This window comes from Deltaproteobacteria bacterium, assembly GCA_019309545.1.
GTDB lineage: Bacteria > Desulfobacterota > Desulfobaccia > Desulfobaccales > Desulfobaccaceae > Desulfobacca_B.
The window spans coordinates 1-45,329 of sequence record JAFDGA010000019.1 but is presented as its reverse complement, the minus strand read 5'-3'; the positions used below and the strand labels follow the sequence as shown (position 1 = coordinate 45,329).

Below are 45,329 nucleotides of genomic sequence, written 5' to 3'. Positions count from 1 at the left end.
AGTTGCGGGAGCAGATTCACTATCACAATTACCGCTATTATGTGCTGGATGCGCCGGAGATTGCTGACGCCGAATTTGATCGGTTAATGCAGGAACTCCAGCGCCTGGAAGAGCAGTACCCGGAACTGGTGACCCCGGATTCCCCCACTCAGCGGGTGGGGGCACCGCCGTTGGATAAGTTTGAGACCGTTGAGCATCGCATTCCCATGCTCTCCCTGGAGAATGCCTTTACCGAGGCCGAAGCCCGGGAGTTTGAGCAGCGTTTGAAGCGGTTTTTGCGGACCGACGAGGAATTCGAATATGTGGTGGAGCCCAAACTGGACGGCTGTGCGGTAGAGTTGGTCTATGAAAATGGACAACTGGCGGTAGGCTCCACCCGCGGCGACGGTTGGCGGGGGGAAAATGTCACCCAGAACTTGAAAACCATTCACACCATTCCCTTGGTATTGCTCAAAACTGAGGAGCCTGTTCCGACGCGGCTGGAGGTGCGGGGCGAAGTTTATATTGAAACCGCGGACTTTAAAAAGCTTAATGAGCAGCGGCTACTCCAAGGGGAGCCGGCCTTTGCCAATCCCCGCAATGCCGCAGCCGGGTCCCTGCGCCAGCTTGATTCTGCCATTACCGCCCAACGGCCGTTGAATATCTATTGTTATGGAGTGGGTGAGGTAATCGGCCGGGAGTTTGCCTCCCACTGGGAAGTGTTACAGTCGTTGGCAGCCTGGGGGCTGCGGATCAACCCGAAGATCGAGCGATGCCTGGGAATCGAAGCGGCCATCGATTATCACCGCCGCTTAGAGCAGCTTCGCCATGGGCTTCCCTATGAGATCGATGGCGTGGTGATCAAAGTCAACTCACTGGCTCTTCAGGCCCGCCTAGGCACCAAGGCCCGCAGCCCGCGCTGGGCCCTGGCCTTTAAATTTGCCGCCACCCAGGCCACTACCCGGGTCCTCGATATCCGGGTCAGGGTGGGCCGCACCGGCGCGGTGACTCCCACCGCGATCATGGAACCGGTGGAAGTGGGGGGAGTGACGGTAAGCCGGGCAACCCTGCATAACGAAGACGAAGTCAGGCGCAAGGATGTTCGGGTCGGAGATTGGGTCCTGATTCAACGGGCCGGTGATGTGATTCCGGAAGTGGTCAAAGTGATAAAAGACCGTCGTCCGGAGCACACCGTCCCGTTTGAGATGCCGACTCATTGTCCGGTATGCGGCACTAAACTGGTGCGACCCCCGGGGGAGGCGGTCACCCGTTGTCCCAACCGCAACTGCGTGGCCGTGCTCAAAAGGTCCATTCTGCACTTTACCAGCAAAGGGGCAATGGACATCGACGGCCTGGGAGAAAAGATCGTCGATCAACTGGTGGATAATGGGTTAGTTCAAAAGCTCAGTGATCTGTATAAATTGACCGAAGCCGAGCTGATTCCCCTGGAGCGCTTCGCGGAGAAATCAGCTAAGAACATCATTACTGCCATCCAGGCCAGCAAGCGGCCGGAACTGGGTCGATTCATCTATGCCTTGGGAATTCGCTATGTCGGCGAGGCTACGGCTAATCTGTTGGCCCAGCATTTCCAATCTCTGGATGCCTTAAGGGCCGCCAGCCTGGAGGAGTTGTTGCAGGTGGAAGGGGTGGGGCCCCAGGTAGCTAAGAGTATCCGTGATTATTTTCAAAATCCTCATCAGCAGCGGTTGCTGGACGAACTTCTGGCCGCGGGACTGGAGATCCAGCCCCCGGAGAGTCCCCCCGAGACGCCTTTGGCCGGCAAGACCTTTGTTTTTACCGGAGGCCTGGAACATTATTCGCGGGAGGAAGCCAAGGCCCTGGTGGTGGCCCGGGGCGGCAAGGTCAGTTCTTCGGTTTCCGCAAAAACTGATTATGTTGTGGTCGGGGCCGAACCGGGCAGTAAATATGCCAAGGCCCAGGCCCTGGGGGTGACGATCTTGGACGAAGCGGCCTTTGAAGCCTTATTACGGAGGAGGGCATGAGCAAAGAGGAGATGGTGCGGGCTCGAGTGCTAATTGACGGAATGGTCCAGGGGGTCTTTTTCCGGGCCCATACCCGGGACCAAGCCCGGAGGTATGGAGTTAACGGTTGGGTCCGCAACCTGCCCAGTGGCGAAGTGGAGGCCCTTTTCGAAGGTGACAAGCGAGCGGTAGAGCAGGTCATTGCCTGGTGTCATCAGGGGCCGCCCTCCGCCTGGGTCAAAGAGGTAAAAATCCAGTGGGAACCTTATTTAGGTGACCAGTCGGGATTTCAGATAGTTTATCGTTAACCCTTTTTTTATCCCCATGCCATAAAAATCGGATTCGACCCTAGCTTCTGGTAATTGCCAGGTTTAATCTGCCGCGGGTCTAATTTTTAAGCCTGGGGCCACAAACAAGGAGCTCTCCATATGGCCATTTCCGAAACCAGAGTCCTTTCTCCCTCCTGGCGGGCCTTTTTGGTCTATTATGTGGCCATCGGCCTTTGTGTTCTGGGGCCCCATCTTAATCCCCAGTTTAGCCTGCAACTCGGACTCACTCCCCTACGCGGACTGATTATTGGGATAATTTTGCTTCTGGGAGTGTTTTATCTGAAATGGAACCAGGAATACCAGATATCCCCTCAGGGTATTAAGAAAGTCAGACGTTTTCCTGCGCACCAGGAAAAATTGGCCTGGACTGAGGTGGATCAGATAGAGATGCGACGGGGATTGACCCAAACCTTGCTCCAGGTAGGCAATGTCATCGTTAAGCCGCGGCCTGCGGATAAATCGTTGATCATGCTCTACGGCATTGAAAACCCAAAAGAGGTAAAGGAGTTGATGGAAAGGGCACGCTCATGAATCTGCCGGGGGACTGGGTGGAGAACGAAGAACAGGGTTACAGCCCTCCTGAAGTTCAGGGGCCGATACCCTGGGAAGACCCGGAAGTGCCTGTGCTGGCGGCCTTGGTCAATACGATCAAACTGATATTGCTCCATCCCGGAGAATTTTTCCAGAACCTGACTCGTCAGGGGGGATTAAGTGCCCCCTTGGGTTTTGCCCTGATTCTGGGGACGACCGGCATGCTGGCCTCTTTCTACTGGCAGTTAATTCAACTGTTATTAATTGGCAATTTGGGTTCCTGGCTATCTTTTTTGGTCAACAAATCATTAAATTTAGAGCCAAAAACCGTGGTGGGGGTGACCCTATTGGTTCCCCTGCTGGTGTTGGTTACCCAATTTATCGGCAGCTTTTTCTTGCAGTTGGCCTTGTTGCTGGTGGGAGGGCGGCAGCCGAGCTATGAAGCGGCTTTCCGAGTCGTGGCCTATGCCAACGCCCCTTTAATAGCCACCTTTCTCCCCATGGGGGGTGGAGTGATCGCCAGCCTGTGGTGCTTGATCCTGGAATTTAAGGCCCTGGTTCGAGTCTTCGAGTTATCCAGGCTGCGGGCACTGATGGCGCTGTTACTGGCCTCATCTTTCTCTTTATTGATTTTTGGGCTCTTAACCCTAGTTTTGGGATCGGTCTTAATAAGGTGAGATAAGAGGTCATTACTGGTTCGGGCTGTTGAGCCGGGTTCTGTCTCAGCTAAAGGCGCAGCCGTTGGTTTCTCAAATCAAGCATCAGACAGCTAAAGATGACTATGGACATAAGCGGCAACTGTGGGTTCAGAGTATATAAGGGATGGCTAAAAAGGGTTCGTGCCAGGACTCATACACTGATTGGCTAGCTCCATCCAGTATCTCCAAAACGGCCAACCATTGAAATTCATACATTGCCTTCCCTTAGGCAACCGGCGCTCGCGCCCATTTAGTCTTTAAGGTGCCTTTTGACCGCGGCTTTCAGGTCCTCCAGGTCGGAAGATTTGACCAGATATTCTTCCGAGGCCCAGGTCCCGAAATCCTGTTTATATTCACTGTAGGCGGAGCTGAGCAGCACTGGCATCCGAGGATTCTTTTCCTTTATCTGGCGGAGGACTTCGATACCGCTCATCTCCGGCATTTTGATATCCAGGATTACCAGGTCCAGCGGAACTTTTTCTACAATGTCCATGGCTTCCCGGCCATCGGCCGCGGTATAGACCTCATAACCTTCGTCTTTGAGTTCCTCGCTATAGAGCAGCCGGATGCTCATCTCGTCATCCGCCACCAGAATCTTTTTCATCATTGTCCTCCTCTAAAACTGGGCAATCATCATTTGGTCTGCGGTTCCTGTGCTTCAGGGGGGTTAATCAGACAATATTTAGTAATCGGCAGAGTAACAATAAAGGTAACACCCTTGCCCAATTCATTGATGATCTCGATTTCACCGTAGTGGCGGGAGACAATCCGCTGGGCGATGGAAAGACCGAGACCGGTGCCAAACTCCTTGGTGGTGAAAAAAGGATTGAAAATATTATGTACTAATTCTATGGGTATCCCCCCACCCGTATCCGAGACTGCGGCTGCGGCATACAAGCCGTCAGCCTTTTCCATCGGATAAGTCCTTATGGTGAGCGTTCCACCCTTTTCCATGGCCTGGCGGGCATTTTGGAAGAGGTTATAAAATACCTGCTTAATCTGCCGATCATCACAATGGACCGCCGGCATTAGGGCAAGGTCTTTGACTATCTTGATATTGCTGGCCGCCAGGTCGCGCTCGATCAGGGTTAGAGCATCTTCAATTATCTGGTTGAGTTGATGCTCCTCATAGTAACCCAGGTTGACCCCAGAGAAATCCAAGACCTCGCGCAGGAGTTTTTCCAAACGCCCGACTTCGTGGGTGATAACTTCCACATCGTGTCGGAGGGGGGAGTCTTTCCCCACTTTTTTACTAATCCGGCGGGCAAAGCCTCCAATCGAAGTCAGCGGATTGCGGATCTCATGGGCCATCCCCTGGGCCAGGCCACTTAAGGCCGCCAACCGGTCAGACTCCAACATCCGTTCACGAATAAGCGAGAGTTCTCGGGCATTGGCTTCAATGGTGCTGTAGAGCCGGGAGTTTTCAATGGCCAGGACCGCCTGGTTGGCAAACATGGTAAGTATCTGAACGTCCTCATCGCGGATAGAGCGTTTTGACCGCTGGTTATCTACTACAATAACCCCGGTGACCTGATCTTTGACGATAAGGGGGACGGTAACAAATTCCTGGGTGTCATACAAGCGCCGCAATTCCTGATTAACCCGAGGGTCTTGCTCAGCCTGGGTAATGTGAAAAGGCTTTTTCTGCAACACCGTCCGGGCCAGAATACTCTGATCTTCTTTTAAGGGAATCTGCAATTTGGGTAGCAGCTTCTCCAGCTCGCCTCCCGCCTGGGCCTCGACCGGCACCATCAAGGCTTCCCGTAAAGTTAAAGAGGGTGGAACAGGGCGTCGGAGCATCCCTTTAACCGCTTTCAGGGTCTGATGCGCCTCATTTACCAGCAGCACTATGGCTCGATCATATCCTAAACCGCTTTCCAGGGTCAGAGCATTAAGAATGATATCTAAGAGCTTTTCCATCCGCACGGTGGTCATCAAGGCCCAGGAAATTTCCTGCAGCACGGTGAGCACCCGCACCATCCGTTCGTTTTTCTCGGCCAGCGATTCTAATTCTTGAAAAGTCAGAGCGTTTTCTATACTGCTGGTGATCATCCCGGCCATAGTAAACAAGAGCTGGCGGTTTTCCGCATCAAATTCTTGGTATTCCTGAGTCTCCGATATTTTGTCATAGACACAGAGCACCCCTTTTAGATGTCCCTTGAAAATCAAAGGCACCCCCAGGTAGGAATGGATCTGGCCTTTACTGTTGGGGAAACTGGCGGCAACAAAAGGTAGTTCCCCGCTGACCACCGCAGCCTGGACCTCGGAGGGCACTATGACCGGACAGACCTGAGAGATATCGCCGTATTCCGAGGCAATTATAGGGATTCCGGTCTGTTCATCGATGATTCTTAAAATAGCGCCCCGGGCATTGATAATTTTTGCACAGGTACTGACAATGCGTTCCAACAGCGCATCCAGTTCCATGGTGGAACTGATGGCCTTGCCGATTTCAAAAAGGGCCGATAGCTCCGCAATCCGTTTCTTGGTCTCATCGTGGCGTAAGGCCTGACGGATAGTTCCAGCTAACAGCCGACAGGCCAGCTTGATCAACTTCAGGGCGGAGACATCTAATTTGCGGCGCTTTTTATCTATCAGAAGCAGCACTCCATACAAGAAATTGTCATCTGCCACCACAAAGCTGGCCAGAGTCTGAAAGTCAGGCTGCAGAACTTCCAGCGGGCTATTGGCTTGTAAAATCCCAGGCTCGTCCCGATAGGCGATCTGGTTTTCCCGGGTGTGGGCTGTGGTTCCCACCAAGCCTTTTCCTAGCGGAAAGTTGATCAGATTGGCCGGAGAGACCGGGCCTTTACTGCTGGTGTTGAGGAGCAGGCGTTGTTTCTCTTTTTCCAGGACAAAGAACAGGGCCAGATCAAATTTCAGATTCCGAGCCAAAAGGTGGACAAAGTTATCCAGGCGCTCGCTATAACTCACCGAGGAGGTAAAAAGTTCGATGAGTTGGGTCAAAAATGCCAACTGATTAGACATTGTCCTAGATCAAGCCCCTCTAATGATAAAGTGATCTTTTCTCCATAGCCTTCTGGTAAAGCTCCAGATATTTCTGGACCGATTTATCCCAGGAAAAATCCTGTGCCATGGCCTGCTGAATCAGTTTCTGCCAGGCGCTTTGATCCTGATAAACCGACAGGGCCCGCTGGATGGCAACCAACAGATCGGCTGCCGTATAATTTTGAAATTTGAAGCCGGTTCCCTCTCCGCTCGGAAGGTCATAATCCTGGATGGTTTCGTCCAATCCTCCCGTGGCCCGGACCACCGGGATGGTGCCGTAACGCAGGCAATAGAGTTGATCAAGGCCGCAGGGTTCATAGCGCGAAGGCATGAGAAACATATCCGAGCCGGCAATGATCTGGTGGGCGAGATCCTCCGAATAGCCGATTCTGACCCCCACCTGGTGCGGATTACGCTGCTGGAATTCAGTGAAAAAATATTGGTAGCGTTCTTCCCCGGTGGCTTGAATAACAAAGGCCACGTTTAGATTGACTAACTCTTCCATGATATCGCGGACCAACTCGATGCCTTTACGCTCCGTAAGTCTCGTAGTCATGCCGATCATGGGCTGATGCTCGGCAAGCTCGATCCCAAAATATTTGGCCAGGGCAGTCTTACAGGTCTTTTTCCCCGATAGGTTTTCCCGGCTAAAAGGCGAGGCGATAAGTTTATCCAGGGAGGGATCCCAGGTCTCATAATCGACGCCATTCAGCACTCCATAAAGATCCTGAGCCCGTTCCTGGAAAACCCCTTCCAGGCCGGCCCCGTACTCTGGGGTTAAAATCTCACGGCGGTAGGTCTCGCTCACCGTATTGATCAGATCGGCAAATACCAGCCCGGTCTTCATTAAATTTATTTTACCATAAAACTCCATGGTTTTGCTGTTAAAGAACTCCCAACCGAAACCGGTGAGAGGCAGGTCATAATGGGGGAAAATCCCTTGCCAGCCCACGTTATGAACCGTATATAAGGTAGCAATAGAGGACAGGTGAGAACGATCACGGTAAAGGTTCCGGAGATAGGCTGGAATGAGGCCCGTATGCCATTCATGGCAGTGACAAACATCAATGTCCAGCTCCAGGGCTTCAATCATTTCGGGTACCGCCCGGCTTAAGAAGATAAACCGTTCAGCATTATCCTCGTAATCTCCATAAGGGGTGCCATAAATGCCTTCCCGGTTAAACAGACAGTCCTGGCCGACGAAAAAGATTTGCAGTTTAGGATGAACCTGGATATGGTAGATCTCGGCGGTTAAGGTTTTGATCGACAGGGGGATATTTAAGGTCTTGCCGGAAAAAGCTATCGGCCAGCCGCCATCCTGAGTCTGGCGATAATAAGGGGTTACTACGGACACTTGGTGGCCCTGTCGGACCAGCGCCCAGGCAAGACCATGGATTACCTCAGCCAGACCTCCGTTTCGAGCAAAAGGTTTGGCTTCGGGAGCAACGATCATTATTTGCATAAATTTTCCTCTCCGCCAAAATTCGTTTTTTATATGAGTACAGGCCTCTGATCGCGGTCCCGGATCAAATTTCCACCTCCCGTAAATAACGGGCCGCGTCTTCGGGGGGAGTAGGATTAATATAAAAACCGGAACCCCATTCAAAACCGGCCATCAGGGTTAGTTTGGGCATAATCTCAAAATGCCAATGATAATGCTCCAGATTACGCTGCCGCAGGGGGGCGGTATGAAGAATAAAATTGTAGGGGACGCCTTTTAAAGCCGCGTCCAACCGCCTTAAAATCTGAGAAAATAACTCGCCTAGCAGCCAGAAGGAACTGTCCTCCATGTCCACATAGGAAGAATGATGGGCTTTGGGCAGGAGCCACATCTCAAAAGGGGATCGCGGCGCAAAGGGGCAGATGGCCAAGAATTGGTGATTTTCTAGGACGACCCGAACTTTCTGATTCATCTCCTGGCGGATGATATCACAATATACGCATCTTTCTTTCATCTGATAATGTCTTTTGGCGCCATCGATTTCTTCCTGGACCAATTCCGGGATAATGGGCAGGCCAATGAGTTGGCTATGACTGTGTTCCAATGACGCGCCGGCACTGCGGCCTTTATTCTTAAAGATGAGGACATAGCGGAATCGGGGGTCATTACCCAAATCCACAATCCGATCCCGATAGGCGTGCAGTACCTCGACGAATTGGTCAACCGGAATCGTCGAGAGAGTAGCGTCATGATCCGGAGTTTCAATAATCACCTCATGGGCACCGATCCCGTTCATCAGGTCATACAACCCCTCCCCGCGTTTGTCCAGTTCACCTTCAGTAACCAGCGCAGGGAATTTATTTGACACCACTCGCAATCGCCAACCCGCAGTGTTAGGAGCAGTGCCCGGGGCACGATAAGCCATGATTTCGGGTGGAGTGACATGCTCATTGCCAGGACAGAAAGGGCAGAAGCCGCCCTTGGTAACCTCAGGCTCGACGACAAAATCATGCGGACGCTTGCCCCGCTCAGTGGAAATAATAACCCAGCGATCAATGATCGGGTCTTTTCGTAACTCCGGCATTCAGACCTACCTCCTCCACAAGATGACCCATTTTCTTTAACCCCGCCGATCACCTGACTATCAGCAAATTCATTATTTAGTCCGTTACGGATATAGTTTTTATTCAATCAATATTTATTTTATTTCGGCTCTGAACTAGCCAAGAGTATATCGGGACCCCAAAATATTTCAACTGATTTCCGAGAACATCTGGTCAAATTAACGGATCCCGGCTTAGCGGCGAAAGATCGCAAACAGGATCGATAACAGCACACTAATGATCAGGCAGGTGACTAGAGGGAAATAAAGGGTAAAGCGGCCACGCTTAATCGTAATATCGCCTGGCAACCTCCCCAACCAGGGAATTTTGGGGGCCAGCATGATTACCAGGCCGATGATCAGCAGGACCAGACCCATAAAAATCAAGCCTCGGCCCAAGTCTCCCATATTACCACCTCAAGCCTTTGTTGATATTGTCATCAAATTAACGATAACAAAAATATAACCGTAATTCAAGCAAGCCAGCGGTGAACCGACTCAAGCCCTAGGCTATCATTATAAGCCCAGAAAAATTTTCAAAGTGAATTTTGGCGGTAACCCCTTTCTATGGGTCTCGATCAGGGTGAAAAGCGAAATCGTCCCTCCCTCGGCCAAGACGTTTTTTAGCTCCAGTAATACCTGTTTAATATCCACCAGCACGTGTAACAGGTTCAATGAGATAATCGTGTAGATGTGGGGCTCCGCCAGTTTGAGGGACACATTGTTGGAAATTACTTCAGATAATCTGGCTTCCGCATTCATGGCAACCTTCCCTCCTTAAGCCCCCGGCCTCCTGCTTTTTTCTACGGCCAGCATCTGTTGCACTGCCGCCCATACGGCCTCGACCCCGATCCCGGTCATGCACTCCGGATGGGGACAACGGCGCCGGAAGCAGGGGCTGCAGGGCAGGTATAAGCGGACGATCTGGTGCCCGTCGCCAAAGGGGCCGGTGCGCCAGGGGGCGGTAGGGCCGAACAGGGCCACCACGGCGGTGCCTACCGCTGCGGCCAGATGCATGGGGCCGGTGTCAGTAGTCACCGCCAACTCCGCCTGCTGAAAAAGGCGGGCCAATTCGAGCAGACTGGTGCGGCCGCTTAAGTCCAGGGCCGCGGTCTGCATCCGGGCTTTAATGCGGGCTATGAGGGGGCGATCGCCGACCCCGCCGGTAAACACCACCCGGGCCTGTTGCTCGGTGACCAAACGGTCCGCCAGCGCCGCAAAGCGCGCTGCGGGCCAACATTTGCTGGGCCAGCGAGCCCCGGGGTGAAGCACGATCAGCGGGCCGCTGCGATCCTGCCACAGCGGCGCCAGCCAGACCCCGGTATCTTCCTGCAGGGGTAAGCGAAACCGAGGTATGCCAGGAGCCGCGCCCAAATATTGGGCCAGGTTTAAATATCTCCAGACTGCATGCGCTTCCCGGTCAAAAGGGGGCAGGCGCTCATTTAAGACCAGATAGCTGCCTTCCCGGGTACGGTCATAGCCGATTTTGCGGGGGCTGCGGGCCAGCGCGACCCAGAGCGCACTTTTCAGCAGACCCTGGATATCGATCACCAGATCAAATTCGGACTTGCGAAGCCGATGGATCAGTCGGATTAGCTCTCGTGCCGCCCGCGCCCATAAAAGCCCATTTTGCCGGGGCCTTAACCACGATCGCCGTCGGGACACCCAGACATCGTCCAGGGCAGGGTGGCCGATGAGCAGCGGCGCCGCAGCCTCTTCCACCAGCCAGGTGATCCAGGCCTGGGGATAGGTGGCCCGCAAGGCCTCCAGGGTGGGCAGGGTATGGATGACATCCCCCAGGGCACTGAGTTTAATCAATAAAATACGGGGGCTTTGACCAGAATAAGTTTGCATTGCAGAAGAAATTATCTCACGAAGCACTTAAAAGGTTAATTTGAGGGGAGGACCGGGGGACCGCCGGGCCGCCGCCCTCCTCTCAAGCTCCCCTTCCAACACCCCTTTAAGGGTTTTGGGAGAGGGGCGGTTTTTCTCCGGCCCCGGTTCATTCATTTCATGCTCTGGTAAAAAATATGAGCTTTGGCTCAACTAGCGGCCAAGCCGTTGTTTTACCCGGATTTATCGATTTTATTTACTTCATTTAAGATGAAGCGGGCGGCGTCCTCTAGGTCTGAGGCGATATAGACCGGCTCGGTCCGTTTGGGTCCCTGATAATACTCCAGTTCACCCCGACCATAGCCGGTCAGCACCAGGATGCCTCTTGCCCCGGCATTGGCGGCCAGTTCAATATCAATAAACCGGTCGCCGACCACGAAGGAGCGGCTCAGATCGATCTTTAAATCCCGAACAGCCTGGTACAGCAGACCGGGCCGGGGTTTGCGACAGTCACAACCCGCATCCGGGCCATGCGGGCAGATATAGATGCCATCCAGATAGGCCCCGCCCTGATGCAGCACCTGCTGTAATTGTTGGTGAATTTGCTCCATCAGCGAGGCCGGGAAATAGCCCCGGGCCACGCCCGATTGATTGGTGACCAGCACCACTTTGATTCCGGCCCGGTTAAGCCGGGCAATGGCGGCGATAGTACCGGGCAGCAAATGAAAGCGGCTGGGATGGTTGATGTAGCCCATCTCTTCGTTGATGGTGCCGTCGCGGTCTAAAAACACGCCGATATTCATGCCGTCCTCGCCAGCCAGTCACGGGCGGCGGCCACTACTTCGGCCGCGGTGATCAGTTCCATGCAGCGGTGATCGGTAGGGCATTCTCGTTCCAGACAGGGACTGCATGGTACCGGATGCCGCAGCACCGTTGCCAGAGGCGTAAAAGGGCCGGTGCTGTCCGAATCAGTGGAGCCGAACAGGGCGACCAGCGGCACCCTCAGGGCCGCGGCGACGTGCATCAGACCGGAGTCATTGGTAATCAACAGGGCCAGATGTTTGATTACCGCCATGGCGGTGCGAAGGTCGGTCTGTCCGACCAGATTGACTGCAGGGTGGCGCATGCGTTCGACAATCCGGCCCGCGACCTCGGCATCGCCCGGCCCTCCCAAGAGCACTATCCGGGCGTCGAATTCTTTCTGTAATTGTTCCGCCACAGCAGCAAAACGCTCCGGCAACCACTGCTTGGCAGAGCCATACGCAGCGCCGGGACTGATGCCGATGATTAACTGTGCGGGCTCGAGGCATTTCTGGGCCATCAGGTCACGAGCCTGAGCCAAATCCTGGTCATCCAGATATAGCGCCGGCAAGGCGGTGGGGACCTGATTCCCAAATGCCCTAAGCAGCCCCAAATGCCGGTAAACCTGATGAAGATGGGCCAGTTTTTCCGGGGAGCGGATTATGGTGGTCAATAACGGCGTGCGGTAATCAGTATTGTAGCCCAGGCGATGGGGAATGCCGGCTGCCCAGGCGACCAGAGCCGACTCAAAGGAGTTGGGAAACAACAGGGCTAACTCAAATCGCCGGGCGCGCAATTTTTTCACCAGCGGCCATCTACCCGGATTATCAGGAGCTGGCGCTGAGGAGGGAGACAAAATAATCTCGGAAATTGCGGGATGCCCCTGAAACACTGGTGCCACCCGGGGTACCGCCAGCACCGCCAGATGCGCCTGGGGAAACAGCTCCCGTAATCGGCATATAGCCGGAAGGATGAGGACTGCATCTCCTACCCAGTTGGTGGCGCGCACCAAAAGGCGGCGCAGCGGCTGGGAGGGCAGGGGCCGTCGCTGAACCACGCTCAGGCTCTGTAGAGCATCCTGAATTCTCTCTGGCCCGGCAGGAGCTTCAGGGTCTTGGGCAATGGCTGGAACACTCACATTAATCAAGGCTAAAATTCTAGGGAGTAGTCCCCGATTCGGGTGGAATAATGATCTAGCCACTCCACCTCCAGACCTAAGACTAACAACGTTGGCTCTAACTCCCAACGTTCCCCCAACCGGGCCCAATCCTTCTCGGTGGTAACCAAGGCCTGAACCCCTAACTGGCGGCTCCGCTCCGCCAGTCGCTCAAGATCTTTTATATCATAGGGATAATGGTCAGGAAAAGGATGAAATTCGGTAATATCGACCCCCAGTTCTTGAAGGCTGGCAGCAAATACCCAGGGACGGGCCAGACCGGCAAAGGCCAACAGCCTCTGCCCCCGCAACGATTGGGCTGGCAACAGTTGACCGGCAGGGTGGCTCAGAACCCGACGGGGGCGCAGGCCGGCGCGCAGGATAGGGGTGTCTGGAAAGGCGGCCTGAAGTTTTGTATATTGTTCCCGGTGCTGTTCCTCCCGGTAGCGGGTCAGCACCAGTACTACCGATCGTTGCAGGGTGCTCAATGGCTCTCGCAGCGGTCCGCGCGGCAACAGTCGTCCATTGCCGAAAGGATGCGCCGCATCCAAAAGCACCAGGTCAAGATCGCGGTGTAATTGAAAATGCTGGAAACCGTCGTCCAGCAGCACCAGTTCGGGATGGAAGCGGTCCTCGGCGACTAGCCCGGCGGCATAACGGCTGGCCCCGGTAAGGACCGGTATGCCATGGAGTTGCCGGGCCAGGAGGTAGGATTCGTCGCCGGCCTGGGGCGGCTGACAAAAAATTTTTTCCCCATCCGAGATCACTTGCGTCCCCTGAGCTGTGCTGCCGTAACCTCGACTGAGGATCGCTACCCGTCGCCCCTGATCCTGTAAGCGCTGGGCCAGATAGATTACCAGGGGGGTTTTGCCGGTCCCGCCCACGGTCAGATTACCGATACTGATCACCCCACAGGTGAGTCGTTGGACTTTGAGCCAACCAGTGTCGTATAACCAACGTCGACCACGAGCCCCTAGTCCATACCCCCAAGCCAGCACCGTGGCCAGAACCCGCCAACCTCCCCCAGGCAATGGAGTTCCCGGTTCGTTCTGCAGCCGGGCAAAGACCTGTTGCCACCAACTGTTCATGACCTGTGGGCCAGGGTGCTGTACCTGGCTTGGGTGTCAGTCTCCACCTCGTTGTCCTTCTCTCCTGAGAATTGCAGGTTGTACAATTTGCGATAAAGACCATTGCGGTTGAGCAGTTCTTCGTGGCGCCCTACTTCGACGATTGTCCCGTCGTTGAGCACTACGATGCGGTCCGCCTGGAGGATGGTAGATAACCGGTGGGCAATCACCAAGGTGGTACGGTCCTGGATAAGATTATCCAGCGCCTTTTGCACGGCTCGTTCAGCTTCTGAGTCCAGAGCTGAGGTAGCTTCATCCAGAATCAGGATGGGCGGATCCTTCAACAGGGCCCGGGCAATCGCCAGGCGCTGGCGTTCTCCGCCCGAGAGCATTAGTCCCTGTTCGCCGATCAAGGTATCCAGCCCTTGGGGCAGAGTCTGGATGAAATCCCAAGCATAGGCGGCCTGGGCCGCCAGGATGATCTCTTCCTCAGTACAATCCAGCCGCCCGTACGCGATATTATGGCGCACGGTGTCGTTGAACAGAATGGTCTGTTGGGTAACGATACCGATCTGGCCTCTCAGAGACTCAAGGGTTACCTCTCTGATATCATGGCCATCGATGCTAATCGAGCCACCGGTAACTTCATAGAATCGGGGCAACAGATTGACCAGGGTGGTTTTACCAGCCCCGCTAGGACCCACCAGGGCGACCATCTCGCCGCGGCGCACCCGAAGACTGACGTTTCGCAGCGCCGGTCGATGGTCGTAGGCAAAATCAACCTTATCAAAGACAATTTCCCGGGATAGGGGTGGCAAGGTGATAGCATCGGGTTGGTTACGAATGGTGGGGGTGAGATCAAGGATTTCAAAGACCCGAGTGGCCGCAGCCAACCCTTCCTGGATGGAGTTGTTAATATTGCTCAGGCCTTTGATGGGGGCATAGAGCATCAACAGCGCGGTCATGAAGGAAAAGAAGGTTCCTGGAGTGGAATAACCTTTAATAACGTTGTACCCCCCATACCAGACAATGGCTGCTACGCCGATACCTCCCAAGAGCTCCATTACCGGTGACGATAAAGCCCAAGCTATGACCCCCTTCATTCGCAGTCGAAAATAGCGCTGGTTCTCTTGGCAGAAGCGTTCAATCTCATAATCCTCCCGACCGAAGGCCTTGACGATCCGGTTGCCGATCAGGGTCTCTTGTAAGATCGTATTAATTTTACTCATGGAAACCTGGCGGTAGGAGGAAATACGACGGAGTCGACGGCCAAAATTTATAATAGGAATCACCGCCAGGGGAAAAATCACCATGGCGATCAGGGCCAACCGCCATTCCCGATAAAAAATAACCCCGATCAGCCCGATGATGGTAAAAATATCTCGGACGAGATTGGTAATCACGGTAGATACTGAGGTCTGCAGGATATTGACATCATAAGTAATGCGGGACATCAACACCCCGGTGGAAATGCGGTCAAAAAAAATCAAGGGCTGGGATTGCAAATTGCGAAAGAGATCGTCACGGATGCCCGTGACGGTAATCCCGCCAACATAATTCATCAGGTAGCTATGGATGACCGAAAAGACTCCCTTCACCAAATACAGGACGATGATCAGGGGTGGCAAAATATAGAGCATGTTAAGGCGCTTATCAATAAAGATGTCATCCAGCACCGGTTTGACCAAAAAGGCCATCAGGGCGGTGATTCCGGAGACGCCCAACATGGCTCCCATGGCAATTATCATCCGCCACCAGTGGGGCCGGACGTATTTCAGTAGCCGGAAATAGAGTTCCATTATGTTCGTTCAGTCAATCGGAATTCCGTCTCTCAAAAGGGAAACCCTTTATTAAGGAGGACATAGAATATGTTTTTCCTTAGTAGGGGAGGAGGTGACCCCCCGGTCTGAAAATATAATAGTTTAAATATTAATTTATAACCCATGCAAATTGATTTTACCATTAAAATTAACCTCCCCTGAGCCTCAGCGCTGGGGTTCGACTTCCAAAAAACGGTTGGTTAATGGGATTCCTGGTAGAAGCAACCCTTTGGATTTCCCCCAGGGAGGCGACACCCTTTGGCATAAGGTGGATATAGCCAATAAAATAACCCCGGTAAAATTTGATTGACATTTCCAGCCCTTTTGGGATAAACAACAGTAATAGTAAGGGAGACGAACTTCCTGATAATTTTTCAAATTTTATTTAGCTGAAAATTTAATTAGCTTAATCCAAGCCATGAAGGCAGGTGCCCGGTCAAGGGCAAACCTCTTCATGGTTTTTTTTGGAGGCAATTCCATGGATATTACCAAGACCTTGCTGAACCTGGCTTTGGGGGGCAGTGCCTGGGTGTTGTGGCTGCTTATCATTCTCAGCATCGCTTCGGTGGCAGTGATGATTGAACGGGGGCTGGTATTTTATCGCGGCCGGTTCAACGAAGAACACTTTGTGGATGATATCGGACCGCTAATGGAGCAGGAGGCCTGGTCCCAGGCTCGGGACCGTTGTGAGGCAGAAGCGGCCCTGGAACCCCAGGTATTGTATGCCGGGCTCAGGCAGGTCGAACAGGGCAAAGAGGCCGTCTGGGAAGCCATGGAGAGCGAGCGCATCCGCATCGGCCTGCTGCTCGGCAAGCGGCTCCCTTTTTTGGGCACTTTGGGAGCCAATGCCCCCTTCATTGGCCTGTTCGGCACGGTTTTGGGTATTATTCATGCCTTCAAAGACTTGGCCCTGACGGAAAACGGGGGCGGCCCGGCGGTCATGGCGGGGATCGCCGAGGCCCTGGTGGCTACCGCGGTGGGTCTGCTGGTGGCCATACCGGCAGTAGTGATGTACAACTACTTCCATAGCCGTCTGCATGTGGTCCTGGAACGCTCCCAACGTCTGGGGCGCCTGTTGCTTACCAATCTTAATCCCCAACCACAGGCAACCAACATCAGTGCTATTCAACCGAGAAGCGAGGCACGGCGATGAAAGGTCAGATTCACGGCCCCATTACCGAGATCAATATGACTCCCTTTGTGGATATTGTCCTGGTCATCCTGATCATATTTCTGATTACTGCCACGGTGATGATGCCCCGCACCTTTTCCATTGCCTTACCCAAAGCCACCCAGGCCGACAAGATGGAAAAAGTGCCGATCATCATCAGTATTGACCGTGAGGGTGGAATTGCTATCAATGGCGTCCGGTTAGCCCAGGACGATCAGTTCGAGGCGGTCTTTTTGAGTCAGAAACCGGGAGATGGTCCCCAGGCAGTGATTGCCGCGGATAAAGAGGCCCGCCATGGCCGCTTAATTGAAGTAATTGATCGACTCAAGCGCTTACAGGTGCAGCGGATTGGCATCGAGGTGGACCAGGATTAAAGATTGGCGATGGCAAGCCTGAGATTTGGCAATTCCCGCCCGGGACTGCTGGACTGGACTATTCCGGTGCTGATGTCGTTCATTTTACACGGGATGATCCTGGGTGGGGCACTGCTTTTTTACCAGGATCGACCGCGGCCTAAGCGGGTGGTGGTCGTGGAACCCATTACCCTGACCTGCGCCCGTCCCGGCCCCGCGGCCGGGGGCGGTAGTTCGCCACCACCGCAAGTGAAACCTAAACCGCAACCTAAACCCAAGGTAGTACCAAGGCGACCTAAACCCAGAAGCACTGTCCGGCGCCGGCCCCGCCGCGAGCCGGTTCCACCCCCCCCTTCACTGGCCATGGCCCGGCCCGAAGTTCCGGCGCCGAAAAATTTGCCAACTTATGCTGCCAGATCAACCGGCCAGGGCCCCACCTCTCAGCGGGGGTATGGTCGAGGTTCTGGTGGAGGTTGCGGGCGGGGGTCAGGTTCCGGCTCCGGGGCAAGGTCAGGCTTCGGCTCCGGTTCGATCCTGAGCAACTATTTGTCCGGCGTCCGGCAATTGCTGCAGCGCCACAAGAATTATCCCTCAATGGCCCGCCGGCAGCGGCTGGAGGGAGTGGTGGTCTTGCGCTTTACCATTGCCGCCAGCGGCCAGATCAAGTCCAAGAGCATCTTGCGATCCTCGGGTCACCCGGTGCTGGATCAGGCGGCCCAGGATACGGTTAGGCGGGTGGGTCGGTTTCCGCCTCTACCGGTAGCGTTGCAGAAGTCACAGCTCACTATTGAGGTGCCGCTGGCTTTCCGCCTGGTAGGGAGTTAGCAAAGGAGGTAAGCACCCAGCATTAGCCAGTGTGCTTTGGCCGGGAAAAAGAAGGCAGCCCCTCGGCCAAGGATAGCTGCCTTCTCTGGAACCGCGCTCGGGTTAGACAACGGTCCCTGGCTCCTTTTCTAACAGAGTAGGGAGGCGTTGTCAAAACGTTTAACTGCGTACTTGGAGAGAAAGGAGAAGGAGAAAATGTTGGCTGGCAGGATGTTCAAATCGTTGACTCTGGTGATCTTAATGATTCTGGTATTGCCCCTGGCGGCTTTCGGGGAAGAGCCGTCCGGGAAGACTCCGGCCGGAGAGGAAGAAAAGGCAAAGATAGCCTCTGAGCCGGAAAAGGTGAAGAAGATAGAAGAGTTGCCGACTATTGAAGTAGTGGCAGTCCCAGAAGAAACTCCGACCAGCACTATCATTGGAAAAGAGGAAATCGATCTGGGCTATTATCAAACCATCCAAGGCGCTTTTGAAGACCAGGCCGGGGTGGACCTGAGCCGGCAATCATTGTTAGGCCGCAACAACCATCAGGTGTCGATCCGGGGTCTGGATGAATCACGTTCGCAGATCAATCTCAATGGCCGGAGTATAAAGGCCACCGGGGTGATGGGCGGGTACTATGTGGATTGGTCGATGATCCCCCTTCAGGACATTGAGCGGGTGGAGATCATCCGCGGCGCCCAATCCGCAGCCTATGGCGACACCCTGGGCGGCGTGATCAATATTGTCACCTCCAAAGGCAGCCGAGTGCCCAAGGTTGCCCTCGATGCCTCCTATGGCAGTTGGGATACCCAAACCTATCGGTTCAGCCATTCTTATGGCTTTGGGCCAGTGCTCTACGCCTTCGGCGCCGGCCACGGCAAAAGTTCCGGTTATTTGCGCAACAACTATGTTGACCGCTGGGATGTGAACGGCAGCCTGACGTTTGAGTGCCCCTGGGATCTAAGCCTGACCCTGGCGGGTCGTTACAGCGCCCTGGAAAACGGTATGATTGTGGAAAATAAGGATTACTTACCCTTCTTCCGCCCCAATGAACCGCGCGGCGACTACAATTACCTGGGCGGCCCGGGCCTGCCCTTTTTGGGCGGCGCCAAAACCTTCGGAGATAACAGTTACATCTTTAATCAGCGCACCGAACTTGACCTCAGCGCGATTAAAAAGCTCTGGGCCGGCGAGGCAGAATTTAAGCTCTATTATAACCAGGAATCCCGGCTGGACCGTTTTTATGCCCTGGACGACCGCAACAAACTCATTTGCCAGCGCGGCGCCGGCTGCGATGATACCTGGGGCTGGAACTTCAGATGTCGCCAGACCCTAAACCAGGTCCCCTGGTTGGGCAAGGTCCCGGTGGGTTTTGGCCTGGAAGGAGTTTATTATGGGTATGGCGGTTTTAGCTATGAATATATCGATCCCACCTATTTTCGGTTTGTACCGACCGATGGCTCGGGAATCAAGAACGCCCAGAAGATTCAAAGCGGCTATGTGGAGGCGACGCTGCCTCTGGCGAGTTTTATGGAGCTTTACCTGGGGCTGCGCTATGATAATTATATAGCCTCTCCAAATATCAACCCAGCTTCACGCACATTTGTATACGGGATCAGCAAGGATGGCTTGGTGCCCAAGAGTACTTTGACCTTCCGGCCCACCGACACCACCGAGGGTTATATATCGGTCAATTATGCCACCCGTTATCCCACCCAACCGGAGTTTTACTGGTTCGGCGGCGGCTACCAACCTCCCAACCGCGGCGGCAGTTTATCACCGGAGTTCGGCATGCAGTATGAAGCCGGGGTGACCCAGAAATTGCCCTGGAACTCTGTGCTCCGAGTCCGAGGTTACTACTACGATATCAACCAATATATCCGTACCGTGTTCGGCTATCGTCCTAGCCGGGTGGTTTACAACATCGATCTGGTCAAACTGCGGGGGGTGGAAGTCGAGGGCGAGGTAGGACTGCCTTACAATCTTTCCGCCTTTGCCAATTATACCTGGCAGCAGACCAGCACCAGCGCTGATCCTTTAAGTGGAGATATCCGAGAACTACCCGAGTATCCGGACCACAAATTTAATCTGGGATTGAAATATAAGGCTAACAATGGAGCCGAAGGCAAGGCTTATATCAGAATGGTTTCCCACCGCTATTACCCGGAGGCTCAAGTAATTCTCAACAAGCTTACCGGGGTGGGACTGCGACCGATGAAGGGGTTTATGACTCTTAATTTGGAAGGCCGGTATCCGGTGGTACAAAAGGGCGGGATGAGGGGCTATCTCTACGGTGGAGTTGAGAATCTCACTGGCGAATTCTACGAGGAAAGCGCCGGATTCCCGCTGCCCACGCAAACGATATATGGAGGCATTCAACTACGCTATTAGTCTTCGGGAAACCAGTGGCCCAGTACACCGGCTACCGCCGGTACTGTCCGTTAGTACCTGGTTCCCAAATTTGGCCTGGCATTCAGGATGAATGATACTTAATATAAGCAAAGGAAATCATGATGATCTTGAACCCTTTTAAAAGAGAATCAATCATGCCGCTACCGGTGGCCTTTATTTCGACCCTCAGTGCCGAGGGCGTTCGCAACATTGCTCCTTATTCCTGCGTGATGCCGGTGTTACGCCCACTGGATCTGGTCTGTGTGGCCTCGGCCCATCGGCGGGACACCCTGAACAATATCCGGACCACCCGGCAGTTTGTGTTGAACTTTCCCGGACTGGAGTTGGCCGATAAGGTAATCCCCACCGCCCGCTACAGCCCCCCAGAGGTGGATGAGTTCGAGGTGGCGGGGTTAAGTGTCAAACCCTCGGTGCAAATCAAGCCCCCGGGGATAGCGGGTTGCTATGCCTGGATGGAATGTCAATTATATAAAGCCTACGCCGAGCCCCAATACGTGCTCATTACGGGGAAGGTCGTGCATCTGGAGGTGGACGATGCGGTATATCTGCCTGATGGCTCCCTGGATGTCAGAAAGGCCCGGCCCCTGATGATGACCGGCAACGATAAGGGAATGAAATTTTGCACCGTAGTGGAAATCAATAAATTCGAACTGTATGGGTCAATGTTCCCTAATGGGAAGGATCCGTTGGCCCATAAATACGAACCTTGAACTATAATGGATCAGGATCCGCGGGGAGGGAGGAGGACTTACAATCCTGTTTCCTGCCTAATTTTTTCAGTCCAAACTAAACCAGGAGGCATTACTAAATGCACGAATTTGCTGAGGCCCGCCGGGCCATTGAAACCATGATTCGCAGCGGCGATCTGGAGGGATTGCTCCGCCATACCGAGACCATCCACGGCCATCTGTGCCCTGGGGTGGCCTGGGGGATTCAGGCCGGACAGTATGCCATGACCACCTTAAACCGGAAAAATACCGGTATGGAAGAGGTAGTGGCGATTGTAGAATGCAATAATTGTTTTACCGATGGCATCCAGACCGTAACCGGTTGCACCTTTGGCAATAACGCCCTGATTTTCAAAGACCTGGGCAAGACCGCGGTAACCGTCGCCCGCCGCGAGGATGGCGTGGCGGTCCGGTTGGCGGTCAAGCCCGGTTTCCGGCAGCGGCTATTCGAAAAATATCCGGCCGCCGGCCCCTTGTTCAAGAAAGTAATAGTTGACCGGCAAGGCAACGAGGAAGACCATCACCGGCTGCACCACCTGTGGCACGCCATGGCCCGGAAAGAACTGCAGACTCCCCTGGAGGAGCAGTTTAATATTCAACATCTGACCATCAATATGCCCGAATATGCCCGGATCTTTGCTTCGCTGCCCTGTAGTATCTGTGAGGAAGAGATCATGGAGACCCGGGTATGCCTGCGGGATGGGAAACCAACCTGTCTGGCCTGTGCTCATGAACATTATTTTATCCTCACCGGTAATGGCATAACCCTTACCCGGGATGATTAGCAGCCTGAAAGCGGACGGGGGGATTTCCCCCAGATTTAGCCCTGGCCTTCATCCTGATTAGCCAGGGTTTGGTCGCCTTTGGCCTTGAAACCTGGTTTGAACTAACTGGGCGCGAAACCAGAAATTGAGTGGATGCCGACCAAACCGGTCGAGTGGCAACTCCGGCTATTTTAATATAGGCAGTTGTTTTTACTGGAATCCGACCGTTTAAAAATGGAAACTTACAAAATCTGAGGGGCCTAAAGGGTTGCATAATTTCTCACGCTATAGTAGGAATAATCTTAGTTGATCTGTTAGCGGGAGGAACTATGAGCGCCATCCAACGGGCCTTGATGAGTGTTACCGATAAATCCGGTCTGGTCGAATTTGCCTGCGGGTTGGGCCAGTTTCAGGTGGAAATCCTCTCCACCGGCGGCACCGCCCGGATGCTGCGGGAGGCCGGAATTGCAGTTACCGAAGTGGCCGATTTCACCGGCTTTCCGGAGATGCTCGACGGTCGGGTGAAAACCCTCCACCCCAAAATTCATGGCGGCATTCTGGGACGCCGGGACCGGCCGGAACATGTGGCCCAGATGCAGACTCACCAGATACTTCCTATTGATCTCGTCGTGGTTAATTTGTATCAATTCGAAAAAACCGTGGCCCGTCCTGGCTGCACCCTGGAGGACGCCATTGAAAATATCGACATCGGCGGCCCGGCCATGCTGCGCTCGGCCGCCAAGAACTTCCGGGATGTCACTGTAGTAGTGGATCCGGCCGATTATCCTACTGTGCTGGCCGAAATGCAGGCCCACCAGGGGGCCACCACCCTGCCCACCCGCTTTACCCTGGCCAAGAAGGTTTTCTCTTTGACCCATAACTATGATGGCGCTATTTTCCGCTATCTGGAAAAAATGCAGGTGTAATTATGGGCAGAACTACTCTTCCCACCACCGTTGCCCTGAGCCGGGGGCGTAAGATTGACCTCAGTCAGCCCAATTATTACCGGGACCTGTTGACCACCATTGCCCAGGAAATACTCTATGAGCTGTCTGAAATTGAAAAGGTAGATCTGACCTTACTGGATCAAGAGGCTTATCTGGAGGTGATCGGCATCACTCAGATCCGCTTGTTAAACGAACTCTACTTCTGCCTGGGCCAACTCAAGGGCCGGGGCATGGAGCTGGACGTGAAACAAGCCATTGAAGATTTACGCGACATCTGGAACAGCTACATCGACAAAACCAACCGTCCGGCCGCCTTGAAATTTCAGGTAGAGCCGGAAGATCTGAAAAGACAATAAGTCCCCTGCTGTATTGTTACAATTTCTGCATGGCGGCCAACAGTTCGGCCTTTTGGAAATGCTGGCCGATGTCGCGGCGTAGGGCCAGACGGTTGCCCTGCTCATCTTCCCTGGGAATCACCCGGATTTTGCCACTATCGTAAGCGTTTAACATTCTCTGCCGCAGATTGTCGGCTACCTGCCCCCTTTTCTGGCCCGGCTTGATAGTGGCATTGGCGTCTAGAAAGGCTACCCGCGAGCCATCGGATTTGAAAATGCCATTCTCGCTGTAAGCCATGGCCGAGGGAATTACTGTAATCCGCTTTTTGTTAAAATAGTCGAAGTCAATCTCCACTACCTCGCCTTTGGTGAGCGACCAGGGGTAACCTTTCTGTTGCTGAGGCCCGCCGGGACCGGTTACCAGGGCTAGGCAAAGGGAAATCTGATCGGTCCTGATCTCCGGGGCGACTTCATGCAGGTTGCCCACCACCATGGCCTGGATGAGGGCACCCAGGTTGCGCAGTCGTTTGACAATGGGCTGAAATTCCGGTTCCCCCGGGCGGATATTGATTTCGCAAACCCTAAGCGCCCGGGGGGTAAAATCTGACCAAAAAGAGGCAAAGCAGCCGGGATATAACACACAGGGCCGCAGGATGCCACGCTCTTGCATCTTGGCGATCAGGGGTTGAGCAATGGTTTCCTGGGCCAGGGCCAATAAGGCCGGGGTTTCCAGGGGGTGAGGGGAAATCGAGCCCATGCCGCCGGTAATGGGATTATCAAGGCCGGGCGGTCCGTCAAATCTTTCCGGATAGTCCATGGCAGTGGGCAGAATTTGGTAATGGCCGTTTTTATCGACTAAAATGGTAAAACTGATTTCCACCCCCGACATGCGGGCTTCGATCAACAACGGCCAAGTAGATTTTTTACCGCATAATTGGCGATAGGCATCTTTATAATCGCTGATTAATACCTCATAAACCTCCCGGATTTGCCAGGTATTTAAAATTATCCGAGCCCCTTTGCCCCCAGCACTGTAAGGATATTTAAGGACCGCGCCGCCGAATTCATGGAGATAAGCCAAACAGGTGGATAGCACCGCGCCATAATCGCGGGCCTCCACTTCCTTCCAGGCCGGGGCCACCGGGATAGCCGCCTCTTGGCAGAGGCGTTTACCGGCGATCTTATCGGCTTCGATAAAGGCTCCCTGCCGATCTAAGCCAATAATGCGATCACCATAGCCGGCTGCGGCAATCTCATCCACCAGCCCCGCAAAGATTAAACCTTCCGGCATGATCATGGCGATATCCAGGGATCCTTCCTGAAAGGCCTGAATTAAGGATGCGGCATGGGCCTCGGGAGAATTATCCGTAACCGGAATAAAATCGACCGGCCAGTGCATTTGTTGGGCAAAGGCAGGCATGGCCCCCGTGCCTCTGACTACCAGGCCCCGATATTTACCGGGATAAAGTTCGCTTTTAGAGCGGCTGGTCTCCAAAGCCGCCAGAAAACTGCGGCCATCGGTCCCCACAAAGCCGATGTTAACCGGTTGCATAAGCACTCCTCTTGTCGAGCGATGTCACTGCGCCTCAGGCTGGCCAATATCATCACCTATATCAATTAGATGCTCATAAATCCACTAAATTTTCAATGATAACCTTAACCCAAAAATTTCTGCCCGGGTTGACAGGTTTTAATTCATCGCGCATTATTCCAGGTTATAATATTATTCGGAGCATGTAACCGGTAATTTGAGGGAAGGGCGGGGGGGACCGCTGGCCCCCTTTCCCAAGGTTAGTAATGGCCCTGATTCAGTTATTTTATTGGGGTCAAGGTTGATAGATCAATATTATGTCCATCGCTCTGGAATTAACGGTTTTCAACAAACTTTTTGCCGCCGTGGCGGAGGAGATGGGGATCGTTCTGCGGCGCAGCGCCTTTTCTCCCAATATCAAGGAACGTCGGGACTATTCTTGTGCAGTATTTACCGCTCAGGGCGAGCTTTTGGCCCAAGCCGCGCATATTCCGGTGCATTTAGGCGCCTTGCCCCTGACCATGTCGCTGATTTTGACCGAGTATCCCCCATTGGAACCCGGGGATGTGTTGCTGCTCAATGATCCTTATCTGGGCGGGACCCACCTGCCCGACCTCACCCTGATCACTCCACATTATCTGGAGGGCGGCCAGGGTCCGGCATTCTACCTGATTAACCGGGCCCATCATGCCGATGTCGGAGGCCTGACTCCGGGTTCCATGCCCCTGGCGGATGATATTCGTCAGGAAGGGGTTATCATCCCCCCTTCCCGGCTATACCGCCGGGGTCAACTGGAACAAGATTTTTGGGACGGTCTGCTGGCCCGGATGCGGGTGCCCGAGGAACGTCAGGGCGATCTAACCGCCCAGCTGGCGGCCTTACATCGCGGTCAACAGCGGCTCAGCGCCCTGGTGGAGCGCTATGGGTTGGCCAAGTTAAACGAGATGAGCCAGGCCCTGCTGAAGTACTCGGAGCAGGCCATGCGGGCCTTAATTCAGACCATCCCGGCAGGCTGCTATGAGTTTAGCGATTATCTGGATGACGACGGCTATGGCCACTCGGATGTGCCCCTGACAGTGAGGCTAACCGTTCAGGGGGATGCCGTGCTCCTGGATTTCCGGGAATCGGCCGACCAGGTCCGAGGCGGCCTCAATACAGTGCCGGCGGTGGTGGAAGCCGCATGTTATTATGTATTTTTATCATTGCTGCCCGAGGCCTATCCCATCAACCAGGGCTGTTTCCGACCCATCGCCATCCTGACCCGGCCGGGCAGCATTTTGGATGCCAAGTTCCCGGCGGCAGTGGCGGCGGGCAATGTTGAGACTTCGCAGCGCTTGGTGGACGTAGTGCTGGGGGCTCTGGCCCAGGCGCTGCCCCAGGTCATTCCCGCAGCCAGCCAGGGGACCATGAATAACCTGGCGTTTGGGGGCTGGTGGCCCGAGAACGGCCAGGAATTTACCTATTATGAAACGATCGGCGGTGGTATGGGGGGCAGCCCCAGCCATGCGGGATTGGATGGCGTCCATACCCACATGACCAATACCCGGAATACCCCGGTCGAGGTAATAGAGCAACATTATCCGGTTCTGGTGGAACGCTATGCCTTGCGAGAGGGCTCAGGAGGCGACGGTCAGCATCGGGGAGGCCAGGGCCTGTGTCGCGATTTCCAATTTCTCATGGAAGTTACCGTCAGCCTGCTCACCGAACGCCGGCAGAACGCTCCTTATGGCCTAAATGGCGGCCACCCCGGCCAGAAGGGGGAAAATGTGTTGCTCACCCTGGAGGGAGAGCAACGCCTGCCGGGTAAAATTAACCTGAGCCTAGCCCAGGGGACCCGCCTGTCAATCCGGACGCCCGGCGGCGGCGGTTGGGGAAACCGACGCTGAAGTCAGCCCTGGTCCTTTTAGAAATTTCAAGAGCAGCCAGACTTACAGGATCGGGCCAGCATGATGTCTAAAAGGGCGGCATCCATGGGGGATAGGCCTTCGTGGCAGAGTTTGCCCAGATGGCGCACGGTGTCTTCGGGGTGCTGGCCGATGAACCCGTCATACGGTTTGACCACCGTCCCCTGGAGAGCCAACAGCGCGTTTTTGACTGCCGCGGACCCGGCTTCTCCGACCTTGAGGGCACAACTGGTTTTGGCCCCGTCACAGATCACGGTAGCCATGGTGACGAGATGATTGGTAATGGCACCGCCGATGTTATCCACCGCGCCGCCCCGGAGATAGGCTATGCCTGCCGCGGCTCCGGCCCCACCGGCGACACTGCTGCCACACAAGGCGCTCAGGCGGCCCACCTGGGCTTTGATATAGCAGGTAACCAGATAGCTTAAAGTTACTGCCTTGAGCAACTGCTGGGGGTCGTAAGGCACAACAAACTCGGCGGCGGCCACTACCGGCAGGCAGGCGGCGAGGCCCTGATTGCCGCTGCCTGCCAGGGTCATGGCTGGCAGCATGACTCCGGCCATCCGGGAGTCGACAGCCGCGGCGGTTAAAATCCCGGCCCAAACTGCCTGATCCTGGCTAATCAGTCCTTGCTGTACCAGACGCTGCTGGGTCTGGCCGACCCCTAGGCCCGGGCCGTGAGCCAGGCCGTAGTCTGCCAGCTTCTGGTTTATCTCAATTCCCTGCTGGATATAGGATAGGTCGTCTGCATCCAGTTCATCCAGCAGGGCCAGCATCTCTCCCAAAGATAGGGAAACAAGCCAGTCTTCCAGTTCAACCAGTCTTTTATCCTGGTCTGTTGCCCGGCTCAGCAAAGGATGGCCTGCCTGGGACTGGCCGTCCAGGGAAAGCGCAGCGATATGGTCGTGTTGGCCGGTAATGACCGCTTCGGCTGTGTGCTCCCTGGCGATAAGCACGGTTTTGACAAAAAGTCCGATCTGATCCCGTCTGATAGCGGTAGAAACTTTGCCTTCATCTAAGAGACGTTGGGCCTGGGCCAGTCCGGTGGGGCCAACCCTGGCAAAAACCTGGAGCTTCAGGCCCGGGTCTCCAGCCAGGGCGCCCAGGGCTGCGGCCAGAGCTATACCACTTTGACCGCTCGTAGCCGGGATGACCACCCCGGCCGCGTTTTTGTAAAGTTTGGGGTCCAGGGTAACCTCGATGCCGTCGATTTCCTTACTGGGAAGCAGCGAAGCCGCGGCCGCAGCGCAAAGGCCAATAGCCGCTGGATCGGTACAGCCCAATCCTGGCTCGGTTTCCAGACGCAGCAAAGCGCGGGCCCGATCATGCAATAGATTTTTGATGGCGAGAGTCACCCTATCCTCCCCATTATTAATTCAGGAGTTGGCCAACGATAATCCGGGCCGCCTCGGAGGCAGCGGCCTGCCCCATTCCCAATGGGTAGTTCTTATAGTATATTTCATATTTCACTATTTAAATAATTTTTTAAAAGGATTTTTAGAATTAATATTTGGGGTGGATTTATTATTTCGAGCATTTGAAAGGTTAATCTGAAGGGAGGGCCGCGGGACCGCCGGACCCCCTTCTCCCCCCCAGGGCGGTTTATTCTGACCCCAATTCACTTATTCTATGACCTTAGTAATAGCCACTAACCCCTCCCCTTAAATTTATGAACATTGCCCTTGAAGGCAGTCAATCCGTCTGCTAACTTGGTAAGCTAAAGTTAATCTGCAAATAGTTTTGGCGGTTACTAATCTTTGACTATTTAATGTTGATCGGAGGGCTGAGAATGTCCACTGCCTTGCCTGGTTGCGCTACCTGTCCCTTTCCCTGGACCGAGCGCGCTTGTCATCATGACGGCGGCCGGGGACCGGAAAACTGTCCCATAATCACCTGTGCTGAGCTGGGGACCGATGCCCAGAATGAGTTACAAAATGCAGCAATATTACAGCTGGCGCAGCAATCCTCCATTCAAGAGGCCAGTGGCTATGCTGATCGGGATCTGGGTTATGCCCGGGTGCGGCCCTTAAAGCCGCGCCTTTGGGAGACCCTGGAATTTGCCCGGCGTCTGGATTATCAGAGATTGGGCCTGGTGTTTTGTGTGGGTCTGCGTCGGGAGGCGCGGCTGGTGGCCCAATTTTTGGAGAACCACGGTCTTTCGGTGGTATCAGTGGTCTGCAAAGTGGGACGGGTCCCCAAAACCACCCTGGGATTGCAGGATGCTGATCATATCATCCCGGGAACGGTGGAGACCATGTGCAACCCTATTTTGCAAGCCAAAATCGTAAATGCCTATGAGACCCAATTTAATATTGCACTGGGACTTTGCGTCGGGCATGACTCGCTGTTTTTCAAGTTTGCGCAAGCACCTACCACCGTCTTGGCGGTTAAGGATCGGGTACTAGGACATAATCCCCTGGCGGCGCTCTATAACCTGGATAGCTATTACCGTTATCTCAAAGGCCCTTTGCTTTAAGGGCTTAACCCAATAACTGCACGGTTCTCCAGACCCAGCCGGTCATGGGCGGGCTAGCGGAAAAGCTTCTGAAAAATGCTATAAGCCGCCTGGAGAGCAATGGAATCATTGGGTAGCTCCAAAGTAGGCTTGCCCTGGGAGTCGAATTCGGCAATCAAGGGATCCTCAGGAATAATCCCGGCCAGAGCCAATCCCTGTTTGTCAATTTCTTCTTTGGTCCGAGGGGGCAGGCCATCTCTTACCCGATTTGCTATTACATATGCTTGGCCCACCACGATTTTCAATTGCCTGGTCAGATCATGGAGCCGTTTAGCGGCCTGGATGCTCCGCCAGGAGGGATCAGCAACGATTAGCAGCACATCGACATTGTTGGTGGTCAATCGGCTCAAATGCTCCATCCCGGCCTCGTTGTCCATCACGATATAGGGATAGTTCTTGGCCAGCGCCGCCATATAATGGGCCACCAAGTTATTGGCGGCGCAATAACAGCCCGCTCCTTCGGGTTGCCCCATAGCAATCAGATCAAATCCTTCCGCTTCCTCCAGACATTGGTTGATGCGCATCTCAATCAATTGATCCTTGGTCATACCCACCATATCGGCGCCGCCTTTCATTTCCTCGCGGGCCTCGCCAACGGTATGGCTTACCGTCAGCCCCAGAACCTCATTGAGATTGGAGTTGGCGTCCGCATCTACCGCCAGGATGGGCTGTTTGCCGTGTTCCAGCAGATACCGCAGCACCATTCCGGCTATGGTGGTTTTCCCTGTACCGCCTTTACCAGCCATGGCGATTAGAAAAGACAAGGTTTATCCCTCCTGTAAGCTTTTTCTTCAAATTGCTCCATTATTATAATCATTTTTTTATAAATTGCTTGCCCGGTCTCAAAATTTCTCGGCAGTAGGGTGATTGTTCTTGGCTTGGCCAAAATTTATGTCACAGCCTGATTTTTCAGGCCCGGATCGGACCGCCGACCACCCCCCCATTATCACCGAAAATGGCAGGCCACCCAGTGCCCCGGGGTGGTCTCCCGAAAATCCGGGACGATTTCTCGGCAGCAGGCCTCAGCATAAGGGCAGCGGGGATGAAAAGGACACCCCGAGGGCAGGTGAATGGGACTGGGGGGATCGCCTTGGAGTCGAGGCGGTGGCAGTCGCCGATTTGGATCGGGCACCGGGATGGCGTCCAACAATGCCTCAGTGTAGGGGTGAAGAGGACGGCGGTCAAAGACCTCCCGGGCGGCCAATTCCACCAGCCGGCCCAGATACATCACGGCAATCCGGCTGCTGATATGGCTGATGACACTCAAGTCATGGGAAATAAAAAGGAAAGTCAGGTCAAAGCGGGCCTGCAGTTGGCAGAGCAGGTTTAAGATCTGGGCCTGAATGGAGACATCGAGGGCCGAAACCGGTTCATCGGCAACGATCAGTTGCGGTTTCAGTGCCAAGGCCCGGGCAATGCCGATGCGTTGTCGCTGCCCGCCGCTGAATTCGTGAGGATAGCGTTCCAGTTGCTCCACACTTAGACCGACTTCCCCGATCAACGCTTCCACCCACTCCCGGCGCTGACGCCGGTTGCCTAATTTGTGGATGACAAAAGGCTCTTCCAGGATGCGGCGGATGGTCATCCGGGGGTTTAAGGAGGAATAGGGATCCTGGAAGATGATCTGGGCTTTTTGCCGCAAATGGCGCAATTTGCGGGCCGGCAGGCTCCAGAGATTCTCGCCTGCCAGCCATATCTCGCCCTCGGTCGGGGGCAGAAGCGCCAGAATCAACCGGCCCAGGGTTGATTTGCCGCAGCCCGACTCCCCCACCAGCCCCAGTGTCTCCCCGGCCTGAATATTGAAGCTGACTCCATCGACGGCTTTGAGATAAAGGCGGCCAGTTCCCCAGGGACTGGAGACATTAAAATATTTGCTAAGGTTTCGGGCCTCTACCAGGGTTTTTGCCATATGTCGTTTTTATATAGAATATTTATGCAGATTTCAATATTAACGATCTCCGGCATTGACCGGATGGCGTTTGTTGCGAGGGCTGGCGGGATCATCAGCGTTGAATTAAAGGAATTTGAGCCTTCCCAAACCACTGCAGCCTGGACCTGGATTAAAAAATGAATTGGGGGAGGGGGCCAGGGGTCGCTGACCCCGTCCTAATCTCTCCACCTCTTTCGTAGACTAACCATAAAGCCAGCAGTTGACCCCATGGCCCTCTCCCACCTCTACCCAGGGCGGGGGTTGGCGACAGGTCTCCAGGGCGCGTGGACAGCGCGGCTGAAACGGACAGCCCAGCGGCAGTTCCTGAGGGCTGGGGACTTGGCCGGGGATGGCATAAAGTTTCTTGGAGCGCGGGCCGGTAAAATCCAGTCGCGGTACTGAGGCTAACAGGCCCTGGGTATAAGGATGCCGGGGGTGGGCGAAGAGGGTAGAGGTAGGGGCGGATTCGACGATGATTCCGGCATACATTACTGCCAAGCGGTCGGCGATCTGAGCCACGATGCCCAGGTTATGGGTGATGAGGAGCATGGCCATCTCCAAGTCGGCTTTGAGCCGAGTCATCAAGGCTAGAATCTGGGCCTGGATGGTGACATCGAGGGCGGTGGTGGGCTCATCAGCGATCACCAGTTGCGGCTGGCAGGCCAGCGCCATGGCAATCAAGGCCCGCTGCCTCAGGCCGCCCGAAAGTTCATGGGGATATTCTCTCAGACGCCGGCGGGCATCGGGCATGCCGACCCGGGAAAGGCAATTAGCGGCTTCGTTCCAGGCGGCTTTGCGGCTCAGGCGGAGATGCAGGCGCAAAACCTCGGCAATCTGGTCGCCGATAGTGAGCACCGGGTTAAGGGCGGTCATGGGCTCTTGGAATATCATAGAGATGCGGTTACCCCGCAACTGACGCATCCGGGCAGGGCTGAGGCGCATCAGGTCTTCCCCGCCAAACCGGATTTCCCCTTGCAGATGTCCCACTCCGGCTGGAATCAGGCGTAGAATAGAGAGGGCGGTAACCGTCTTACCGCAGCCCGACTCTCCCACCAGGCCCAGAGTTTCTCCCGGGGCAATGGTAAAACTGACGTCATTGACGGCCGGGACCATCCCCGCCATAGTCCTAAAATGGGTCTTAAGATGGCGGATTTCCAATAGGGTTGGGGTCAACAAGGGTATTTTTCCGGGGCAGGTTTATCCATAGGTAATAGAATAGTGAAGGTGGACCCTTTGCCGGGGATGCTGTTGACCATGATGTCGCCGTTATGAGCCTTGATAATATTCCGACAGATGGACAGTCCCAGCCCCGACCCCTTGGTCTTAGTGGTATAATAGGGAGTAAAAATTTTTTCCACCACCTCCGAAGGCATGCCCTCGCCGGTATCGGTAATGGCAATCTCCAGATAAGGCTCCTCACAGCGGGTGGCCACGGTAAGCTGACCGCCTTGAGGCATGGCTTCGGCCGCGTTTTTTATCAGGTTAATGATGACTTGCTTGATTTGCTGACGGTCAAAGCTAAGAGTTGGAAGTGATTGGGGATATTCCTGGAGCACCTTAATCCCCTGTTCCCTTAGGGTGTCTTCATATAGTTCCAGTACCTCCTGAATGACCTCCTCAATTCGCCCCGCCTCCAGATGGATGGTGGGGGGATGCGAGAAGTCCTTCATTTCAAACATCAGGGATTCCAGGCGCTTCACTTCTTCGGTAATCATGGCCAGTTTATCGCGCGCCTTGTCGTCCAGATTCGGGGCGCGGGCCAGTTGCCGGGCAAAACCGCCGATAACCATCAAAGGGTTTTTGATCTCGTGGACAATATGGCTGACCGTATTGCCTACTGCGGCAAGACGCTCGGATTGACGCAGTTTGGCCTCGATATCCATGCTCTCCGTGATGTCCCGGATAATCCCGGTAAAATAGAGCTTTTCGGCAATCTCTGTCATTGAAAAGGAGATGCTCATGGGGAATTCCTGGCCATTCTTACGTTGGGCGCTGAGACGCACGTGTTTGCCGATGACGCGGGCCTTGCGAGTGGCAATATATCGGCGAACGTATTCTTTGTGCTCTTTTTTGTAAGGCGGCGGAATAATAATTTCCAAATCCTGCCCCAGGGCTTCTTCCCGGGTGAACCCGAAAATCTTTTCCGCCCCTTTATTGTAGCCGACAATTATATGGTCCTCATTAATTGTAACGATGGCATCGGTGGCGCTGTCAATGATTCCTTTCTGGATTTCCCATTGTTGACAGACCTCCTGTAATCGGCTCAAGAGGTTTTGAATTAAGCCGGCGCTTGCCCCGCGGACCAGCTTAGCTGGGTCTATCCCCGCCAGTAGATCATCAACCTCTGAAGATTGGCGCAAATCGATTATCAGGTCAAAACCAGCCGGATCTAGTTTTCCCAGGAGCTCCCGCAGAGAAGCAGGGGCTCCGAGCTGGACCGGGTCAAATAGGGTTAACTGGACAATGGGACAGACTCCAGGACAGACAGCAGGCCACTTTCTTAGCTGCTCGATGGCCTCGCTGCCGCCAATCACCGCCATTTTTATGGAATGCTTGATATCCATTTTATACTCTTAGGGAGAAGCACAATTACTATTATTGACCGATTCACGACCCCGGGTGGACCACAACCGTCCCCTTGCTCCTCCCAATTCCGGAGGAGAATGCTGCCTTAGGCTAATTAATCGGAGCAGTTAAAAGGTAAATTGGCGGGGAGGGCCGGGGGACTGCTGGCCCCTTCTCCCCAGAGCCGTTTTTTTCTAACCTAATTAATAATAATTCTGAATAATATCCGCATTTATTATAAAAAAACAACGGCTAAGCTTCAATAGCAATTATTGAGCGGGGAACAGGCAGGAGTCGGAGGTCTTGTTGGGGACTAAAGGCTGGCCGCTTAGGGGGGCGGGGAGTCAAGTTATCCGTCCCTGGCTATCATACTGGAACATTGAAAAGGCGGGGTTATTTTTTATAGGCGATGGCCTCGATCTCAATAGGTACGCCGCGCGGCAGGCCGGCCACCTGAACCGTCGTTCGGGCCGGACAATTGTCTGGAAAAAATTCGGCATAGACCCGGTTCATTTCAGGAAAATCGCTCATATCGGCCAAAAAAACCGTGGTCTTAACGACATGGGCCAAAGAGAGGCCCGCCGCGGCCAGCACCGCCTTGAGATTTTCCAGCACCTGAATGGTTTGCACGACGATATCACCCCGAACCGGTTTACCATCCTGGTCCAGAGGAATCTGCCCCGAAACAAAGATAAACTCGCCTACTTGGACTGCCTGGCTGTAAGGTCCAATGGACGACGGAGCTTGATCACTGGATATTATCTGTTTTTTCATGGTGTTAAATTCCTTCCCCAAAATTATGATCCCAAAATTTTATTATTAACTTCAAGGGATCGTTTTCACGGGACTTTCTCCCGGTCAGACGGGCTTAGGTAAGCAAGAAAAAGGCAGACTCATAAGCTGTTGGCGGCTCGACGGGCCAAGGCCTCGGCATTGGCCAGCATCTGGTCACATTCGGTCAGACTCAGTCCGGCACCCTGGCCAAGCTGATAAGCCCGCTCCCGGGTGATAAAATCCCGGGGGCCGTGAGAGTCGGTGTTAAGGATTAAACCAGCTCCCATCTCTCGGGCCAGCGCCGCCACGTGGCCATTGGCCAGGGAGTGTCCGGGCCGGGCCGAGAGTTCCAGCAGAACCCCGCGCTGCCGGGCCAATTCAACTTCTTCTCGGCTAATCAGCCCAGGATGGGCCAGGATATCGATGTCAGCTTCCAATGCGGCCCGGTTGGTCCCTGGGGCCACAGGTTCAGCCAGGGTCTCCCCATGAACCACGATTATCGCCGCGCCCAAGGCCCGGGCCTCAGAGACCAGCGGCGCAATTTGGGAAGGTGGTACGTGAGTAAATTCCACGCCGGGAAGCAACACCGTGTTACACACCGGGTTAAGGGCAAGGGCCGCCCTGCGCAGACGTTCCAGTACCAGATCAAAATTGGAGGCATCGGCATGATCAGTAATCGCCACATACCGATAGCCCATGACTTCTACTCGGCGGAGCAATTCGGACGGCAGGAGTTCGCCGTCGCTATAGAGAGAATGAGTATGTAGATCGATCATCCGCCCAGATTACATTTTATATTTGCCAAAATCATCCGGGTCCAGGCTTTCCAAAATCTCCGTCCACTTTTTACCTTCTTCCGAGGTGACTACCTCTTGCCCGCGGAGATCGACCCGACGAGATTTTTGGATCACAATATCTTCTACAAAGATGGGGGCCTTGGTGCGCAGGGCCAGAGCAATGGCGTCGCTGGGTCGGGCGTCAATACTCATCTCTTTATCTTTATTATTCAAATAAATCAGGGCGTAATAGGTGTTGTCCCTGAGGTCGCAGACCTCGATCCGTATTACCTGGACCTCCATCGCATCGATAATAGTCTTCAAGAGGTCATGGGTCATGGGCCGGGAGAACTTAATATTCTCTAGTTCACTGGCGATCGCCGTTGCTTCCAGCAACCCAATCCAGATCGGCACCGCCTTATCAGAATCCACGTCCTTTAAAATCATGATGGGACTGTTGGTAAAGGGGTCGATGGTTAACCCCGAGACAGTAACTTGTCTCAACATGTTACCCTCCTTTTGGGATGCCGGGAGGCAAACTAATAGATTAAGAGTTGCCGGTGCTTTCTACCAGACGACCACCCAGTGAGTGGTGATGTGCCTGTTCGATCTGCACCTTGATTAATCCGCCAATCAACTCTGGAGGACCAGGAAAATTTACCACCTGGTTGCTCCGCAAGCGACCGCTAAGTTGAGTTGAGGATTGCTTACTGCTACCATCTACCAGAACTTCTTTAATCTGACCCACCAGTCGCTGGTGACTGGCCAGCGTCAGTTCTTCCTGTATTTCCTTTAAGCGTGCCAACCGCTCGGCTTTGACTGCTTCCGGAATCTGGTCAGGAAAACTTGCGGCTCGAGTCAGGGGCCGCGGCGAATATTTGAAATAAAAGGCGCTATCAAAAGGAACTTCTTGCATCAGTGACAGAGTATCCTCAAAATCGGCCTCGGTTTCGCCAGGGAAGCCGACGATTAAATCGGTAGTGATGGAGATTTCCGGGCAGACGTGCCGTAACTGCTGGACCCGCTTCAGGTAGTCGTCCCGGTTATAGCCCCGCTTCATCCGGGACAGGATGCGGGAGGAACCGGACTGCACCGGCAGGTGAATATGTTCGCAGAGGGCCGGCAGTTCACCAAAGCAGTGGATCAACTCCTCCGACAGGTCCCGGGGGTGCGAGGTCGTAAAACGCAACCGGGCCAATCCGGGCAGGGCTGCCAGTTGCCGCAGAAGCTGCGGAAAGGATGGCGCTTCCGGGCAGCCGCGGCCATAGGAGTTGACATTCTGCCCCAACAAAGTAACCTCTCGCCCTCCCGCCTCCAGGAAATTCTTGACCTCCTGGACAATTTCACCAGACGGCCGGCTCATTTCCGGTCCTCGCACGTAAGGTACCACGCAATAGGTGCAGAAGTTATTGCAGCCCTGCATGATGGTGACCAGCGTCTTTACCCGGCTGGCGCTCCACTGGGTGCGGGGGTGAATCCGAAAGTGGTCTACAAAGCCGGTATCTACCACCGGTTGCCCGGTATCCTGCACTTGCCGGAGGATCTCCGGCAACCGATAGATGCCGTGGGTCCCAAAGACTAGATCCAAATGGGGGACCCGCTGAAGCAAACGCTCCCCCTCCTGCTGGGCTACGCAGCCCCCTACGCCGATCAACATCTGGGGACGCCGTTGTTTCAGAAACCTGAGACGGCCCAACAGCGAGCGGACCTTTTCCTCGGATTTCCGCCGGATCGAGCAGGTGTTGATCAGGTATAGATCAGCCACTTCCGGCCGCTCGGTCGGGGTATAATCCGGACTCAATACCTGGACCATCAGCTCGGAATCATAGACGTTCATCTGGCAGCCATAGGTCTTGATATATAACCTCTTTTTGGGCTTCACCATGGCTTTAATTAAATAAAATCTGGCCATGGTTGTCAACCCGAAAAGACTGAGGGGGCTGGCCCCTGGACAGCGCCCCTCAGCCTCGGTATAATAGTTTAGATCCATTTCAATTCATATCGCCCCGGCTTTCGGCTGTTAAGGTGTTATTACTCAGGTCATATTAAATGCCTCGATTAATAAGATAACCAACTTCTGGAGAGATATGGAACCCATTGCGGAGAATCATAATCCCGGGCTTTATTGGAGGGCTAAGGCTGTCGGTGGAGGGGAACCTTGATCCCCCTGCGCGGCGTGCCGGCCCGGCGGCAATGGCCGCTGATCACCATCGGGTTGGTTGCCTTTAACCTGGTCATCTTTCTTTATCAACTCTATCTCGGTCCAGAAGCCTCGCTGGAGCTGATATGGAAGGGTGGGGCAATACCCTCTGAGTTGAGTCGGGTTAAGCTGTTCACCTCTAGGCAATCGTTGCTCCTGGTGGCCACCATGTTCAGTTCCTTATTTATTCACGGCGGCTGGGTGCATTTGCTGGGAAATTTACTTATACTCTGGGTATTTGGCGAGGCCCTGGAGGATGATCTGGGCCACTGGCGCTTTTTGGGGTTTTATCTGTTCTGCGGTTTCTTTGCCGGGCTGGTCCACGCCCTGGTGGCCAGCCGACTGACCATCCCGATCATCGGAGCCAGCGGCGCCATTGCCGGGTTGTTGGGGGCTTATCTGGTCCGCTTTCCCCAGGCCCCGGTGCAAACCCTGATCTATCTGGGGGTAAAATTCCGGGTGGTGGAAATTCCCGCCTTTGTCTGGCTAGGGGCCTGGGTCCTCCTGCAATTTTATGGCCTGCGTCAGGGGGGGGCTGTGGCTTGGTTCGCCCACCTGGGCGGTTTTTTAACTGGCCTTTTAGCTATCCCCCTGTTTACCCATGAACCGCTGCCGGCCCGACTAAAGAAGCCGCGCCGGAAAAGGTGATTTTTTATTTTCAGGTTTCGAGTTTGGAGAAAAGGACTTTTAGTTGAGCTGACTTACCTCCTTTTCTTAAGGGGGCACAAATCAAAACTCGAAATTCACATGGAGTTTATATATGCTTGATAAAGTCCAACAGGTCGGGCGCCAGGCAGCGTTGGCGGCGGGGCAGCTTTTACGCCAGAGCTTTTCCCGGCCGAAGCGGATTAGCTACAAGGGAGTCATCGATCCCGTCACCGAAAGCGATCTTAAAAGTCAGGATTTGATTGTGGGGATGATCCTGGATAACTTCCCAGACCATCAGATTTTAGCAGAAGAGCAAGTCGGCCCCAAGACCTCGGCTACCAGGGACGGCAGTTGGTGGATTATTGATCCCCTGGACGGTACCGTGAACTTTGCCCATGGCTTCCCGATGTTTGCCGTGTCGATTGCCTTCGAGCAGGAGGGAATAATACAGTACGGAGTGGTTTATGACCCGTTGCGGGAGGAGCTCTTTGAAGCCCGGGCCGGACAGGGGGCTTGGTTGGGCGGCCAACCGATCCGGGTGTCAGAAATTGGCGACCTGGACAAGGCCTTGCTGGCCACCGGTTTTCCTTACGATGTGCGACAGCGTCTGGACAAGACCCTGGGCCGTTTTGGCCGGTTACTGGCCCGGGCCCAGGGGGTGCGACGGGCCGGGTCGGCTGCTCTTGATCTCTGTTACCTGGCCGCGGGTCGTTTCGATGGGTTCTGGGAGGAAAATTTGAAACCCTGGGACACGGCCGCGGCGGCCTTGGTAGTTGCCGAAGCCGGGGGACAACTTTCCACTTTCAGTGGTGACCGGTTTCAAATAACCTCAGCCAATGTCGTGGCCAGCAATGGCCTGCTGCACTCCCAGATTTTGAAAGAATTGCAGCCCTGAGACAAAAATCAGAGATCAGTTAATGAGGCCCAGGCGGGCATCCGACACATCTACGGGCCTGATCCGGCAAGCTTGACAGTTTTGGCCAATCCATGTATTTTTAAAGTGTTAATTGGGAGATAGGGTTACTGTTAGTGCTATTTTGGCAGGACTGGCGATCTTGAATAAAAAGCTTATTCTGGCGTTGGCCACGGTCGGGGGAGTCGGTTATCTCCCCTTAATGCCGGGGACCTGGGGTTCTCTGGCCGCGGTGCCCTTGTGGTGGGTATTGGGCGGCCTGAAGCCCGTTGACTATGGGGCGCTACTATTCGGGTTGCTGGTTCTGGGCATCTGGGTAACCGGGTCGGCCGAAGTCTATCTGGGCCAGAGTGATGCCTCGCCCATTGTCCTTGATGAAGTGATAGGCTTATTGATTACCCTGGCCGGTCGTCCCCGTCATTGGGGCTGGGTGATGGGGGGCTTCCTGCTGTTCCGCGGCCTGGATATCTGGAAGCCCTTTCCGATTTACCTGATAAACGAGCAAATTAAGGGCGGGGTAGGGATAGTGCTGGATGATGTTCTGGCCGGTATCTATGCCTGGATCGTTCTAACTTTGATCTCGCGGGTTATTTAATAGTTCAATGAGCATGCAAGGAGAGATTATCGCTACCGGCACCGAGTTGATCAGCGGCCGGGTAGCCGATACCAATTCCCGCTACGCCGCTGCCCGCCTCCATGATGCTGGCCTGATAGTGCAGCGCATCACCATCCTGGGAGATGAAGTCCCGCTATTTCAGGAAACCTTGCGTCAGGGGCTGCAGCACTCGCAATTTATTATAATCACCGGGGGTCTGGGACCTACCGAGGATGATATTACTGTGGCGGCCGCGGCAGAAACCCTGAACCTACCTCTACGACTGGATGATTACCTGTTGCGGCGCATCCGGGAATGTCTCAAAGTAAGAGGGCTGCCCTGGGAGGAGCGTTATGCCCGCCTGGCCCTGGTGCCGGAAGGGGCGGTGATTCTGGATCCCGGCGGGGCGGCCTGCGGTTTTTCCTTGAGATATGACCATGCCTGGCTATATTTTTTGCCTGGCGTGCCTGAGCAGATGCAGATGCTGTTTGATGCCTTTGTCTTGCCGCCCTTGCTCAGCCTGGCCTCCGGAGGGCAGTGTGTCTGTCAGCGGACCTTAAAATTATTTGGGCTGACGGAAACGCAATTAGAGGTTCTGTTTGATAAGATCAGCCGGGACAATCCCGAGGTCAGTGTCGGCTTATATCCCAATTTTCCGGAAAATCACCTGTGCCTGACCCTTCGGGGGCCGGAACCCCGCGTATTGGAAGAAACTTTGGATCGGCTAACGGCGGAGCTGGCCCAAGCCGCCGGAGATGCCTTGTTGGGAACCGACGACGTGACCCTGGAGGAATTGGTAGGCCAGAGTCTGCGGGCCCACAATTTTTCCCTGGCCGTGGCTGAATCCTGCAGCGGGGGGCTGATCAGCCATCGGCTGACCAACATCCCGGGGGCCTCCGATTACTTCATGGGCGGCGTGGTAACCTATAGCAATCAGGCCAAGATGGAACTACTCCAGGTCCTTCCGGAAACGCTGGATCAGCATGGGGCGGTGAGCGCGCCAACGGCTCGGGCCATGGCCTTGGGAGCCAGAGAACTTTTCCATACCCCGATTGCTTTGTCCACTACGGGGATCGCTGGGCCTTCGGGCGGCAGCCCGGAAAAGCCGGTCGGCACGGTATATCTGGGACTCGCCCTGCCAGACCGGGTTCAGACCCGGCAATGTCTGTTCCACGGGTCCCGGGAGCAGATCAAGACTCTGACCGCGCAGACCGCCCTGGATTGGCTGCGGCGGGAGTTACAGGATGGTACGCGCCTTTCTGGCCATTGATCTACCTGGCAGCCACCGACAAGGGCTGACCCAAGTTCAGGAACAATTGAAAAAAAGCGCGGCCGATGTGCGCTGGGTGCCGGTGGGCAACATTCATCTGACCCTGAAATTTTTCGGCAACATTAAAGAAACCGAGGTGCCGGTTATTGGAGCCGCAGCTGCTAAGATCGCCCAGCAATCCATGCCTTTTGAGCTGCAGGTGGGAGGGGTCGGAGCCTTTCCCAGCCTTAAAAATCAGCGGTCAGACCGAGATCCTGGCCCAATTATTTAACCGGTTGGAGCAGGCCTTTGCTACTTTAGGGTATCTCCCGGATAATCGCAAATTTAATCCGCATCTGACCCTGGGGCGGGTCCGTTCGCCGCGCGGCCGGGAAAAATTGAGTCTAATCATCCAAGAGTTGATAATGCCGACCTTTCCAGTGTTTCGGGTCAGCGAACTGGTGCTGTTTCGCAGCACTCTAACTCCCCACGGCGCATTTTATACCCCGTTGCAAACCATTCACTTAGGCGGGGAGGACAAGTGTCAAAAATTATGAAATCTAATTATAGTGACGGATCTATTAGACATTATGATATATTATTTAGAACACTTAAGTCAGACTTTAGACAGGAACGCCAGTCCAGCTAAAAATAACCCCCAAAATAGAGGAATGCTACATGACCACTGCATCATCCCCAGATAAATCAAAGGCTTTAGAGCAGGCCCTGGGTCAGATTGAGAAGCGAGCAGGCCCTGGGTCAGATTGAGAAGCAATACGGCCGCGGTTCAATCATGCGGTTAGGGGCAGAGGAAAAAGTGGCCGACATCGGGGTGATTTCTACCGGAGCCTTATCCCTGGACCTGGCCCTGGGCATCGGCGGCATTCCCCGCGGCCGGGTAGTGGAGATCTTTGGCCCGGAGGCTTCGGGCAAGACCACCCTGGCCCTCCATATCATTGCCGAGGCCCAGCGTTACGGAGGTTTGGCCGCCTTTATCGATGCCGAGCATGCTCTGGACCTTAACTATGCCCGGCGTCTGGGAGTTAAGCCTAATGATCTGCTCATTTCCCAGCCTGATACCGGGGAACAGGCCTTGGAAATCGCCGAGATTTTGGTGCGCTCCAATGCTCTGGATGTGGCAGTGATCGACTCGGTGGCGGCCCTGGTGCCCCGCTCCGAAATCGAGGGTGAGATGGGCGACGCCCAGATGGGCTCCCAGGCCCGGCTGATGTCCCAGGCCTTGCGCAAACTTACTGCCGCCATCAGCAAGTCCCAGACTTCAGTGATCTTTATCAACCAGATCCGCATGAAAATCGGCCAACTGTTCGGCAACCCGGAAACCACCACCGGGGGCAATGCCTTGAAATTTTATGCTTCGCAACGCCTGGATATTCGCAAAGGCACTCCCATCAAAGAAGGGCATGACATTATAGGGAACCGCACCCGGGTGCGGGTCGTCAAAAACAAACTGGCGCCGCCGTTTAGGGAGGCTGAATTTGACATGGTCTTTGGCCAGGGCATCTCCAAAGAGGGAGATATTTTGGATCTGGCCACCAACCTGGAGATCATCAAGAAGAGCGGTGCCTGGTATAGTTATGAAGAGGAGCGGATCGGTCAGGGACGCGAGAATGCCAAAATTTACCTGCGAGACCATCCCGACCTGATGGTTCGCCTGGAAGATCAGATCCGGGATATTTACCACCTGGGCCAGAGGCCAACACCCCCGCCCACCTCTGAGACGGAGGAAGCACCGTGACCGGGCAAGAGATCCGCGAAAAATTCCTGGCCTATTTTGAATCCCAGGGCCATACCCGGGTGGCCAGCTCCTCGTTGATTCCAGCTGATGACCCGACGCTCTTGTTTACCAATGCCGGCATGGTACAATTTAAGCGCGTCTTTCTGGGGGAGGAAAGCCGTCCCTACCAGCGGGCTGCCAGTTCGCAGAAATGTGTCCGGGCCGGGGGTAAACATAATGACCTGGAAAACGTCGGCAAAACCGCCCGGCACCACACCTTCTTTGAAATGCTGGGGAATTTCTCGTTTGGAGACTACTTCAAGGAGGGGGCCATTGAAATGGCCTGGGAATTATTGACCCAACATTTTCACCTTGCCGCGGACAAGCTGTGGGCCACGGTCTACTACCAGGATGAGGAAGCCGCCGACCTCTGGCACCGGCTTGTGGGCCTGCCCCGGGATCGGATCGTCGGCTTGGGGGAGAAAGATAATTTTTGGGCCATGGGTGATACCGGACCCTGCGGGCCGTGCTCCGAGGTCATCATCGACCAGGGCGAGGCCATGGCCTGCGGCCCCGACTGCGGTATTGGCCGCTGCGACTGCGACCGCTATCTGGAAATCTGGAACTTGGTTTTCATGCAATTCAACCGAGACGAGCAAGGCCAGCTGACCCCTTTGCCCAAACCCAGCATCGATACCGGCATGGGCTTGGAGCGCCTCAGCGCCGTGGTTCAGGGGGTCACAAGCAATTTCGATACCGACCTGATCCGCCCCATTATTGCTCGGATTGAAGATCTGGCAGGCATCGCTTATGGTCCGGATAGGGCTCGCAATGTCGCCTTCCGGGTGATCGCCGACCACAGTCGGGCCATAACTTTCCTGATCGCTGACGGGGTGCTACCCAGCAACGAGGGCCGGGGCTATGTGCTGCGTCGCATTCTACGCCGGGCGGTGCGCTTTGGCCGCCTCTTGGGTTTTCAGGAACCCTTCCTGGCCCCGGTCGGACATCGAGTGGTAGAACTGATGGGGTCGTATTACCCCGAACTGAACACGGCCCGGCCGTTTATTGATCAAGTGGTAAATAACGAAGAGGAACGCTTTGCCGAAACCCTGGACCACGGCCTCAAACTGCTGACCGAAAACCTGGATATGGTTCGGACTCAGGGCGGTAATATCCTGCCCGGCGAGGTAATTTTTAAGCTTTATGACACTTATGGTTTCCCTCTCGACCTAGTCATGGACGTGGTCCAGGAACAGGGGGTGGAGTTAGACCTGGAGGGTTTCCAGGCGCACATGACCCGCCAGCGGGAGGCCTCCCGCCAGGCCTGGAAAGGCGGCCTGGCTGAAGAAATTCCAGCCATTTACCGGGAGTTGGCCCAGTTGCCCGCCACCCGCTTTGTCGGTTACGGCCTCCTGAGCGTCGAATCCCCGGTGATCGCCCTGATCCGGGGAGAAAGAGCAGTAACCCAGGCCGAGGCCGGCGACAAGGTGGAAATCATTACCGAAATTACGCCGTTTTATGGTGAGTCCGGCGGTCAAGTCGGGGATACCGGGTGGATCACCGGGCCGGGCTTGAAAATCACCGTAACCAATACCCAGAAATTACCCAATGATTTAATCATCCATCAGGGGCAAATTGAGGAGGGCCAGGTCCGGGTCGGCGATCAGGTCCATCTCGAGGTCGATGCCGCCCGGCGCCGGCAGATTGCCCGCCACCATACCGCCACCCACATGTTGCATGCGGTACTTCGCCACCGTCTGGGGGAACACGTCAAGCAGGCCGGGTCGCTGGTCGCCCCGGAGCGCTTCCGCTTTGATTTTACCCACTTTTCCGGCCTGACTCCGGAAGAGCTAGCCCAGATCGAGCTTGATCTTAATCAGCAGGTGCAAGAGGATCTGCCGGTCAGCGTTTCCCTGGTGCCCATGGCTGAGGCGCTGATGAGCGGGGCCATGGCCTTGTTTGAGGAGAAGTATGGGGATACGGTGCGGCTGGTAACCATTCCCGAACTGAGCCAGGAACTCTGCGGCGGCACCCATGTGCACCGCACCGGCGAAGTGGGACTGGTGAAGATCGTCTCGGAATCAAGCGTCGCCGCCGGCATCCGCCGGATTGAGGCGGTCTGTGGGACCGCCGCCCTGGAACTGGTCCAACAAGAGAGCCAGGAACTGCAGGCGGTGGCCCAGCGGCTGAAAGTGGGACGGGGGGAGATCGTCGCCCGCCTCGACAAACTGCTCCACCACCAGAAGGAACTGGAACGCCAGATCGAAGCCTTGCAAGGCAAACTGGCCGCGGCCCGCACCAGCGACCTGCTGGATCAGGTCCGCCCGGTGGACGGCATCCCGGTCCTGGCCCTGGAGGTGGAAGTGAGCGACCCCAAGGGCTTGCGGGATTACGCTGATAAGCTCAGGGACCGCCTGAAAAGCGGCATCATTGTGCTGGGCAGCCAGGCCGCGGACAAGGCCATGCTGATCGCGGTGGTCACCAAAGATCTAACCAAGCGTTTCCGGGCCGACCAGATCATCAAGGAACTGGCCATGGTGGTCGGCGGCAGCGGCGGCGGCCGCCCCGATATGGCCCAGGCCGGCGGTCCCGACAAGCATATGGTCCCCGCCGCCCTGGAAAAGGCCTACGACATCATCGCCCGGCAGGGGCGTTGAGGCTGAGTTTGGGATATGGGGCTAGGGGTCTGTCAACCCTGCTCCATTATTCGTCATAATCGTTTCCAAATTGCA

General features: G+C 54.8%; 43 protein-coding genes. 22 read left to right on the top strand and 21 right to left on the bottom strand.

Annotated features, from left to right (window positions below; translation table 11 throughout):
- The 4 genes from ligA to JRG72_07560 form a co-directional block, all read left to right on the top strand.
- The coding region (gene ligA / locus JRG72_07575; protein MBW2135075.1) for an NAD-dependent DNA ligase LigA at window positions 1-1,982 on the top strand (1,982 nt) is incomplete at its 5' end.
- Complete coding sequence (locus JRG72_07570; protein MBW2135074.1) at window positions 1,979-2,269, top strand: acylphosphatase; 291 nt, start codon at window positions 1,979-1,981, stop codon at window positions 2,267-2,269. The genes ligA and JRG72_07570, both read left to right, overlap by 4 nt.
- A gap of 120 nt (window positions 2,270-2,389) precedes the next feature.
- On the top strand, window positions 2,390-2,821 hold the full coding sequence (locus JRG72_07565; protein MBW2135073.1) for a hypothetical protein: 432 nt from the start codon (window positions 2,390-2,392) through the stop codon (window positions 2,819-2,821).
- On the top strand, window positions 2,818-3,498 hold the full coding sequence (locus JRG72_07560) for a YIP1 family protein (protein ID MBW2135072.1): 681 nt from the start codon (window positions 2,818-2,820) through the stop codon (window positions 3,496-3,498). The genes JRG72_07565 and JRG72_07560 overlap by 4 nt, the downstream gene beginning before the upstream one ends.
- 271 nt (window positions 3,499-3,769) lie before the next feature.
- On the opposite strand, the gene JRG72_07555 is transcribed toward JRG72_07560, so the two are convergent.
- The 11 genes from JRG72_07555 to msbA form a co-directional block, all read right to left on the bottom strand.
- Window positions 3,770-4,123, bottom strand: coding sequence for a response regulator (locus tag JRG72_07555; GenBank protein ID MBW2135071.1), 354 nt, complete (start codon window positions 4,121-4,123; stop codon window positions 3,770-3,772).
- Between the two features lie 29 nt (window positions 4,124-4,152).
- Window positions 4,153-6,507, bottom strand: coding sequence for a GAF domain-containing protein (locus tag JRG72_07550; protein MBW2135070.1), 2,355 nt, complete (start codon window positions 6,505-6,507; stop codon window positions 4,153-4,155).
- Between the two features lie 19 nt (window positions 6,508-6,526).
- A complete protein-coding gene (glgA, locus tag JRG72_07545; GenBank protein MBW2135069.1) occupies window positions 6,527-7,990 on the bottom strand; it encodes a glycogen synthase GlgA in 1,464 nt (487 codons plus the stop codon).
- Window positions 7,991-8,054: 64 nt separating this feature from the next.
- Window positions 8,055-9,053 carry a galactose-1-phosphate uridylyltransferase gene (gene galT, locus JRG72_07540; protein ID MBW2135068.1) on the bottom strand — a complete coding sequence of 333 codons (999 nt, stop codon included), beginning with the start codon at window positions 9,051-9,053 and terminating at the stop codon, window positions 8,055-8,057.
- A gap of 213 nt (window positions 9,054-9,266) precedes the next feature.
- Window positions 9,267-9,479, bottom strand: coding sequence for a DUF2905 domain-containing protein (locus JRG72_07535; GenBank protein ID MBW2135067.1), 213 nt, complete (start codon window positions 9,477-9,479; stop codon window positions 9,267-9,269).
- A 108-nt stretch (window positions 9,480-9,587) separates the two neighbouring features.
- Window positions 9,588-9,833 (bottom strand): hypothetical protein, encoded by a 246-nt coding sequence (locus JRG72_07530; protein ID MBW2135066.1) that lies wholly within the window; start codon window positions 9,831-9,833, stop codon window positions 9,588-9,590.
- Window positions 9,834-9,848: 15 nt separating this feature from the next.
- The gene (waaF, locus tag JRG72_07525) at window positions 9,849-10,925 is read right to left on the bottom strand and encodes a lipopolysaccharide heptosyltransferase II (GenBank protein ID MBW2135065.1); all 1,077 of its coding nucleotides are present in this window, start codon (window positions 10,923-10,925) and stop codon (window positions 9,849-9,851) included.
- Window positions 10,926-11,137: 212 nt separating this feature from the next.
- On the bottom strand, window positions 11,138-11,707 hold the full coding sequence (gene gmhB / locus JRG72_07520; GenBank protein MBW2135064.1) for a D-glycero-beta-D-manno-heptose 1,7-bisphosphate 7-phosphatase: 570 nt from the start codon (window positions 11,705-11,707) through the stop codon (window positions 11,138-11,140).
- Window positions 11,704-12,906, bottom strand: coding sequence for a lipopolysaccharide heptosyltransferase II (gene waaF, locus JRG72_07515; GenBank protein ID MBW2135063.1), 1,203 nt, complete (start codon window positions 12,904-12,906; stop codon window positions 11,704-11,706). The genes gmhB and waaF (JRG72_07515) overlap by 4 nt, the downstream gene beginning before the upstream one ends.
- Window positions 12,855-13,949, bottom strand: coding sequence for a tetraacyldisaccharide 4'-kinase (gene lpxK / locus JRG72_07510; protein MBW2135062.1), 1,095 nt, complete (start codon window positions 13,947-13,949; stop codon window positions 12,855-12,857). Before lpxK ends, waaF (JRG72_07515) begins: the two co-directional genes overlap by 52 nt.
- On the bottom strand, window positions 13,946-15,727 hold the full coding sequence (msbA, locus tag JRG72_07505; protein ID MBW2135061.1) for a lipid A export permease/ATP-binding protein MsbA: 1,782 nt from the start codon (window positions 15,725-15,727) through the stop codon (window positions 13,946-13,948). Before msbA ends, lpxK begins: the two co-directional genes overlap by 4 nt.
- Before the next feature lie 499 nt (window positions 15,728-16,226).
- Between msbA and JRG72_07500 the strand changes: the two genes are divergently transcribed.
- The 8 genes from JRG72_07500 (at window position 16,227) to JRG72_07465 (ending at window position 23,283) form a co-directional block, all read left to right on the top strand.
- Window positions 16,227-16,901, top strand: coding sequence for a MotA/TolQ/ExbB proton channel family protein (locus tag JRG72_07500; GenBank protein ID MBW2135060.1), 675 nt, complete (start codon window positions 16,227-16,229; stop codon window positions 16,899-16,901).
- Window positions 16,898-17,293, top strand: a complete 396-nt coding sequence (locus JRG72_07495; GenBank protein ID MBW2135059.1) for a biopolymer transporter ExbD — start codon at window positions 16,898-16,900, stop codon at window positions 17,291-17,293. Before JRG72_07500 ends, JRG72_07495 begins: the two co-directional genes overlap by 4 nt.
- A 9-nt stretch (window positions 17,294-17,302) precedes the next feature.
- On the top strand, window positions 17,303-18,097 hold the full coding sequence (locus JRG72_07490; protein ID MBW2135058.1) for an energy transducer TonB: 795 nt from the start codon (window positions 17,303-17,305) through the stop codon (window positions 18,095-18,097).
- A 210-nt stretch (window positions 18,098-18,307) separates the two neighbouring features.
- The gene (locus JRG72_07485) at window positions 18,308-20,467 is read left to right on the top strand and encodes a TonB-dependent receptor plug domain-containing protein (GenBank protein MBW2135057.1); all 2,160 of its coding nucleotides are present in this window, start codon (window positions 18,308-18,310) and stop codon (window positions 20,465-20,467) included.
- Between the two features lie 122 nt (window positions 20,468-20,589).
- Window positions 20,590-21,198 (top strand): flavin reductase family protein, encoded by a 609-nt coding sequence (locus JRG72_07480; protein ID MBW2135056.1) that lies wholly within the window; start codon window positions 20,590-20,592, stop codon window positions 21,196-21,198.
- A 98-nt stretch (window positions 21,199-21,296) separates the two neighbouring features.
- The gene (locus JRG72_07475) at window positions 21,297-22,001 is read left to right on the top strand and encodes a TraR/DksA C4-type zinc finger protein (GenBank protein ID MBW2135055.1); all 705 of its coding nucleotides are present in this window, start codon (window positions 21,297-21,299) and stop codon (window positions 21,999-22,001) included.
- A 308-nt stretch (window positions 22,002-22,309) separates the two neighbouring features.
- Window positions 22,310-22,906: an IMP cyclohydrolase gene (locus tag JRG72_07470; GenBank protein MBW2135054.1), complete on the top strand. Its 597-nt coding sequence runs from the start codon at window positions 22,310-22,312 to the stop codon at window positions 22,904-22,906.
- A 2-nt stretch (window positions 22,907-22,908) separates the two neighbouring features.
- Window positions 22,909-23,283: a hypothetical protein gene (locus JRG72_07465; protein ID MBW2135053.1), complete on the top strand. Its 375-nt coding sequence runs from the start codon at window positions 22,909-22,911 to the stop codon at window positions 23,281-23,283.
- A gap of 16 nt (window positions 23,284-23,299) precedes the next feature.
- On the opposite strand, the gene JRG72_07460 is transcribed toward JRG72_07465, so the two are convergent.
- The gene (locus tag JRG72_07460; GenBank protein MBW2135052.1) at window positions 23,300-24,814 is read right to left on the bottom strand and encodes a hypothetical protein; all 1,515 of its coding nucleotides are present in this window, start codon (window positions 24,812-24,814) and stop codon (window positions 23,300-23,302) included.
- A gap of 296 nt (window positions 24,815-25,110) precedes the next feature.
- Here JRG72_07460 and JRG72_07455 point away from each other — a divergent pair, with 296 nt between their 5' ends.
- The gene (locus JRG72_07455) at window positions 25,111-26,679 is read left to right on the top strand and encodes a hydantoinase B/oxoprolinase family protein (protein MBW2135051.1); all 1,569 of its coding nucleotides are present in this window, start codon (window positions 25,111-25,113) and stop codon (window positions 26,677-26,679) included.
- Between the two features lie 26 nt (window positions 26,680-26,705).
- On the opposite strand, the gene JRG72_07450 is transcribed toward JRG72_07455, so the two are convergent.
- Complete coding sequence (locus JRG72_07450) at window positions 26,706-28,052, bottom strand: serine dehydratase subunit alpha family protein (protein MBW2135050.1); 1,347 nt, start codon at window positions 28,050-28,052, stop codon at window positions 26,706-26,708.
- Window positions 28,053-28,486: 434 nt separating this feature from the next.
- Here JRG72_07450 and JRG72_07445 point away from each other — a divergent pair, with 434 nt between their 5' ends.
- Window positions 28,487-29,173, top strand: a complete 687-nt coding sequence (locus JRG72_07445) for a DUF1847 domain-containing protein (protein ID MBW2135049.1) — start codon at window positions 28,487-28,489, stop codon at window positions 29,171-29,173.
- 53 nt (window positions 29,174-29,226) lie between these two features.
- Here the strand turns inward: JRG72_07445 and JRG72_07440 are convergent, their stop codons facing one another.
- The 8 genes from JRG72_07440 to miaB form a co-directional block, all read right to left on the bottom strand.
- Window positions 29,227-29,976, bottom strand: coding sequence for an AAA family ATPase (locus JRG72_07440; protein ID MBW2135048.1), 750 nt, complete (start codon window positions 29,974-29,976; stop codon window positions 29,227-29,229).
- 182 nt (window positions 29,977-30,158) lie between these two features.
- Window positions 30,159-31,121 (bottom strand): ATP-binding cassette domain-containing protein, encoded by a 963-nt coding sequence (locus JRG72_07435; protein MBW2135047.1) that lies wholly within the window; start codon window positions 31,119-31,121, stop codon window positions 30,159-30,161.
- 222 nt (window positions 31,122-31,343) lie between these two features.
- Complete coding sequence (locus tag JRG72_07430) at window positions 31,344-32,264, bottom strand: ABC transporter ATP-binding protein (protein MBW2135046.1); 921 nt, start codon at window positions 32,262-32,264, stop codon at window positions 31,344-31,346.
- A gap of 47 nt (window positions 32,265-32,311) precedes the next feature.
- A complete protein-coding gene (locus JRG72_07425; protein MBW2135045.1) occupies window positions 32,312-33,706 on the bottom strand; it encodes a PAS domain S-box protein in 1,395 nt (464 codons plus the stop codon).
- Window positions 33,707-34,100: 394 nt separating this feature from the next.
- On the bottom strand, window positions 34,101-34,481 hold the full coding sequence (locus JRG72_07420; GenBank protein MBW2135044.1) for a RidA family protein: 381 nt from the start codon (window positions 34,479-34,481) through the stop codon (window positions 34,101-34,103).
- A 119-nt stretch (window positions 34,482-34,600) separates the two neighbouring features.
- The gene (locus JRG72_07415; GenBank protein MBW2135043.1) at window positions 34,601-35,257 is read right to left on the bottom strand and encodes a histidinol phosphate phosphatase domain-containing protein; all 657 of its coding nucleotides are present in this window, start codon (window positions 35,255-35,257) and stop codon (window positions 34,601-34,603) included.
- Between the two features lie 9 nt (window positions 35,258-35,266).
- Window positions 35,267-35,764 carry a bifunctional nuclease family protein gene (locus JRG72_07410; protein ID MBW2135042.1) on the bottom strand — a complete coding sequence of 166 codons (498 nt, stop codon included), beginning with the start codon at window positions 35,762-35,764 and terminating at the stop codon, window positions 35,267-35,269.
- Between the two features lie 40 nt (window positions 35,765-35,804).
- Window positions 35,805-37,139: a tRNA (N6-isopentenyl adenosine(37)-C2)-methylthiotransferase MiaB gene (miaB, locus tag JRG72_07405; GenBank protein MBW2135041.1), complete on the bottom strand. Its 1,335-nt coding sequence runs from the start codon at window positions 37,137-37,139 to the stop codon at window positions 35,805-35,807.
- Window positions 37,140-37,415: 276 nt separating this feature from the next.
- On the opposite strand from miaB, the gene JRG72_07400 reads away from it, so the two are divergent.
- The 8 genes from JRG72_07400 to alaS all read left to right on the top strand — a co-directional run bounded on the left by JRG72_07400 (window position 37,416) and on the right by alaS (window position 45,254).
- Window positions 37,416-38,105, top strand: coding sequence for a rhomboid family intramembrane serine protease (locus tag JRG72_07400; protein MBW2135040.1), 690 nt, complete (start codon window positions 37,416-37,418; stop codon window positions 38,103-38,105).
- A gap of 112 nt (window positions 38,106-38,217) precedes the next feature.
- Window positions 38,218-39,000, top strand: coding sequence for an inositol monophosphatase (locus JRG72_07395; protein MBW2135039.1), 783 nt, complete (start codon window positions 38,218-38,220; stop codon window positions 38,998-39,000).
- A 160-nt stretch (window positions 39,001-39,160) separates the two neighbouring features.
- Window positions 39,161-39,613 carry a phosphatidylglycerophosphatase A gene (locus tag JRG72_07390; protein ID MBW2135038.1) on the top strand — a complete coding sequence of 151 codons (453 nt, stop codon included), beginning with the start codon at window positions 39,161-39,163 and terminating at the stop codon, window positions 39,611-39,613.
- A 13-nt stretch (window positions 39,614-39,626) separates the two neighbouring features.
- Window positions 39,627-40,883 carry a competence/damage-inducible protein A gene (locus JRG72_07385; GenBank protein ID MBW2135037.1) on the top strand — a complete coding sequence of 419 codons (1,257 nt, stop codon included), beginning with the start codon at window positions 39,627-39,629 and terminating at the stop codon, window positions 40,881-40,883.
- Window positions 40,858-41,154, top strand: coding sequence for an RNA 2',3'-cyclic phosphodiesterase (gene thpR, locus JRG72_07380; protein MBW2135036.1), 297 nt, complete (start codon window positions 40,858-40,860; stop codon window positions 41,152-41,154). The genes JRG72_07385 and thpR overlap by 26 nt, the downstream gene beginning before the upstream one ends.
- Window positions 41,072-41,419, top strand: coding sequence for a hypothetical protein (locus JRG72_07375; GenBank protein MBW2135035.1), 348 nt, complete (start codon window positions 41,072-41,074; stop codon window positions 41,417-41,419). Before thpR ends, JRG72_07375 begins: the two co-directional genes overlap by 83 nt.
- A gap of 179 nt (window positions 41,420-41,598) precedes the next feature.
- A complete protein-coding gene (recA, locus tag JRG72_07370) occupies window positions 41,599-42,618 on the top strand; it encodes a recombinase RecA (GenBank protein ID MBW2135034.1) in 1,020 nt (339 codons plus the stop codon).
- Window positions 42,615-45,254: an alanine--tRNA ligase gene (gene alaS, locus JRG72_07365; protein MBW2135033.1), complete on the top strand. Its 2,640-nt coding sequence runs from the start codon at window positions 42,615-42,617 to the stop codon at window positions 45,252-45,254. Before recA ends, alaS begins: the two co-directional genes overlap by 4 nt.
- Window positions 45,255-45,329 lie beyond the last annotated feature (75 nt).

Excerpts from the sequence above, each read along its gene's own strand:
- JRG72_07430 (MBW2135046.1), bottom strand. The coding sequence starts at position 32,264 with ATGGCGGGGATGGTCCCGGCCGTCAATGACGTCAGTTTTACCATTGCC.
- waaF (MBW2135065.1), bottom strand. The coding sequence starts at position 10,925 with ATGCAAACTTATTCTGGTCAAAGCCCCCGTATTTTATTGATTAAACTC.
- JRG72_07565 (MBW2135073.1), top strand. The coding sequence starts at position 2,390 with ATGGCCATTTCCGAAACCAGAGTCCTTTCTCCCTCCTGGCGGGCCTTT.
- JRG72_07460 (MBW2135052.1), bottom strand. The coding sequence starts at position 24,814 with ATGCAACCGGTTAACATCGGCTTTGTGGGGACCGATGGCCGCAGTTTT.
- lpxK (MBW2135062.1), bottom strand. The coding sequence starts at position 13,949 with ATGAACAGTTGGTGGCAACAGGTCTTTGCCCGGCTGCAGAACGAACCG.
- JRG72_07490 (MBW2135058.1), top strand. The coding sequence starts at position 17,303 with ATGGCAAGCCTGAGATTTGGCAATTCCCGCCCGGGACTGCTGGACTGG.
- JRG72_07485 (MBW2135057.1), top strand. The coding sequence starts at position 18,308 with ATGTTCAAATCGTTGACTCTGGTGATCTTAATGATTCTGGTATTGCCC.
- JRG72_07455 (MBW2135051.1), top strand. The coding sequence starts at position 25,111 with ATGTCCATCGCTCTGGAATTAACGGTTTTCAACAAACTTTTTGCCGCC.
- JRG72_07385 (MBW2135037.1), top strand. The coding sequence starts at position 39,627 with ATGCAAGGAGAGATTATCGCTACCGGCACCGAGTTGATCAGCGGCCGG.
- thpR (MBW2135036.1), top strand. The coding sequence starts at position 40,858 with ATGGTACGCGCCTTTCTGGCCATTGATCTACCTGGCAGCCACCGACAA.
- JRG72_07500 (MBW2135060.1), top strand. The coding sequence starts at position 16,227 with ATGGATATTACCAAGACCTTGCTGAACCTGGCTTTGGGGGGCAGTGCC.
- JRG72_07465 (MBW2135053.1), top strand. The coding sequence starts at position 22,909 with ATGGGCAGAACTACTCTTCCCACCACCGTTGCCCTGAGCCGGGGGCGT.
- JRG72_07550 (MBW2135070.1), bottom strand. The coding sequence starts at position 6,507 with ATGTCTAATCAGTTGGCATTTTTGACCCAACTCATCGAACTTTTTACC.
- JRG72_07435 (MBW2135047.1), bottom strand. The coding sequence starts at position 31,121 with ATGGCAAAAACCCTGGTAGAGGCCCGAAACCTTAGCAAATATTTTAAT.
- JRG72_07570 (MBW2135074.1), top strand. The coding sequence starts at position 1,979 with ATGAGCAAAGAGGAGATGGTGCGGGCTCGAGTGCTAATTGACGGAATG.
- JRG72_07425 (MBW2135045.1), bottom strand. The coding sequence starts at position 33,706 with ATGGATATCAAGCATTCCATAAAAATGGCGGTGATTGGCGGCAGCGAG.
- JRG72_07445 (MBW2135049.1), top strand. The coding sequence starts at position 28,487 with ATGTCCACTGCCTTGCCTGGTTGCGCTACCTGTCCCTTTCCCTGGACC.
- msbA (MBW2135061.1), bottom strand. The coding sequence starts at position 15,727 with ATGGAACTCTATTTCCGGCTACTGAAATACGTCCGGCCCCACTGGTGG.
- gmhB (MBW2135064.1), bottom strand. The coding sequence starts at position 11,707 with ATGAATATCGGCGTGTTTTTAGACCGCGACGGCACCATCAACGAAGAG.
- JRG72_07555 (MBW2135071.1), bottom strand. The coding sequence starts at position 4,123 with ATGAAAAAGATTCTGGTGGCGGATGACGAGATGAGCATCCGGCTGCTC.
- JRG72_07410 (MBW2135042.1), bottom strand. The coding sequence starts at position 35,764 with ATGTTGAGACAAGTTACTGTCTCGGGGTTAACCATCGACCCCTTTACC.
- JRG72_07480 (MBW2135056.1), top strand. The coding sequence starts at position 20,590 with ATGATCTTGAACCCTTTTAAAAGAGAATCAATCATGCCGCTACCGGTG.
- JRG72_07530 (MBW2135066.1), bottom strand. The coding sequence starts at position 9,833 with ATGAATGCGGAAGCCAGATTATCTGAAGTAATTTCCAACAATGTGTCC.
- JRG72_07475 (MBW2135055.1), top strand. The coding sequence starts at position 21,297 with ATGCACGAATTTGCTGAGGCCCGCCGGGCCATTGAAACCATGATTCGC.
- JRG72_07495 (MBW2135059.1), top strand. The coding sequence starts at position 16,898 with ATGAAAGGTCAGATTCACGGCCCCATTACCGAGATCAATATGACTCCC.
- JRG72_07415 (MBW2135043.1), bottom strand. The coding sequence starts at position 35,257 with ATGATCGATCTACATACTCATTCTCTCTATAGCGACGGCGAACTCCTG.
- JRG72_07395 (MBW2135039.1), top strand. The coding sequence starts at position 38,218 with ATGCTTGATAAAGTCCAACAGGTCGGGCGCCAGGCAGCGTTGGCGGCG.
- JRG72_07535 (MBW2135067.1), bottom strand. The coding sequence starts at position 9,479 with ATGGGAGACTTGGGCCGAGGCTTGATTTTTATGGGTCTGGTCCTGCTG.
- JRG72_07470 (MBW2135054.1), top strand. The coding sequence starts at position 22,310 with ATGAGCGCCATCCAACGGGCCTTGATGAGTGTTACCGATAAATCCGGT.
- glgA (MBW2135069.1), bottom strand. The coding sequence starts at position 7,990 with ATGCAAATAATGATCGTTGCTCCCGAAGCCAAACCTTTTGCTCGAAAC.
- galT (MBW2135068.1), bottom strand. The coding sequence starts at position 9,053 with ATGCCGGAGTTACGAAAAGACCCGATCATTGATCGCTGGGTTATTATT.
- JRG72_07560 (MBW2135072.1), top strand. The coding sequence starts at position 2,818 with ATGAATCTGCCGGGGGACTGGGTGGAGAACGAAGAACAGGGTTACAGC.
- JRG72_07420 (MBW2135044.1), bottom strand. The coding sequence starts at position 34,481 with ATGAAAAAACAGATAATATCCAGTGATCAAGCTCCGTCGTCCATTGGA.